Annotated in this window: 46 protein-coding genes, 1 tRNA gene and 1 pseudogene; 16 read left to right on the forward strand and 32 right to left on the reverse strand. The window is 68.9% G+C overall.

All coding sequences use genetic code 11. The annotated features are described in order from the left end of the window. Positions 1–105: 105 nt before the first annotated feature. A complete protein-coding gene (locus AAHG03_RS24495) occupies positions 106–360 on the reverse strand; it encodes a hypothetical protein (protein ID WP_342153968.1) in 255 nt (84 codons plus the stop codon). A gap of 151 nt (positions 361–511) precedes the next feature. Between AAHG03_RS24495 and AAHG03_RS24500 the strand changes: the two genes are divergently transcribed. Then, on the forward strand, positions 512–877 hold the full coding sequence (locus AAHG03_RS24500; protein ID WP_342153970.1) for a hypothetical protein: 366 nt from the start codon (positions 512–514) through the stop codon (positions 875–877). Here the strand turns inward: AAHG03_RS24500 and AAHG03_RS24505 are convergent. Together AAHG03_RS24505 and AAHG03_RS24510 are read right to left on the reverse strand one after the other, a co-directional pair. Continuing rightward, positions 868–2331, reverse strand: a complete 1464-nt coding sequence (locus AAHG03_RS24505) for a hypothetical protein (RefSeq protein WP_342153972.1) — start codon at positions 2329–2331, stop codon at positions 868–870. The genes AAHG03_RS24500 and AAHG03_RS24505 overlap by 10 nt on opposite strands. Positions 2332–2343: 12 nt before the next feature. Beyond that, positions 2344–3681 carry a ParA family protein gene (locus tag AAHG03_RS24510; protein WP_342153974.1) on the reverse strand — a complete coding sequence of 446 codons (1338 nt, stop codon included), beginning with the start codon at positions 3679–3681 and terminating at the stop codon, positions 2344–2346. 1072 nt (positions 3682–4753) lie between these two features. Between AAHG03_RS24510 and AAHG03_RS24515 the strand changes: the two genes are divergently transcribed. Continuing rightward, a tRNA-Arg gene (locus tag AAHG03_RS24515) sits at positions 4754–4830 on the forward strand. Between the two features lie 146 nt (positions 4831–4976). Here the strand turns inward: AAHG03_RS24515 and AAHG03_RS24520 are convergent. After that, positions 4977–6089 carry a helix-turn-helix transcriptional regulator gene (locus AAHG03_RS24520; RefSeq protein ID WP_342153976.1) on the reverse strand — a complete coding sequence of 371 codons (1113 nt, stop codon included), beginning with the start codon at positions 6087–6089 and terminating at the stop codon, positions 4977–4979. A 376-nt stretch (positions 6090–6465) separates the two neighbouring features. Between AAHG03_RS24520 and AAHG03_RS24525 the strand changes: the two genes are divergently transcribed. Beyond that, complete coding sequence (locus tag AAHG03_RS24525) at positions 6466–9177, forward strand: calcium-binding protein (RefSeq protein WP_342153978.1); 2712 nt, start codon at positions 6466–6468, stop codon at positions 9175–9177. 275 nt (positions 9178–9452) lie between these two features. Here the strand turns inward: AAHG03_RS24525 and AAHG03_RS24530 are convergent, their stop codons facing one another. Further along, positions 9453–10109: a class I SAM-dependent methyltransferase gene (locus AAHG03_RS24530; RefSeq protein ID WP_342153980.1), complete on the reverse strand. Its 657-nt coding sequence runs from the start codon at positions 10107–10109 to the stop codon at positions 9453–9455. Positions 10110–10428: 319 nt separating this feature from the next. Here AAHG03_RS24530 and AAHG03_RS24535 point away from each other — a divergent pair, with 319 nt between their 5' ends. Beyond that, a complete protein-coding gene (locus AAHG03_RS24535) occupies positions 10429–12300 on the forward strand; it encodes an ABC transporter ATP-binding protein (RefSeq protein ID WP_412759790.1) in 1872 nt (623 codons plus the stop codon). A gap of 127 nt (positions 12301–12427) precedes the next feature. On the opposite strand, the gene AAHG03_RS24540 is transcribed toward AAHG03_RS24535, so the two are convergent. From AAHG03_RS24540 to AAHG03_RS24555, 4 genes are all read right to left on the reverse strand, one after another. After that, positions 12428–12637: a hypothetical protein gene (locus tag AAHG03_RS24540; protein ID WP_342153984.1), complete on the reverse strand. Its 210-nt coding sequence runs from the start codon at positions 12635–12637 to the stop codon at positions 12428–12430. Between the two features lie 43 nt (positions 12638–12680). Then, on the reverse strand, positions 12681–14417 hold the full coding sequence (locus AAHG03_RS24545) for a TRAP transporter large permease (RefSeq protein WP_342153986.1): 1737 nt from the start codon (positions 14415–14417) through the stop codon (positions 12681–12683). Continuing rightward, the gene (locus AAHG03_RS24550) at positions 14414–15082 is read right to left on the reverse strand and encodes a TRAP transporter small permease subunit (RefSeq protein WP_342153988.1); all 669 of its coding nucleotides are present in this window, start codon (positions 15080–15082) and stop codon (positions 14414–14416) included. The genes AAHG03_RS24545 and AAHG03_RS24550 overlap by 4 nt, the downstream gene beginning before the upstream one ends. Before the next feature lie 377 nt (positions 15083–15459). Then, positions 15460–16596 carry a TRAP transporter substrate-binding protein gene (locus tag AAHG03_RS24555; RefSeq protein WP_342153990.1) on the reverse strand — a complete coding sequence of 379 codons (1137 nt, stop codon included), beginning with the start codon at positions 16594–16596 and terminating at the stop codon, positions 15460–15462. A 539-nt stretch (positions 16597–17135) separates the two neighbouring features. On the opposite strand from AAHG03_RS24555, the gene AAHG03_RS24560 reads away from it, so the two are divergent. Beyond that, positions 17136–17384, forward strand: coding sequence for a hypothetical protein (locus tag AAHG03_RS24560; RefSeq protein ID WP_342153992.1), 249 nt, complete (start codon positions 17136–17138; stop codon positions 17382–17384). Between the two features lie 50 nt (positions 17385–17434). Here the strand turns inward: AAHG03_RS24560 and AAHG03_RS24565 are convergent. From AAHG03_RS24565 to AAHG03_RS24590, 6 genes and pseudogenes are all read right to left on the reverse strand, one after another. After that, positions 17435–17770, reverse strand: a pseudogene (locus tag AAHG03_RS24565) (efflux RND transporter permease subunit); the annotation flags it as partial. Between the two features lie 44 nt (positions 17771–17814). Further along, the gene (locus AAHG03_RS24570) at positions 17815–18087 is read right to left on the reverse strand and encodes an usg protein (RefSeq protein WP_342153994.1); all 273 of its coding nucleotides are present in this window, start codon (positions 18085–18087) and stop codon (positions 17815–17817) included. Positions 18088–18255: 168 nt separating this feature from the next. Continuing rightward, positions 18256–18849 carry a nucleotidyltransferase family protein gene (locus AAHG03_RS24575; protein ID WP_342153996.1) on the reverse strand — a complete coding sequence of 198 codons (594 nt, stop codon included), beginning with the start codon at positions 18847–18849 and terminating at the stop codon, positions 18256–18258. Next, a complete protein-coding gene (locus tag AAHG03_RS24580; RefSeq protein WP_342153998.1) occupies positions 18842–19849 on the reverse strand; it encodes a molybdopterin-binding protein in 1008 nt (335 codons plus the stop codon). Before AAHG03_RS24580 ends, AAHG03_RS24575 begins: the two co-directional genes overlap by 8 nt. Positions 19850–19853: 4 nt before the next feature. Continuing rightward, positions 19854–20558: an XdhC family protein gene (locus tag AAHG03_RS24585; RefSeq protein WP_342154000.1), complete on the reverse strand. Its 705-nt coding sequence runs from the start codon at positions 20556–20558 to the stop codon at positions 19854–19856. A gap of 7 nt (positions 20559–20565) precedes the next feature. After that, positions 20566–20889: an XdhC family protein gene (locus AAHG03_RS24590; RefSeq protein ID WP_342154002.1), complete on the reverse strand. Its 324-nt coding sequence runs from the start codon at positions 20887–20889 to the stop codon at positions 20566–20568. A 161-nt stretch (positions 20890–21050) separates the two neighbouring features. On the opposite strand from AAHG03_RS24590, the gene AAHG03_RS24595 reads away from it, so the two are divergent. Then, the gene (locus AAHG03_RS24595; RefSeq protein WP_342154004.1) at positions 21051–22172 is read left to right on the forward strand and encodes a branched-chain amino acid ABC transporter substrate-binding protein; all 1122 of its coding nucleotides are present in this window, start codon (positions 21051–21053) and stop codon (positions 22170–22172) included. A gap of 422 nt (positions 22173–22594) precedes the next feature. Beyond that, positions 22595–22876, forward strand: a complete 282-nt coding sequence (infA, locus tag AAHG03_RS24600) for a translation initiation factor IF-1 (RefSeq protein ID WP_056239380.1) — start codon at positions 22595–22597, stop codon at positions 22874–22876. Between the two features lie 40 nt (positions 22877–22916). On the opposite strand, the gene AAHG03_RS24605 is transcribed toward infA, so the two are convergent. Both AAHG03_RS24605 and AAHG03_RS24610 read right to left on the reverse strand, forming a co-directional pair. Then, on the reverse strand, positions 22917–23084 hold the full coding sequence (locus tag AAHG03_RS24605) for a DUF2256 domain-containing protein (protein WP_342154007.1): 168 nt from the start codon (positions 23082–23084) through the stop codon (positions 22917–22919). 271 nt (positions 23085–23355) lie between these two features. Then, positions 23356–24222, reverse strand: a complete 867-nt coding sequence (locus AAHG03_RS24610) for a formyltransferase family protein (protein ID WP_342154009.1) — start codon at positions 24220–24222, stop codon at positions 23356–23358. A gap of 135 nt (positions 24223–24357) precedes the next feature. On the opposite strand from AAHG03_RS24610, the gene AAHG03_RS24615 reads away from it, so the two are divergent. Both AAHG03_RS24615 and AAHG03_RS24620 read left to right on the forward strand, forming a co-directional pair. After that, complete coding sequence (locus AAHG03_RS24615) at positions 24358–25086, forward strand: SDR family NAD(P)-dependent oxidoreductase (protein WP_342154011.1); 729 nt, start codon at positions 24358–24360, stop codon at positions 25084–25086. Positions 25087–25088: 2 nt separating this feature from the next. Next, positions 25089–26627, forward strand: a complete 1539-nt coding sequence (locus tag AAHG03_RS24620; RefSeq protein ID WP_342154013.1) for a cryptochrome/photolyase family protein — start codon at positions 25089–25091, stop codon at positions 26625–26627. Positions 26628–26831: 204 nt separating this feature from the next. On the opposite strand, the gene bcsS is transcribed toward AAHG03_RS24620, so the two are convergent. Next, positions 26832–27548 carry a cellulose biosynthesis protein BcsS gene (gene bcsS / locus AAHG03_RS24625; protein ID WP_342154015.1) on the reverse strand — a complete coding sequence of 239 codons (717 nt, stop codon included), beginning with the start codon at positions 27546–27548 and terminating at the stop codon, positions 26832–26834. A 332-nt stretch (positions 27549–27880) separates the two neighbouring features. Here bcsS and AAHG03_RS24630 point away from each other — a divergent pair, with 332 nt between their 5' ends. After that, positions 27881–28513, forward strand: a complete 633-nt coding sequence (locus tag AAHG03_RS24630; RefSeq protein WP_342154017.1) for an exopolysaccharide biosynthesis protein — start codon at positions 27881–27883, stop codon at positions 28511–28513. A 299-nt stretch (positions 28514–28812) separates the two neighbouring features. Here AAHG03_RS24630 and AAHG03_RS24635 read toward each other — a convergent pair whose 3' ends face one another. The 3 genes from AAHG03_RS24635 to AAHG03_RS24645 are packed head-to-tail and all read right to left on the reverse strand — an operon-like array spanning position 28813 to position 30631. After that, positions 28813–29643, reverse strand: a complete 831-nt coding sequence (locus AAHG03_RS24635; protein ID WP_342154058.1) for a metal ABC transporter permease — start codon at positions 29641–29643, stop codon at positions 28813–28815. A gap of 53 nt (positions 29644–29696) precedes the next feature. After that, positions 29697–30500, reverse strand: a complete 804-nt coding sequence (locus tag AAHG03_RS24640) for a metal ABC transporter ATP-binding protein (protein ID WP_342154019.1) — start codon at positions 30498–30500, stop codon at positions 29697–29699. Then, positions 30497–30631: a hypothetical protein gene (locus AAHG03_RS24645; RefSeq protein WP_342154021.1), complete on the reverse strand. Its 135-nt coding sequence runs from the start codon at positions 30629–30631 to the stop codon at positions 30497–30499. Before AAHG03_RS24645 ends, AAHG03_RS24640 begins: the two co-directional genes overlap by 4 nt. A gap of 137 nt (positions 30632–30768) precedes the next feature. On the opposite strand from AAHG03_RS24645, the gene AAHG03_RS24650 reads away from it, so the two are divergent. Further along, entirely contained in the window at positions 30769–31323 is a 555-nt protein-coding gene (locus tag AAHG03_RS24650) for a Fur family transcriptional regulator (RefSeq protein WP_342154023.1), read from the forward strand. Positions 31324–31523: 200 nt separating this feature from the next. Here AAHG03_RS24650 and AAHG03_RS24655 read toward each other — a convergent pair whose 3' ends face one another. After that, complete coding sequence (locus AAHG03_RS24655; RefSeq protein WP_342154025.1) at positions 31524–33029, reverse strand: exopolysaccharide biosynthesis polyprenyl glycosylphosphotransferase; 1506 nt, start codon at positions 33027–33029, stop codon at positions 31524–31526. A 215-nt stretch (positions 33030–33244) separates the two neighbouring features. Between AAHG03_RS24655 and AAHG03_RS24660 the strand changes: the two genes are divergently transcribed. Then, positions 33245–34495 carry an MFS transporter gene (locus AAHG03_RS24660; protein ID WP_342154027.1) on the forward strand — a complete coding sequence of 417 codons (1251 nt, stop codon included), beginning with the start codon at positions 33245–33247 and terminating at the stop codon, positions 34493–34495. A gap of 19 nt (positions 34496–34514) precedes the next feature. Here the strand turns inward: AAHG03_RS24660 and AAHG03_RS24665 are convergent, their stop codons facing one another. Next, positions 34515–34850 carry an antibiotic biosynthesis monooxygenase family protein gene (locus AAHG03_RS24665; protein WP_342154029.1) on the reverse strand — a complete coding sequence of 112 codons (336 nt, stop codon included), beginning with the start codon at positions 34848–34850 and terminating at the stop codon, positions 34515–34517. 524 nt (positions 34851–35374) lie between these two features. Here AAHG03_RS24665 and AAHG03_RS24670 point away from each other — a divergent pair. Continuing rightward, positions 35375–35779, forward strand: coding sequence for a helix-turn-helix domain-containing protein (locus AAHG03_RS24670; protein WP_342154032.1), 405 nt, complete (start codon positions 35375–35377; stop codon positions 35777–35779). A gap of 77 nt (positions 35780–35856) precedes the next feature. Here AAHG03_RS24670 and AAHG03_RS24675 read toward each other — a convergent pair whose 3' ends face one another. From AAHG03_RS24675 to AAHG03_RS24705, 7 genes are all read right to left on the reverse strand, one after another. Beyond that, positions 35857–37179 carry a cobyrinate a,c-diamide synthase gene (locus AAHG03_RS24675; RefSeq protein ID WP_342154034.1) on the reverse strand — a complete coding sequence of 441 codons (1323 nt, stop codon included), beginning with the start codon at positions 37177–37179 and terminating at the stop codon, positions 35857–35859. Continuing rightward, complete coding sequence (gene cobM, locus AAHG03_RS24680; protein WP_342154036.1) at positions 37176–37961, reverse strand: precorrin-4 C(11)-methyltransferase; 786 nt, start codon at positions 37959–37961, stop codon at positions 37176–37178. The genes AAHG03_RS24675 and cobM overlap by 4 nt, the downstream gene beginning before the upstream one ends. A gap of 56 nt (positions 37962–38017) precedes the next feature. Beyond that, positions 38018–38407 carry a cobalamin biosynthesis protein gene (locus AAHG03_RS24685; RefSeq protein WP_342154038.1) on the reverse strand — a complete coding sequence of 130 codons (390 nt, stop codon included), beginning with the start codon at positions 38405–38407 and terminating at the stop codon, positions 38018–38020. A gap of 112 nt (positions 38408–38519) precedes the next feature. After that, positions 38520–39758 carry a precorrin-6y C5,15-methyltransferase (decarboxylating) subunit CbiE gene (gene cbiE / locus AAHG03_RS24690; protein ID WP_342154040.1) on the reverse strand — a complete coding sequence of 413 codons (1239 nt, stop codon included), beginning with the start codon at positions 39756–39758 and terminating at the stop codon, positions 38520–38522. A gap of 271 nt (positions 39759–40029) precedes the next feature. After that, positions 40030–41319: an oxalate/formate MFS antiporter gene (gene oxlT / locus AAHG03_RS24695; RefSeq protein WP_342154042.1), complete on the reverse strand. Its 1290-nt coding sequence runs from the start codon at positions 41317–41319 to the stop codon at positions 40030–40032. 213 nt (positions 41320–41532) lie between these two features. Beyond that, on the reverse strand, positions 41533–43128 hold the full coding sequence (locus tag AAHG03_RS24700) for a gamma-glutamyltransferase family protein (protein ID WP_342154044.1): 1596 nt from the start codon (positions 43126–43128) through the stop codon (positions 41533–41535). A 46-nt stretch (positions 43129–43174) separates the two neighbouring features. After that, positions 43175–43618, reverse strand: coding sequence for a hypothetical protein (locus tag AAHG03_RS24705; RefSeq protein ID WP_342154046.1), 444 nt, complete (start codon positions 43616–43618; stop codon positions 43175–43177). A gap of 142 nt (positions 43619–43760) precedes the next feature. On the opposite strand from AAHG03_RS24705, the gene htpG reads away from it, so the two are divergent. Then, positions 43761–45626, forward strand: a complete 1866-nt coding sequence (gene htpG, locus AAHG03_RS24710; RefSeq protein ID WP_342154048.1) for a molecular chaperone HtpG — start codon at positions 43761–43763, stop codon at positions 45624–45626. 19 nt (positions 45627–45645) lie between these two features. Here the strand turns inward: htpG and AAHG03_RS24715 are convergent, their stop codons facing one another. Continuing rightward, positions 45646–45864, reverse strand: coding sequence for a hypothetical protein (locus AAHG03_RS24715; protein WP_342154050.1), 219 nt, complete (start codon positions 45862–45864; stop codon positions 45646–45648). A gap of 223 nt (positions 45865–46087) precedes the next feature. Between AAHG03_RS24715 and AAHG03_RS24720 the strand changes: the two genes are divergently transcribed. Next, positions 46088–46381, forward strand: a complete 294-nt coding sequence (locus AAHG03_RS24720; protein ID WP_342154052.1) for a hypothetical protein — start codon at positions 46088–46090, stop codon at positions 46379–46381. After that, positions 46378–47250 (forward strand): tRNA glutamyl-Q(34) synthetase GluQRS, encoded by an 873-nt coding sequence (gene gluQRS, locus AAHG03_RS24725; protein ID WP_342154054.1) that lies wholly within the window; start codon positions 46378–46380, stop codon positions 47248–47250. The genes AAHG03_RS24720 and gluQRS overlap by 4 nt, the downstream gene beginning before the upstream one ends. 123 nt (positions 47251–47373) lie before the next feature. Here gluQRS and AAHG03_RS24730 read toward each other — a convergent pair whose 3' ends face one another. Then, positions 47374–49431 carry a M23 family metallopeptidase gene (locus AAHG03_RS24730; RefSeq protein ID WP_342154056.1) on the reverse strand — a complete coding sequence of 686 codons (2058 nt, stop codon included), beginning with the start codon at positions 49429–49431 and terminating at the stop codon, positions 47374–47376. Positions 49432–49855: the final 424 nt, after the last annotated feature.

The following is a 49855-nucleotide window of genomic DNA, read 5'->3' on the forward strand; positions in this document are numbered from 1 at the left end:
AGCGTCAGACCCTCATCGATCGCCGCTTGCGCCATCACGCGCAGGCCGCCTAACCTCTCAACCCAGATGGACCAGAGCCTCCGTTCCTGAGCAGCCCAAACCGTCTCAAATCATCTGACGACGGACAGCGCAGGTGATGATCCCGGACGGGCGCAGACACTCCAGGGGACCGACCGTGCCGGGGCTGGTGTCGGAGACGGTGTAGTAGCCTGCGGGCTCCTGCCAGCACGAGGAGCCGCGCCCGGGGGTGTGCTCGAGGTTCTTGGCCTCGTAGAAGCCTTGGGCGGCTACGTCGTCGCCGGCCATGACGTAGCGGGTCCACTGGTCGATATCCGCGATCGAGCGGCAGAACGTGGTCATGCTCTTTGTCTGGACCTCCCTAGCGTGGACCTGGGATGCGCAGAGCGGGGCGAGGGCAGCGATGAGGGCGAGGAAAGTGGTCTTCATGCCCAAGAGCTAACAAGGCTTGCATGAGCCGCCTGTGGCGGACTTGCGGCGCCCCTGGCATATCATGCTGGCAGCTGAATTTCATATTCCGAGCAGTTTCCTCGAGCAGGTGCACATGACCGACGGCGTTTTCATCGTCCGCAACGACAACACGCTCGTCGATATGCGGTCGAGCTCGTTTGAGAGTGAGGACCTGCTTCAGCAGCTCCTCGCGACCCATCCGAGCCTGATCGCCGGGGATGCCGTCGATCCGACAAACCCGCGCCGTTGGCTTCTGATCGCGCGCGAGCAGGCTGTGCCCGGCGAGGAAGGTGGGGCTGGGCGCTGGTCGCTCGACCACCTCTTCGTCGATCAGGACGGCGTGCCGACGCTCGTCGAGGTCAAGCGCGCGAGCAATACCGTAGGCAACCAAAGATACTTTCAGTGCTGAAAATTAGGAGGTTTAACGCCGCCTCTGCGTTTGATACCAGCTGCAATGCGAAAGATGTCGGGGAAATTTGCTTTTCCGTTGGACCGTATCTCTAATACCGCAATTTCATAAAGCATAAGCATGAGAGAAGTTTCATCGCTCCTTGAACTCGAGCCAAAAGACTCAAAGAGAAGTGGTAAAAGCTGTGTTGACTCGGACGCCGTCCGGATCGATTCCACCGTATGACTTACACGCCAAACTTCGATCAAATCAGATTGAAGGCACGGAACGCTTATGCCGCGCAGTGGCTCCATAGCCATATTTATCCACCAGTAGTCTTCGCTCAGCTCAGCTAGCCGAAGCTTGGATGCCTCGACGACACCTTCCTTTATGCCATGATGATCGATGGCTAAATCTGTCGGCGCCGGTTCGTAAGAAGCCGCTACAGACAAAGCTTTAAGAAAGCTACGAGGAGAACACTCCTCTCTAGCATCAGCCAAATGTAGAGGGAGCCACGAATATGTCGAACCTCTTTTTTTGTTTGCGCCCATCCATTCGCCAGCTATGACTGAAAATAGGGATTGTTGGGCCCACTCTGCATTCCACTCAATTCGGACACCATCACGGATTTGCATTCCCCGGCTCTCTACCAATCTCAACATAATGTCTTGAGAATCCGGGTCATTCATCAAATAGAAAAATAAAAGACCGAATAAATCGTGAGGACGCCAACGAAGATCGACACGCTCCGCTTGAAGCTTAGATGCATCTGGAAACCGACTCAAACGCGGATCAGCAAGTTGATCGGGACGGACAAAAATTTTTAAAGCAAGCCCTCTAAGCCCGCGCACTGATAGCGCAAACTTAAATAAGCCTTCAGTTAGATCTTGAATCTCACTCCAATTATCTCCAAGTCGATCAAGCGCATCAAATATCAAAAGAAATTTTTCGCCAGCGGAGCTGTAAGATTCAGCAGCCGATCTAAGTTTTAATCTTGATATTTCAGGAGATGATTCCGCTTGCATTGCGAGATCGAGTAACGATTGCTCCCTTGACGCGCCGCTATCTGAGGTGAGTGCCCGCAATGCAACCGCGAGCCATATGGATTCGGGAGAAACTCCAGAATTAACAATTCGCTTCAGAACAACTTTGTCAGGCGCTATCTCATCTGCGATCCCCGCGCGAAATCCAAATACCGCTTTACTAACATAATTAAGCCCACTCCTTGGATATGCGTCCGCTGCCACGGCACGAGCCGTGGGATCAACCAAGGCGCTTGACCAGAAGCTCTTTCCAACTCCTCGATTTCCCACGACCAGTGTCCTGTCAGGATCGAGCGCTCGCCCGTGGCTCCAAGGTGTGTATATTTGCTCAGGAGAGGGAGCCGCCTCATCAGCCCACGCCGCAGAACGATCAAGGCTGGACATGCACTTCCGAAGCGCTGCCATTTCAGAAGCATGAACGACGATCGTCACTTCTGTTACTCCTCAACCAAAAACAGGATTGTCATCTTTGATGCCAACTAGCTGCTCAAGATTTTTCAAGAAAGGTTCGTAAGCTGCTTTGTAGAGGTCTTCGCTTAAAAAGCTTCTGTCGCGGATGGGGTCAAAGTTAAGATAGCGCCCATCAAACCCGATGAAAAACGGATGATGAGGCGCCTGATTGTCACTCATACTAAAGTTGAACCGCATTTTATCTCCAACCTCAAGCTGACTAGGATCGGTGTCTGCCTCGTAAAAATGTTCTGATAGCGTATCGTAAAGTGAGTTGATAAACGATTCCCTATCAGCAGGGTTAGCAGAGGCTTTTGACTGGACAAACCGGAGATTGTAGCGCCAGTCGGATCCATCATTGATCGGCAATTGAGCTAGATGCGCCAGAAGGTAAGCAAATCCTTCAAATGTTTGTGGCTGATCAACGCCGAACATCAGCACGGTGGCATTTAATCCAAGTAGAGGAGCGGCGGTGAGTTCAGCCAATCCGGCACGAGCATCAATGAAGACGGCATCATATCGTCTTCGAGATGACATGCGGTCTACAAACGATCTAGTTTGCTGACGAAGAGTTTCAGTTGAGCCGTCAGGTTTTGGATCTTCTAAAACCGCTCGCGCGAGCTTGCTTAGAACGTTTTGCGGAAAGCGCATGCACAGCCGCCCGGTCGCAGGGACAACATCTACAATGCCCTGACCAGCTGTGCGATCAGTCAATTCGCTTGTGCCGACAAACTCGTCGAGATCCTCGTCATTGAAGCTACGGCGACCATTTTCTACCAAAAAATCTAAAGTCCCGTAATTTGGACGGTTATCTTGATTTAGTAGCATCGATCCGAGACCTGGCGCTTCAAGGTCGAAGTCGATCACAAGTATGTTGCGACCACGTTGGGCAAGATGAGATGCGGCCACGGCAAGCGCTGTTGAACGGCCTACGCCTCCTTTCAAGCTGCTAAATACAATCCTTGGAGAGGATAACCCCGTAGATGGTGGTGGCAACAGCCAATCTTGACCGACAATCCGCCTGTCTACGGTTTGAACAGTTATTTCCGTTAGATCCGGAAGAGTTTCAACGCGCCAGAGTGATGGCTCAAGCAATATTTTCCGCGATATGCTGGAATTTAAGTTGATGACCGCAGGCTCAGCCGCATATTCCGCAAGCCCAGCCTTAACGGAACTGGTTAGCTCATCAAGATCGCGCTTGCTATTTGCAGGCAAAAGGCAACATATTTTACCGAAAATGTCTCTAACAATAGCTATCTGCGTCGGCATTTCATTGCCGTATTTGGCCTTGAGGGACGTGAGTAGATTTGGTATCGCGGTATCATATGGCATCTGAGGGGCCTTATATCAAAGTCAATATTGCGATTTCAGCATCAGGTTTCCATGCCGAGCATTCAGCTGATGTGATATCACTATCCTGGGAATACCGTATCGCAGTGTCCCACATTGACATGTAATCTGATCGCCCTGATAAGGCTAAGATTGGTATTAGAGCAGAGGCTAGTCTCCCAGTTGCTAGTAGCGATATTTTTTGTTTGAGTGCCCCGGAGCCTTGACCCGAACCGAAATGCTTCCACATCGGATTTTGCTGTCGAGTTATGCCTAGAGATGGGACGCCGATGCGTTCGAGTGCTGCCTTGAATGCGCATTCGGCTGCGAACCCATAGTGATAGCCGGCACTTGAATATCTAGCAGCTGCCTCCAAATGCTCAGCATCATCGAAATGGCGATATGCAGCTTGTGCGTAGTCGGTCGTTAGCGGCATGGCTCGATCGGGGCTACCGTGCTTCGTTAGACTCTAGCGGTGTCTGCGTCGGTCTCTCAGAGGCGTGATAGCCGGTTTTTTGGTTTATGTCTCAGCACTTACGCTTGACGGTTGGCTAGGCGTCAGCTGCCGGTGCAGACGTGGAATGCAAGCCTCTGTGCGGATTGCATCTTCAGAGAGCGACAGCAGGTCTATCTCATCGTCATACAGGCAAGATGCGCCAAGGATAGTTCGTCGACGCGCGTGGGGGCAGAAGGCACTCCCTTGCCGAGCCTGCGATTCTTCTAAGACTTCGCTCCGCCTTTCGACCCGCGCTGTCAACGCTCCAAACGGATGTGCCGCGCGCGAACTCCACGTCCGCATACGCCGACAGGGCGCCGTGATCGGGTTGCTGGTTCCTACGCCCAACCGCTCGCCGATGTGGCCCAATTGCGCCGCGGACTGCTCCCGGCCCCAGAGACGTCAGTAGGTCCCGAGCTAAGTTTTTGATTTTGCAGGAGGCGCTTAGCAGGCTGGAGAGCTGAGGCTGGAGCCTTCGGAGGGCCCCGCGTTCATCCGTTTGAGCGGTCAGGATTTTCATTTCCCCCGCTCGGCGCCGTTGCGCGGGCCGCCCAGTTGGGCTACTCACGAAGCGGCCTAGCACCCGTAGCTCAGCTGGATAGAGCGTTGCCCTCCGAAGGCAAAGGTCACACGTTCGAATCGTGTCGGGTGCGCCAATCTCTTCAATGACTTAGCCAGCGTCTGATCCCTCCCCTTAAGGGGCTGCGGAAGCAGCGTGCGCCTTCTCGCCCGAGAGTGCGACCGAGCGACGTGTGGCGGTCGGCGGCTGGTGTTTGGTCCTGCCTGTCGCCTCGGCAGCATTTCAGCGCAGCGCGCCGCTATGCGCGGCGACGTCCCGCACCAGGGCGACGCGGCTGCGCGCTCCCGTTTTGGCGAACAGCGCCTTGAGATGCGACTTGACCGTGCTGACCGCGAGGCCGAGCTGCGCGGCGATGTCGTCGATGCTGCCGCCCCCCGTGACGGCCTGCAGCACGCGGACCTCGCTCGCCGTCAACCCATGCCGCCGTGCCAGCACCTCCAGGCCGGACATCACCGGGATCTCGGCGCGGCGGACGAACACGGCCGCCCGCGCCCCGTACCCCTGCCCGTGCCGCAAGCGCGCGCCGGAGGAGAGCGGCAGCACGTCGGCCATCCAGCAGGGCGGCGTGTGGCTGAGCGCGATCGAGACGGACTTGCGCGCGTCCGCAGGCGGCGCGGGGCGGGTGACGGCCTCGCGCACGAGGCGGTTCGCCTCCGCGTCCCGGATGCGTAAGGTTCCCTCGCGCTCGGCCAGAATGTCGCCCTGCTCCAGCATCGCCCGGCCGCCCTGGTTGACGAAGCCGAGGCGACCCTCGTCGTCCACGAGGAACACGGCGGTCGCGGCGGCCGCGAGCACGTCCTCCAGATCGCGGGCGGCCCGCGCGTGGCCGGCGAGCTGGCTTCCGATCCGCGCCGCGCGCCGGAGATGCGGGACGAGGACGGTAAGCCGCCGCCGCGCCTCGGCATCGACCGTGCCCTGCTCCTCGGAGCGGCGGACCGAGAAGGCCGCGGTGCTCGTCGCGTAGCGATGCAGGTTGACGTTGGCGGCATCGACGATGCCCTGCGGCGCGAGCCATTCCCGGTGGAAGCGCGTCGCCCGCATCTCCTCGGGCGGAACGATGTCGCCCCCGGTGAAGACCACGCCGGGCTCCACGAAGCTCGCCGCTGGAAACATCGGATTCAGGGCGGCGTAGGTTTCGAGGTAGAGCCGGGTGTAGTGCGGGTCCTCGCCCCAACTGTGGACGACGAAGGCCGAGCGGTCGAAGGCATCCTGCCAGAACAGGGCCGCCGAGACGCCGTTCACGAAGCCGCCGATCTCCTCCAGGACCGCCGGCCAGAGCGCGGCGTCGAGCGAGGCGTCGTAGATCCGGCCCACGAGATCCAGGGTGTCTTCCATCCGCATCGGCGCCCGCCCCGAGGTCGGTGTCTCCGACTCAAGTCTTGTGCCGTCCTCGTCGTTTTTTCGAGCCCGAATGTCCCGTTCGCGCCACTGCTCCACGCGTCTTTCAAAGGCGGCGTCGAATCCGGATCGGGCCACTGAGGGCAGGGCGCGAAGATTTCTCCGCCCGCCTCCTCCGAACGGTTGATGCGGAAGCGATACCGGACGGTTCAATAGGCGCGCCGGCGCACCCGCTCTTTCTGGCGGAAAGACTGCTTTCGTGCGTCGAGCGACGGGCCAGCGTGTGAGTTCGGTGGCCGATTGACTTCATGCATCCGCGCGGAGGAACACGATCCGAAGCGTGCAGCGCCTGCCACTTTAAAAGGACCAACCCATGCCGTCCGCCGTCGACAATGCTTGGAGGGAATATTTCGACCAGTTTCCTTTCGATGAGCATGCGTTCCTATACGATCAGGTCCGGCACGGACCCGGCAACGATGTCTTCACCGACGTCAAGGGCGGGACAACCTACTACTACGGTGGCGACGGCAACGATCTCGCCTACGGGCAAGGCGGCAACGACACGCTTGGGGGCGAAGGCGGCAACGACACGCTGCTCGGCGGGCCGGGCCGGAATAAGCTCTACGGTGGCGCCGGCAACGACATCCTGTATTCCGGCGGCACGACGACCGAGGCCTCGCATTGGTGTGACCACCTCGACGGCGGGGACGGCGACGACCTCCTCTACGGCAACGTCCGATGGGTCGAGGACGACCTGCTGTACGGCGGTCTCGGGATCGACACGCTGGATTACGCCAACGCCCGGCAGCGCATCTCCGTGACCCTGAACGTCGCCGACGTGAACACCGATCTCGGCTATGCCAGCGGCTACGATATCGGCATCGACACGATCGCTCAGATCGAGAACGTCACCACCGGATCGGGCGACGACGAACTCTGGGGCAGCTACGTCGGAAACCGACTGGCCGCCGGAAGCGGCAGCGACAAGCTGTTCGGCCTAGGGGGCAGCGACGCGCTGTCCGGTGGAAGCGACGGCGACGAACTCTACGGCGGCACGGGCGACGACCTGATCGGTGGCGACAACGGCGACGACAAGATCTTCGGAGAGTGGGACAACGACAAGCTCTACGGCGGCGAGGGCAACGACAGCGTCTCGGGCGGGGACGGCAACGACGAACTGTTCGGCTGGCTCGGCGCGGACCTCATGGGCGGCGATGCCGGCGACGACAAGCTCTACGGCGAGCAGGACAACGACAAGCTCTACGGCGGCGACGGCGCGGACGCCCTCTACGGCGGAGACGGCGACGACCTTCTGGCCGGATGGGTCGGCAACGACCATCTCGAAGGCGGCGCCGGCACCGACGCGCTCTACGGCGAGGCGGACGACGACACGCTCTACGGCTTCGACGGCGCCGACATCCTCTACGGCCAGACCGGTAACGACCTGCTGGTCGGGGGTACCGGCAACGACCGTCTCGACGGCGGCGACGGCACCGACACGCTCTACGGCGAGCAGGACGACGACGCCCTCTACGGCTTCGACGGGACCGACACGCTCTACGGCAATGCCGGCTACGACACGCTGGTCGGGGGCACGGGCAGCGATGTCCTCGACGGCGGCGAGGACGACGACACGCTGTACGGCGAGCAGGACGCCGACCAACTCTCCGGCGGCACCGGTGCCGACACGCTGGATGGTGGCAGCGGTGCGGACGTGATGGCGGGCGGTATCGGCGGCGATAGCTACGTCGTCGATCAGGCGGACGACCGGGTCGTCGAGGCCGCGGGCGAGGGCAACGACGAGGTGACGGCCTTCGTGAGCTACGCGCTCGCCGCCGGCCAGGAGATCGAGACCCTGCGGCTGGCCGCCGCGACCGGCGCGCAGAGCCTCAACCTGACGGGCAACGCCTTCGCCAACACGCTGATCGGCAACGACGGCGTCAACATCCTCAACGGCGGCGCCGGGGCGGATACGCTGAGCGGCGGGGTCGGCAGCGACGTCTACGTCGTCGATCATGCCGGGGACCGGGTGTTCGAGGCGAAGGGCGGCGGCGCCGACCGGGTCGTCACCAGCGTCTCCTACACGCTGGCCGCCGGCCAGGAGATCGAGACGCTGGCCACCACCAGCGCCACGGGCGCAGCCGGCCTCGCCCTGACCGGCAACGCGTTCGCCAACACGATCATCGGCAACGCGGGCGCCAACGTCCTCAACGGCGGCGCCGGGGCGGACGTCCTTCAAGGCCTTTCCGGCAACGACACTTACGTGATCGACAACGCGGGCGACCGCGTCGTCGAGGCGAAGGGTGGGGGCGCCGACCGGGTCGTCACCAGCGTCTCGTACACGCTTGGCGCGGGACAGGAGATCGAGACGCTGGCCACCACCGTCGCTACGAGTACGGCCGGCCTCGCCCTCACCGGCAACGCGTTCGCCAACACGATCACCGGCAATGCCGGCGCCAACGTGCTGAACGGCGCAGCCGGGGCCGATATCCTGACCGGCGGGGCGGGCAACGACACTTACGTCGTCGACCATGCCGGAGACCGGGTTTTCGAGGCGAAGGGCGGGGGCGCCGACCGCGTCGTCACGAGCGTTTCCTACACGCTGGCGGCCGGCCAGGAGATCGAGTCGCTGGCCACCACCAGCGTCACCGGTACGGCGGCCCTCAAGCTCGCCGGCAACGCGTTCGCCAACGCGATCACCGGCAATGCCGGGGCCAACGTCCTCGACGGCATGGCCGGCGGCGACACGCTCACCGGCTTGGCCGGCAAGGACACGTTCGTGTTCTCGACGGCGCTGGGGGCGGGCAACATCGATCGCATCACCGACTTCTCCGCCGCGGACGACACGATCCAGCTGTCGAAGGGCCTCTTCACTGCCCTTTCGGCCGGGACGCTCGCGGCCTCGGCGTTCAAGGACCTGAGCGTGGCGGGCGCCAAGGTCGATGCGGACGACCGCATCCTCTACAACAAGACTACGGGCACCCTGTCCTACGATTCCGACGGCAGCGGGTCGAAGGCGGCGGTGCAGTTCGCGATCCTCGACACGAAGGTCGCGCTGACCCACGCCGACTTCTTCGTGGTGTGAGTGCTCTCGAGAGAGGCGTCTCGTGGCGCCCCTCTCGTCCGCTGACTAGAGCATCGTCCTGGATATCGTATCCAAGACGATGCTCTAGGTTCTTGTGCCGCATCGGCTTTTTCTGAAAGCCGGTTCCCACCTTTCAGGCCGATGCTCTAAGCGCCAGCGGCGCGGTTGGGCGACGAAGTTCGAAATGCGGGCGCCGCGCTCCATCACGCGCGTGGAGGAGCGGCCAGTCGCTCGGGCCTGATGGCCCGTCATCGTGCTCATGGGCCGAAACGATTTCAGGCCTCCGGCGCGGTCCAGCCGATCACGGCCGTCATCGGATCGCTCGGAGCCCCCTCGGGGATCAGGGTGCGTGTCTCGGTTCGCGCGAAACCGGCGCGTCGCAGATACAGATCGACGAGCTGTGCATGCCCCGTCGCGTCGAGGACGCTCCAGATCGCGACCGCTTTGGTCGGAAAGCAGCGGTTCGAGAAGCTGATGACGACGGGCGATCCCGGGCGGAGCACGCGCGCGACGTCGGACAGCACCGTCACCGGCTGCTGGAGGTACTGGACCGACACGCAGATCAGCGCCGCGTCGAGGCTCGCACTCTCCAGGGGGAGATGCGGCTCGGCATTGAGGTCCTGCACGAAGCGCCGCGTCAGTCGCGGATTGGCGTCGAGTTCGCGCTGGTTCAGACCGTGGCCGATCACCGCCGCGAAGGCCGTATCCGGCGGGAGGTGACTGACCCAGCTCGACATCAGGTCGAGGATGACGCCGCCCGGGGGGAGCAGCTCGGCGTACAGGCGCGTCACCGCGGCGATGGCCGGCGCATCGATATGCGTGACGAAGCGCGGCTCCCGGTAGAAATGCGGGTCGGGCGAGGGGTCGTGCTTGGCGAACGCCTCGGCCGGCAACTCGGGCAGGTCGGGCGAGGGAATCAGGGTCGCGGACATGGGGCGCGGGCCAACCGTCGAAGTTGCCTGTGACGGCGAGCCAACGGATGCGCGGCCGCCCCGGTTCGAGATGGCGCGCGGAGCCGGATGCCGCAGCCGCGGCGCCGGCGCAGGGACGCCCGGGAAAACCGAGCCGCCCGCCTCACGGCACCCGCCGGACCCGCAGGCGCCACCATGTCGCGCTTGCCCGCCGCCCCGGACCGCGCGGCAATCCCGTACGGGATAGGCTTGTCGTCCTTCGATCCAGCAGGGAGCGCCCGAGCGGCGCGAAGCGCGTTTGCCTCCATCACCCACCGACCGGCTGCCGACCAGCGAGCGGCTGCCGACCAGCGAGCGGCGGCCGACCAGCGAGCGGCTGCGCAGCGCCGCGGCGGCCCGGATCGGCCCGTTCCGGCACCTCCCGGCTTTGTTCAGCCTCGCCTGGGCGACGAGCCGTGCGCTCACGCTCGCCAGCATCGGCCTGCGGCTCGCCCGCGCGGCGATTCCGGCGCTGATGCTCTACGTCGCCAAACTCGTCGTGGATGCCGTCGTGGCCGGGCGGGCGGATGCCGCCGCGCTGGCGGACGCCGCGGACTGGCTCGCCCATCCGGCCTTGCGGCAGGTCGGCCTCTTGATCGGGGCCGAACTCGCGCTGGCGCTCGCCTCCGACCTCCTTGGGCGGGCCACGACGCTGGTCGACGGGGTGCTGGCCGAGAGGACCGGCAACGCCACCACGCTGCGGCTGATGGCACACGCCGCCACCCTCGACCTCGCCCAGTTCGAGGACCCCGCCGTGCAGGACGGGCTGGAGCGCGCCCGGCGGCAGGTGGCGTGGCGGGCCAACCCCATGGGCCAGCTCCTCGGCCAGCTTCAGGATGCGCTGACCGCCCTGTCGCTGGCGGTCGCCGTGGTGGCGTTCCTGCCCTGGGCCGTCCTCCTGCTCGTGCTGGCGCTGATCCCGGCCTTCCTCAACGAGCTTCACTTCAACCGCCAGGGCTACCGCCTCGCCTACCAGCGCTCGCCGGACCGGCGCGAGGGCGACTACATGCGCCAGCTCGGGGCCGGGGCCGAGACCGCCAAGGAGATCAAGCTGTTCGGCCTCAGCGGCTACCTCGCCGAGCGCTTCCGGACCCTCGCCGACCGGGCCTTGCGCGAGAACACCCGCCTCGCGCGCCGCAGGGCGGTGGCGGGCGGGCTGTTCGCCAGCCTCGGGACGCTGGCCTACTACCTCGCCTACGGCGTGATCGCGCTGCGCACGGCCACCGGCACGCTGACGCTCGGCGACCTCACCTTCCTCACCGGCGCCTTCCTGCGTCTGCGCGGCCTCGTCGAAGGGCTGCTGCTCGGGGTGTCCCAGCTCTCGGGGCAGGCGCAGTATCTCGACGACCTGTTCGGCTTCCTCGCGCTCGCACCCCGCCTGCCCGTGCCGGCGCGGCCCGCCCCGTTCCCGACGCCGATCCGCGACGGCTTCGTGTTCGAGGCGGTGGGCTACCGCTATCCCGGCGCCGAGCGCTGGGCGGTGCGCGACCTCTCGCTCACGATCCGGGCCGGCGAGGTGCTGGCGCTGGTGGGCGAGAACGGCAGCGGCAAGACCACGATCGTCAAGCTCCTGGCCCGGCTCTACGACCCGACCGAGGGGCGCATCCTGCTCGATGGGCGCGACCTGCGCGACTACGACCCCGAGACCCTGCGCACGCGCATCGGCGTGATCTTCCAGGACTTCGTCCGCTTCGACCTGACGGCTTCCGAGAACATCGCGGTCGGGCGCATCGCGGCGCGGGGGGAGCCGCAGCGCATCGAGGGCGCGGCGGCATCCGCGCTCGCCGACGCGGTGGTGGCGCGCCTGCCCGCGGGCTACGACCAGCGGCTGGGGCGGCGCTTCGAGGACGGGGTCGATCTGTCGGGAGGCGAGTGGCAGAAGCTCGCCATCGCCCGCGCCTACATGCGCGAATCCGAGGTGCTGGTCCTCGACGAGCCGACCGCGGCGCTCGATGCCCGCGCCGAGGCCGAGGTGTTCGCCCGCCTGCGCACGCTGGCGCTCGGGCGCACCGCGCTCCTCATCTCGCACCGTTTCTCCAGCGTGCGCCGGGCCGACCGCATCGTCGTGCTGGGGGCCGGCCGGGTGCAGGAGGCCGGCACGCACGAAGAACTGGTCGCGCGTGGCGGGCGCTACGCCGAACTGTTCGAACTGCAGGCGGCGGCCTACCGGTAGACGATCCCCGACCCGTGCAGGCTGCGCCGATGCGCGTCTTTCTCTTCCTCGCCGCCCTCCTGTCCTAGAGCATCGTCCCGAAAGGTGGTTTCCGGCTTTCGGGAAAAAGACGATGCAGCACAAGAGCCTAGACGGTCGTCCTGGATCCGATGTCCAGGACGACCGTCTGGTGCTCGCCGCCGTCGCGGTCGCGGACGGGAAGACGGATATTTAGATCGGGATCGCGGCGACGGGCTTCATCGACGCCGTGATCCTGTTCGGTCAGGTCGCGATCCTCGGCGGCCGGAAGGCGATTCGAAAGGCGCTCGGCGACCGCTGACGGGCCGGCGCGGGGCACCCGCTCGACGCCGCCGCCGAGGGGCCCCCGCGCGAAGGCGCCGTCAGTTGCCGTAGAGGTAGGTCGGCAGCCAGAGCACCATGCCGGGCCAGAGATACATGATGACCATGCACAGGATCACGATGCCCATATACGGCATCATCCCGGCGAAGATCTGATTCAGGGTCACGTGCGGGGGCGAGACGCCCTTGAGGTAGAAGGCCGACATCGCCACCGGCGGCGAGAGGAAGGCCGCCTGCAGGTTCACGAAGACCAGCACGCCCCACAGGATCGGGTCGATGCCGAAATGCTTCAGGAGCGGCATGAAGATCGGCACGAAGATGATGATGATCTCGGTCCATTCCAGCGGCCAGCCGAGGACGAAGATGATCGCCTGGGACAGGATCATGAACTGGAGCGGCGTCAGCCCGAGCGAGAGCACCCATTGCTCGACCAAGGCCTGACCGCCGAGCAGCGCGAACACCGCCGAGAACAGGGCCGAGCCGACGAACAGCCAGCAGATCATCGCGGTGGTCTTGGCGGTGAGGAACACCGCCTCCTTGGTCCGCTTCCAGTTGAGCGTCCGGGCCTGGAGGGCGAGGACGAAGGCGCCCGCCGCGCCCACGGCCGCCGATTCCGTCGCGGTGGTGATGCCGAACAGGATCACCGCCAGCACGAGGAAGGAGAGGATGCCGAGCGGCATCACCGAGGAGGAGAGGAGCTTCAGCACCTCGAACCGCTCGGCGTCCATCCGGCGGTAGTAGCGGGCGAGCACGACGAGGCTGAGCGCCGAGACGAAGGCGAAGCTCCAGTAGAAGCCCATGGCCGGTGCGGCCTCGACCGCGACCGCCTCGGGCGCCGGCCCGCCGCCGAGCACCTCCAGCCCCTCCGGCGGCGCGTCGTCGCTCCGGGCCGTCTGGTAGATGGTGACGTACCACCAGACGATGCCGAGCACGGCGCTCGTCATCAGGAAGGGCACCAGCGCCGTGCCGAAGTTCTTCAGCGCCTTTCCGCGCGGGATCGCGGCGGCGGCCGTGCCGAGCTTGGCCCGCGCGAAGCTCGCGCGGAAAAGGCCGACCAGCATGTTGTTCGAGGCCGCCGCCTGGAGGCGCAGCATCCAGTCCTCCACCGGCACCTTCGTCTGCGCTTCGGGCAGGCGGGGGGCCACCGACGGGCGCAGGGTCGCCCAGAGGATGATGTAGGCGACGTAGAGCAGCGCGAGGAAGAAGCCGGGGAAGATCGCCGCCGCGTAGAGCTTGACCACCGACTGGCCCGCCACCGCCGCGTAGACGATGATCATGACGGAGGGCGGGATCAGGATGCCGAGCGTGCCGCCGGCCGTGATGACGCCCGCGGCGAGCCGCGTGTCGTAGCCGGCCTTGAGCATCGGGTTCATGGCGATGACGCCCATGAGCACCACGACCGCGCCGACGAGGCCGCTGGCGATGCCCCAGAAGGTGCAGACCAGAAGCGTCGCCACCGCGAGCGAGGCGGGCACGCGCCGGAACGAGAGCTGCACCGCGTAGAACATCTTGTCCACGAGAGCGCCACGCTCCATCACGTAGCCCATCAGGACGAAGAGCGGGATCGAGATCAGCACGTCGTTGGTCATGGCGCCGTAGGTGCGCTGGACCATGAGGTCGAAGATGCGGTTGTCGATCAACGCCTCGTTCGGATTGTAGAAGGCGTAGAAGCCGAAGAAGATGCCGAGCCCCATCAGCGTGAAGGCGGTGGGGAAGCCCATCATGATCGCGACGACGATCAGTCCGAGCATCAGCAGGCCGAGGCCCGGATCGGTCATGTGGTGGGGTCCCCTGCCATGCCGCGCTGGCGCGCGGATTCCTCGATTGCGTGGGCGCGGGCGATCGCGGCCTCCCGCGCGGACGCATCGACGTGCTCGCTCTGGGCGAGCTGCTCCTCGACGACGTCGATCTCGCTGACGTCGCGCAGGCGGCTCGGCCACGCGCCGGTGCGCAGGCAGACGATGCAGCGCACGATCTCGGCGAAGCCCTGGAGCATGATCAGCGCGCCCGCGACCGGGATCACCGTCTTGAAATGGTAGATCGGCGGCCCGTCCGCCGTGGTGGTGGAGTGCTCCCCGATGCGCCAGGACAGGGCGGCGTAGTCGTAGCCGGCGTAGATCAGCGCCAGGATGCCGGGGATGAAGAAGACGAAGTAGAGCACGAGGTCGAAGGCGGCCTGCGTGCGCGGGCGCATCGATCCGTAGAGGAAGTCGCCCCGCACGTGCGCGTTGTTGGCCAGCGCATAGGCGCCCGCCAGCATGAACAGCGTGCCGTAGAACATATTGCTGGCGTCGTAGATCCACGCGGTGGGCATGTTGAACCAGTAGCGCTTCACCACTTCGAGGCAGATGAGCGCCATCAGCCCGATGATCAGCCAGGCCGCGGCCTTGCCGACCCAGGTCGACAGGGCATCGACCGCGTGGAGGAAGCGCTGCACGCTCATGCGGAAGCCTCGGCAACGGGTGCGGGGCCGTCCGGCGCGGCCGGACGGCGGGGTGTCGTGGCGGCGAAGCGGGCCGGATCGCTCCGGTGCTCGAGGGCCGCCTTCGCGGCCTTCCTCCCACCCAACCCCTCATCCTGAGGTGCCGCGTCAGCGGCCTCGAAGGAGGGCTCCAGGGATCGCGCGATACGCTGGAGCCCTCCTTCGAGGCCTCCGCTTCGCTTCGGCACCTCAGGATGAGGGGGGTTGGTTAGGGAGCGGGGCGATGAAGTCTCACCGCGCCCCGATCGAGCCAGCCCTCGCGAAGTCCCGACGTGGCGGCGCATCCTGGGGAGGAGCGCGCCGCCACCGGGCGTTTCGTGAGGCCTGTTCGAAAAGGATCAGATCTTCTTCGCCGCGGCGTTCTGGCCGAAGTAATGGTCGAAGGCCATGCGCCGGTTGACGATCGTGTCCTGCTCCCAGCGCGCCGTGCGCTCGGCGAAGGCGATCTGCGAGGCGATGATCTCCTTGAACAGCGGGTTGTCCGCGGCCTTCTTCTTGACGACATCGTCGTAGACGTCGAGCTGCTTTTTCAGCAGCGCGTCCGGCGTCTTGTAGAACTTGACGCCCTTGCCCTGCAGCTCCTGATAGGCCTTCGAGTAGCGGTCGATCGCCTTCCACTGCATGTCCTGCGAGGCGGCCTCGGTCGCGTTGGCGATGATCGCCCGCAGGCGCTCGGGAAGCGCGTCGTACTTGGTCTTGTTGAACAGGATCTCGAAGGATTCGGCGTTCTGGTGGTAGCTCTGCAGCATGCAGACCTTGGCCACGTCCGAGAAGCCGAGCGCGAGGTCGGAAGCCGCGTTGTTGAACTCGGCCGCGTCGAGCAGGCCGCGGTCCATCGACGAGACGATCTCGCCCGCGGGCAGCGCGTTCACGGCGGCGCCGAGGCCGGTGAGCACGTCGATCGAGATGCCGACGGTGCGGAACTTCAGGCCGTTGAGGTCGTCCGCCTTGGCGATCGGCTTCTTGAACCAGCCGAGCGGCTGCGTCGGCATCGGCCCGTAGGGCATCGAGACGACGTTGGCGCCGATCGAGGCGTAGAGCTTCTCCAACAGCTCCTTGCCGCCGCCGTACTTGTGCCACGCCATCAGCATGTTGGCGTCCATGGCGAAGCCCGGGCCGGAGCCCCAGAGCGCCAGCGCGGTCTGCTTGCCGTAATGGTAGACCATCACGCCGTGGCCGCCGTCGAGGGTGCCCTTCGAGACGGCGTCGAGCAGGCCGAAGGCGGGCACGACCGCGCCCGCGGGCAGCACCTCGATCTTGAGGTCGCCGCCGGTCATGTCGTTGACCTTCTTGGCGTAGTCGAGCGCGAATTCGTGGAAGATGTCCTTGGCCGGCCACGTGCTCTGCCAGCGCATGCTGATCGGGCCTTGCGCCTTCACGACGGTCGGCGCCGCCACGACGGTCGCGGCCGTCGCGGCCACCCCCAGGAATCGGCGACGCGTCGCGCGCCGACCGGTCGGCTCCCGTGAACTCATCCTCGTCCTCCCTCACGCGCAGCCTTTTGGCGGCCGGCTTGGGGGCGATTCTAAACCTGAATATCGTATCCTGTCTTCTGCTTCGGGCACGAAACGCAACGAATTCGGCGAGCTGTCCCCAATCCGCAGATCTGTCATCGAGCCAAAAAATATTACCGGATAAGATGGATTAAGCCTCTGACTTCGACGTTGTGGTGCGCTAGGCAGTCGTCGGGCCTATTCGGTGGCCGGGTTTTCATCCCTGTGCCGTAACGGTCGGTACGCTCCCCGCCCGCCTATTGCGCCGCACAAAGAAGCGGCTCCCGATCTTCAGTCGAGCGCCGGCAGCGGCGATCCCGCGAGCCCGGAAGTTCCGTTCGATCCGCCCTCTCCACGCTCCGCATCCGGCGCTCCGCCGGGGTCGCGACAGGCGACATAGAATGCACGCAATCGATGATCATTATGAAATCAGCCCATTTGATTCATGAGGCGGTCGCCCGCACATTCCTCCTCACGAAGCGACGGCACCCCGCCGCAAGAACACGAACAGGCTGAACACCATGACCAAGCAGATCCTCTCCCGCGCCGCCGCCGGCCTCGCGCTGACCCTTCTGGCCACCGCCGCATTCGCGGGCGAGCCGGCCGCCATCGACAACACCAAGACGGTCGGCGCGCTCGCCCTGGAGACCCAGGGTCTCGCCACCGACACCGGCGCGGTGCACCGCCAGGGCGGCTACGCCCTGCCCGGCGCCGTCCAGTGGACGCTCCCGGCCGCCGACGACCGGGTGAAGCAGGCCGCCGCGTTCTGAGGCGGACAGCCGGGACGAAGGGGCGCCCCTCCGGCGCCGCCTGGAGCATCGTACTGCTCCTCGCTGGTCAGGAGCCCCTCGGCGTTCAGCGAGAGCTGAAGGTCGAGGCCGGGCACGGCCGGCGAGGCGCCGATGACGCCCGCGGCGGCCTCCACGTTCTGGGCCTGGATCTCGCGCACCACGTCGCCCGCCGATAGGCCGTGCTCGGCGACCCGCTGCGGGTCGAGCCAGATGCGCATGGAATAGTCGCCCGAGCCGAACAGCTGCACCTGCCCGACGCCGCCGAGGCGGGCGAGCCGGTCCTTGATGTTCAGCACCGCGTAGTTGCGCAGATACGTCATGTCGTAGCGCCCCTCGGGCGAGACGAGGTGCACCACCATGGTGAGCCCCGCCAAAGGGATGATCCCTTTGGAATCCCGGGGGTTGTGCCTCAGTGCAGGTGGAACTCGCCGGAGACCGTCGTCAGCTCGGCCGGCTTGATCAGGCGGCTGTGCATCACCCGCACCGAGTGCAGCGGTCCGTCGAGCCGCTCCTGCCAGAAGGCCAGGAACCGCTTCAGCTCGGGAAAGCGCGGGAACAGGTCGAGCTGCTGCCAGACGAAGGTCTGGAGCAGGTGCGGGTGATCGGGCAGGTGATACAGGATCTCGGCCGTGGTCAGGCCGTAGCCTTCGAGCCTGCGGCGAAACTCCGATGACAGGGCCATGCATCCACCTCGTCGAAGCCGGGTGACCCGCGGACGCGGCCGGGGCCGCGTCGCGACGGGGCCCGGTCCGGACGGAGCGGGCAGGGACAGTGTGAGCAACAACGGTGCCGCCAAGCTTGCCGGACGAACGGCCGCTCGATCCGGCCGCGATCGACGGACCGGATGGACTCAGGCGTCGCGTTCGAGCCCGTCCGGCCGGTCCACGTCGAAGCCGGTTGCCGCGTCGCCCGGCACTTCCAGCACGTCGGCCCGGCGGCTCAGGATCGGACCGGCGCCGCGGTCGCCGGAAAGGGCCGATAAATCGTCTTTCAGCAGGTTCAGATCGAGTAGGACCGGGTTGCCGCGGCGGTGATCTCGAACCGGAACCACCGCGCTCGGGGCGGGATCGGCTGCACGGTAGGCCGCGATCAGGCGATCGAGATGGGCGGGTCCGATCCGCGGCATGTCGCCGAGCAGCACCAGGGCCGCCCCCGTTTCCGGCGGCAGCGCCGCGAGCCCGGCCCTCAGCGAGGTCGACAGCCCGGCGGCATGGTCGGGGTTCTCGACGAGCGTCAGGTCGAGCCCGTCGAGCGCCGCCGCGACCGGCCCGGCATGGGCGCCCACCACCACCACCACCGGCCGCGCCAGGGACGCCAGCGCGGCCTCCGCGGCACGGCGCACCATCGCCTTGCCGGCGAATTCCGCCAGCATCTTCGGCCGCGCCCCGAACCGGGTGCCGAGCCCGGCGGCGAGGATCACCGCCGCGACGCGCCGCTCAGGCATCCTCGCCCGCCCTCGGCTGGCCGCGTTGGGGAATCTCGCTGAGGAGCCCGCCGACGCCCATCCGCACGATGTCGGCCCGCGTCACGGAAAGCCCGGCGAGCAGGCGGTGCAGCACGAAATCGAAGCCGTTCTCCTTGGGCGAGCGGGCGCAGCCCGGCGCGCCGATCACCGGCATGGCGCCGAGGGCGCCGAGCAGCAGCAGGTTGCCCGGATCGACCGGCATGCCGAACTGCTCGACCCGACCCCCCGCCGCCTCCAGCCCCGCCGGGATCACGTCGCGCCGGTCGGCGATGGCCGAGGCGCCGAACACCACGGCCAGCTCGCAGCCCTCCGCCGCGAGGCGGGCGAGCGCCTCGGCGACCGCGGTGGCGGCATGAGGTACGCGGGTCTCGGCGACGATTTCGGCGCCCGTCGGCGCGAGGCGATCTGCCAGCACGCGCAAGGTCTTGGCGACCGTCGCGGGTTTCAGGCCGGGCAGCAGCGTCGAGACCACGCCGACGCGCTTCAGCCGGTAGGGGGCGAGCCGCAGCGGCGGTCGCGGGGCGGCGGCGAGCGCCCGTTCGAGGGCAGGGCCGGCGACCGCGTAGGGGATGATCTTGATCGTCGCCACCATCTCGCCGGAAGCCACCGGGCGGAAGGCCGGCAGGGTCGCCACCGTGATCGCCTCGTCCACGAGGTTGACCGCATCGATCCCCGCGGGCTCGACCAGCAGCACGCCGGCCGCCTCCGCCACGAGGTTGCAGCGCCCGGTAAACGCCCGCTCCGGCGCCAGTCCTTCGCCCGCGAGATGCAGGGCGAGCCGCGCGGCGGCCTCGTCCTCGCCGACATCGCCCGGATCGAGCCGCACCGCCACGATCTCGCCGTGGCCGGATTCGGCGAGGCGCCGCGCCTCCTCCGCCGGGATCGGCCGGCCCTTGCGCAGGGTGGCGCCTCCCGCGCGCACGGTATGGGCCGCGATCAGGCCCGCGCTGTCGCGCGTCGCGACCGGTCCGAACCGCATCGGATCAGGCCCCCGCCCGCGCGGCGATCCGCTCGCGCCGCAGGGTCGCGACGACCTGGGCGAGGATCGCCAGCGCGATCTCGGCCGGCGAGACGGCGCCGATATCGAGCCCGATCGGCGCGTGGATGCGGGCGATTTTTTCCTGGTCGAAGCCCGCCTCCCGGAGCCGCTCGACCCGGCGCGCATGGGTCTTGCGCGAGCCCAGCGCGCCGACGTAGGCGCACTCGGCCCTCAACGCCGCGGTGAGCGCCGGATCGTCGATCTTGGGATCGTGGGTCAGCGCCAGGAGCGCGGTGTAGGCGTCGAGCCCGATGCGTTCGAGCGCCGCGTCGGGCCACTCGGCGATCACCGGGACGCCGGGGAAGCGCTCCGGCGTGGCGAAGGCGGTGCGCGGATCGATCACGGTGAGGTCGAGGCCGAGCTGTCCCGCCATCGGGGCCAGCGCCTGGGTGATGTGCACGGCGCCGACCGCGACGAGCCGCAAAGGCGGGGCGTGGACGGCGACGAAGAGCGGGCGGCCCTCCACATCCTCGATCAGGCCGCTGGCGTCGCTGGCGAGCCGTTTGCGCAGCGCCTCGGCCAGGGGATCGGCGTCGATCTCCGCGCCCCGCACGAGGCGCTGGCTCCCGTCCGCCGGATCGGTGACGACGAGGGCCGGGCGGCGGGCGGCGCGCTCAGTATTGAGGGTGCTCAGGGTGTCGAGGCGCATGTGATCCTCAATCGACCCGTTCGACGAAGACGCGGATGCGCCCGCCGCAGGAGAGCCCGGCCCGCCACGCGGTCTCGTCGGCCACGCCGAATTCGAGGGTGCGGGGGCGCCCGTCGCCGATCACGTCCATCGCCTCGGTGATGACCTCGCCCTCGACGCAGCCGCCGGAGACCGAGCCGAGGAAACGCCCCGCCTCGTCGATCAGCAGATGGCTGCCGACCGGGCGCGGGGCCGAGCCCCAGGTCTCGATCACGGTGGCGAGCGCGACCGCGCGGCCCTCGCGCCGCCACGCCTCGGCAGCACGCAGGATGTCGTCCTCGGTGGAGAGCATTTTTTTGGGTCTCGGATACCTAGGGCCCGCTCGCCCCCGGCGTCCCGTCTCTCAGAGGTAGGCGCCCGCGCCCGTTCCGCAATGCGGCGCGATCCGCCGCTTGCACGGGCCGCGGGCGGCCTTATCAAGGACGCCTCGCCGCTGGGACAAGAGAGGCCGCTGTGACGGGACGGATCGCGCGCTCGGCCCTCGCCCTGTTGGCTCTCACCGGCGCCGCGCAGGCCGCCGAGCCCCTGCGGATCGGGCTGGCCCTGCCGCTCTCCGGCGCGGATGCCGGCTTCGGCCAGGGCGCCCGACTCGGGGCCGAGCAGGCGGTGGCCGAGATCAACCGCGCGGGCGGGGTGCTCGGCCAAAAAATCCAGCTCGTGGTGCAGGACGATGGCGGCGACCCCAAGCAGGCGGCAGCCGCCGCCCGCAAGCTCGTTGGAAGCGGTGTGCGCTTCGTCGTCGGCCACATCAATTCGGGAGCCGCGGCGGCGGCGAGCCCGGTCTACGAGGAGGCCGGCATCGTCTCGGTCACGCCCGGCGCGACCTGGGCACCGCTGACCCGCCGGGGTGCCAGCCTGCTGTTTCGCCTCGCCGGCAGCGACGCGCAGCAGGGCGCTCTCGGCGGCACGCTTCTGGCGCAGCGCTTCCGCGACCGGCCGGTCGCCATCGTCCACGACAAGACCAGCTTCGGCCGCGCGCTCGCCGACGAGGCCGCCCGCGCGCTCAAAGTCGGCGGCGGTCGCGAGCGGCTGTTCGAGGGCGTCTCCCGCGACGACCGCGAGGTGGCCGGGCTCGTCGCCAAGCTCCGGGCGCTCGGGATCGCGGCGGTGTATTTCGGCGGCCTCCAGGCGCCCGCCGCGGCCCTCGTCAAGGCGATGCGCGAGGCGGGGCTGGCCACGACGCTGATCGGCAGCGACGGCCTCCTCGACAAGGATTTTTTGCAAGTTGCCGGCGCGGCTGCGGAGGGGACGGTGATGACGCTGGCGCCCAGCCCTCCACGGCTGCCGGAGGCCCGGGGCGCCGCGCGTGCGCCGCGCACGGCCGAGGCCGAGATGTTCGCCGGCCCGGCCTACGCCGCGATCGAGGTGATCCGCCAGGGCGCCGAGGGCGCGCGCTCGACCGATCCGACCCGGGTCGCGGCCCATCTCCACGGCGGGGCGCCGCTGCGCACGCTTCTCGGCGAGATCGCGTTCGATGCCCGCGGCGACCTCGCCCGGTCGCCCTTCGCGGTGGCGACGTGGCGCAAGCTCGCCGACGGCCGGATCGACTACGCGGGCACCGAGACCGCGCCTTAGAGCATCGGCCCGAAAGGTGGTCGCCGGCTTTCGGAAAAAAGCCGATGCGGCACAGAGACCTAGCGCATCGTCCTGGATACGATATCCAGGACGATGCGCTAGCGGCGCGAAATCGGTCGATCCCGCGTGTTCCCTGACGATAAGCCCGCGTGCGGCGCCGCATATTCTTGCGTAAACCCGCTCCGGCGCTTAAGTCGCGGGGCTGGTGCCCTTCGCGAAACGCCCGCCGCCCCGGCTCGTCCCGGAGCGATGGCTCGGCTCATCGGGAATTTCGCGAGCGGCACCTGACGCCCGGCCCGCGCCGCGCGCACCCCGAGCCCGACGCTCGGCGGATCGGACCCGCGGACCTGCGCGTTCTGCACGACAGATTTTTCAGATTGGCCGGTGCGCCCCGTGCAGGCGGCTCGGCCGGAGACGAGTGTATGGCAAAAGAAGAACTGATGCAGTTCGACGGCTTGGTCGTCGAAATCCTGCCGGACGCGCGCTACCGCGTGCAGCTCGACCAGGGCCACGAGATCGTGGCCTACACCGCCGGCAAGATGAAGAAGAACCGCATCAAGACCCTGGCCGGCGACCGCGTCACCGTCGAGATGTCGCCCTACGATCTGGAGAAGGGCCGTCTGGTGTTCCGCCACAAGGACGAGCGCGGCCCGACCGGCCCCCGCCCGCCCCAGCGCGGCGGCCAGCAGTTCCGTCGCCGCTGACGCGACGAGCCCCGTCCGCCCGAGGACAAAGCGGCCGGCCTCAACGGTCGGACGCGGCGGGCCTGCGCTTCGCCTCCGCCCGGCAGCGGTCGGAGCAGTAGCGCACCTCGTCCCAGACCCGCTCCCACTTCTTGCGCCACGCGAAGGGCCTTTGGCACTGCGCGCAGATCTTTTGCGGGAGATCGCCCTTCCGGCGCATGGGGGGCATGGCTCAGGTCTCGGTCCGTTTCGCGCGCTGGGTCGTGGTCGCTAGCCGCTCATGTGGCCCCCGCCGCCCTGCCGGCCATGACCCGCGGCGATGAGGCCCGACGCAGCGCCTCCTACCCAACCCCCCTCATCCTGAGGTGCCGCGCAGCGGCCTCGAAGGAGGGCTCCAGAGATCGCGCGATACGCTGGAGCCCTCCTTCGAGGCCCCTTGCCGAGGCAAGGGGCACCTCAGGATGAGGGTTGTGAGTGGGAGAGGGCTTCGAAGGTTGCGCTCACCGCCCGAGATGCGGCACCTCCGCCAGCGGCACCGGGCTCCAGCGGGTGAGCAGCACGTAGCCGTCGCGGGCGGCGATCACGACATGGCGGCGGTGGCGGTGCGTCACCGTTCCGGGCGCGTGGCGGTGGGCCTCGCGCCAGCCTTCGGCCTCGGCCACGAAGACGCGGTTGTCGCCGATCTTCGCGATGGTCTCGATCCGGCCGAAGGCGCGGATGCGGCGCAGCACCTCGTCCACGTCCTGGCGGAAGTCGAGGGTGCGGTCGGCGTCCGACACCCGCGGCCAGTAGGAGCCGTCGCCCTGCGGCTCGGGCCGGCGCCAGCGGTCGGACAGTTCCCGGCCGATCGGCCCGACCGCGAGGCGGCGGGCCGCCATCTGGCACTTGATCAGCAGGGTCTCGTGGCTCTCGCGCGGATCGGTCGAAAAAATATCCTGGGCCAGGATGTCGCCGGTGTCGAAGCCCTGCTCGGCCAGCACGTGAGCGGTGACGCCCCAGCTCTCGTACCGGTCGAGCACGGCCCGGAACAGCGGGTAGGGCCCCCGCCCGGTCGGCAGCGGCGAGGGGTGGATGTTGAGGGCGTAGCGCACCCGCCCGTGCCAGCCGCGCACCAGCCAGGGATAGCCCGCGACCACCAGCGCCACGTCGCGCCCGTGGTCCTTCGCCAGCCGCTCGATGTCGTCGGGCTGGATGCGCGAGAGCTGGATCGGGACGCGGTGGCGCCGTCCTTGCGCCACCACGACGTCGTTGTGATCGTAGATCGCGTCGCAGGGGCGGGTGAACAGCTTGACCGGCGTCCAGCCCGCCTCGACCAGCCCGTCGAAGACCGAGCCGAGGAAGTCGATGCCGGCGAACGCGAATTTCATCTCGGACCCTGTCTCTCTCGTCCGCCTGCGACCTTACGTGCCGGGGCCGAACCGCCCGGTGCAACTCCTCGGCGGGCCGCCAAGCCTTAGCTAGCCGATCCGGGACAGAGGTGAAGCCGGAAAGGTGGGCATCATATGGATCGCGTCGTGATCTACGGGGGGACGGGCGGCATCGGCGGCGCCACGGCCCGGCGGCTGCGGGAGCGCGGCGTGCCGCTCCACCTCGTCGGCCGCGATGCCGGACGCCTGGAGCGGGCGGCCTCCGAACTCGGCGAGACCGGCTTCACCGCGGGCGACGTGACCGACCCGGGCCTGTTCGCCCGCGTGGCCGAGGACGCGGGGGACCGCCTCGGCGGCCTCGTCTACGCGGTGGGCACGATCCAGCTCGCGCCGGTGGCCAAGCTCGCCCCCGAGCGGATCGAGGCGGATTTCCGCATCAACGCGCTCGGCGCCTTCCTGGCGGTGCAGGCCGCGGCCAGGGCCCTCAAGGCCGGGGAGGGGACGGCCGGCGTCGTGCTGTTCTCCACGGTCGCCGTCGCGCAGGGGTTCGCCAACCACGCCTCCGTCGCCATGGCGAAGGGCGCCGTCGAGGGGCTGGCCCTGTCGCTCGCCGCCGAACTCGCGCCCGCGATCCGGGTCAACGTCGTGGCGCCCTCGCTGACGCGCACGCCGCTGTCCGAATCCATCACCCGCAACGAGGCGCTGGCGTCGGGCATCGCCGGGATGCACGCGCTCCAGCGCATCGGCGAGCCGGAGGACGTGGCCGAACTCGCCGCCTTCCTCGTGAGCCCGCAGGCCGGCTACGTCACCGGACAGGTCATCGGCGTCGATGGCGGGCGCTCGCGCCTGCGCACCAAGGGCTGAGGGTGAAGACCCTTCGCCTGATCCTCGGCGACCAGCTTCACCGCCGGCTCAGCACGCTGTCCGACCTCGACCCCGGCACGGACATCGTCCTGATGGTCGAGGTGCGGGCCGAGGCGACCTATGTCCGCCATCACAAGCAGAAGATCGCCTTCCTGTTCTCGGCGATGCGCCACTTCGCCCAAGACCTCGAAGCGGAGGGGATCCGCGTCGATTACGTCCGCCTGGACGACCCCGCCAACACCGGCTCGTTCGGGGGCGAACTGGAGCGGGCGTTCGAGCGGCACGCGCCGGAGCGCGTCGTCGTCACCGAGCCCGGCGAATGGCGCGTCTGGGAGATGATGCAGGACTGGCGGGAGACGTTTCCGCTCGAAATCCGCGAGGACAACCGCTTCCTCTGCTCGCGCGCCCGGTTCGAGGCCTGGGCCGAGGGGCGCAAGAGCCTGCGGATGGAGACGTTCTACCGCGACATGCGCAAGCGCACCGGCCTGCTGATGGAGGGGGCCGAGCCCGAGAGCGGGCGCTGGAATTTTGATACGGAGAACCGCAAGGCCCTTCCCAAGTCTCTGGAACCACCGGCACGCCTTACCTTCCCGCCGGACACGATCACGCGCGAAGTGATCGAGCTGGTCGAGGCCGAGTTCGGCGCGCATTTCGGCCGGCTCGACGGTTTCGCCTGGCCCGTCACTCGCGCCGACGCTCTGAAGGTGCTGGCCGGCTTCCTGACAGAGGGGCTGCCGCGCTTCGGCGATTATCAGGACGCCATGCGCGACGGCGAGCCGTTCCTCTACCATTCGCTGATCTCGCCGATGCTCAATGCCGGCCTCCTCGACGCCGAGGAGGTGTGCCGCGCCGCCGAGCGCGCCTATCGCGAGGGTGGGGTGCCGCTGAACTGCGCCGAGGGCTTCATCCGCCAGATCCTCGGCTGGCGCGAATACGTGCGCGGCCTCTACTGGGCGCGCATGCCCGACTACGCCCGCACCAACGCACTCTCGGCGAAACGCGACCTGCCGTGGTTCTACTGGTCGGGCGAGACCGAGATGGCGTGCTTGCGCGCCTGCATCGGTCAGACCCGCGACCACGCCTACGCCCACCACATCCAGCGCCTGATGGTGCTCGGCAACTTCGCCCTGATCGCCGGGATCGCGCCGGCCCAGGTCGAGGAATGGTACCTCGTCGTCTACGCCGACGCCTACGAGTGGGTCGAGTTGCCCAACGTCCACGGCATGGTGCTGTGGGCGGACGGCGGGGTGATGGGCTCCAAGCCCTACGCGGCGTCCGGCGCCTATATCGACCGGATGTCGGATTATTGCCGGGGTTGCGCCTACGACGTGAAGCTGAAGGCCGGACCGAAGGCGTGCCCGTTCAACTACCTCTACTGGAATTTCCTGATCGAGAACGCCGGGCGCCTGTCGGGCAATCCGCGCATGAGCATGCCCTACCGCACCCTGGAGCGGTTCGGCCCGAAGCGCCGGGCCGAGATCGCGGCGGATGCGGGCCGCTTCCTCGATTCGCTGGCGGCGAACGATCCGGCCTCCGGCTGATCGCATCGGTCGCCGAAGCGCCCCGTCATTGCGAGGCGAAGCCGAAGCAATCCAGGGCTCCGAACTTTTAGAACGTGGCGTATGCGGAACCGCGTCGTCGGCTCGCTCTCGCCCTCTCAGGCACCCTCGCGCCCTGGATCGCTTCGGCTTCGCCTCGCGATGACGGGATGGAGCGGTCCTCGAAGCGATCGACCGGAAGCGGCGTCAGAGCGCGTTCCAGATCGCCAGCCCGAGATAGGGGCTCGGGCGCATGGACGCGTTGACCCGCCCCTCGAACTGGCAGCCCGCCGAGAGGCGGAAGCGGTAGCCGCCGAAGGCGTAGTCCGTCGCGTGGAGCCCAAAACTCCATTTCCGGTAGCCGGTGTGGTCGAGAGAGGCCGAAGCCTCGGGGCCGAGATAGGCGCCGAACAGCGCGAGTCCCCAGGACAGGCGGGCCCAGGCATTACTCCGGGCCGAGCCGAGGATCACGGTGGCAGTCACGAGCGTGGATTCGGTGGGCCGCGCCCAGACCTCGCCGTGCAGGCGCACGCCGCTGCGTAAGGGTAGGAGCGTCCCGCCGCCCGCGCCCGTCAGCATCTCGACGGAGAGTTCGGGGCCGGCCAGCACCGTCACCACGCCCCAGGGCCGCACGAACTGGTAGCCGCCCAGCGCCGACCCGAGCAGGGTGGTGCGCACCAGAACTGGGAGGCGGCCGCCGCCCTCCAGGCGCATGCCGTTGCCGGCGCTGACCAGCACCACCGGTCCGTCGCGGTCGAACCGGTCGAAGGCGACCTTGGCACCGCTGGTCGAGAAGACCGAGGCGCCGGCTTCCAGGCTGCTGAACAGGACGGAGCGCAGGCCCGCATCCTCCGCCGCGGCCGGACTCGCGGCAGCGGTCAGGGCCAAGGCCGCCAGCCATCGGCGCAAGGGGCGGCCGGCCACGCGCCGCGCCCTCGGCGGCGTGCCGTCTCCCTCGCCGGTGTCGGTGCCCCTCCCCATCGGTCGTCGCGTGGGTTCGTGCGGAAAGGAGCAATGTCTGGCGCAATCTCAGGCTGTGGCCAGGAATTTATGTAATATTTGATGATTTTCCTGCTTGGATCATCTTGAGGTTCATCAATCGAGCGGCCGGCCAACCTCAAGGTTTCGGCCGGGAATGAAATCGTCCCGCATGTGATTCGCCGCACGCGAGCCGGGGGCCCGCATTCGCGCCCGCTTGGCGGAACCTTCCGGTTGGGCTAGAGCCGCGCCTGTCCGAAGCCAATGGCCGAGCCGGTTTGTCCTCCGCTGCGCGCACCTCCGATGTTCTCACCTTGCTTGCGAGCCAGGAGAGCGAGCGGCTGACGGTCGGCGACATCATCGCCGTGCTGCGCGACCGCGCGTTCGCGCTGCTCGTGGTGCTGCTCGGCCTGCCCAACTGCCTGCCGATGCCGCCGCCGATCCCGCTGGTCTGCGGCCTGCTGCTGCTGCTGATCGCGGTGCAGATCGTGGCCGGCATGTCCTCGCCGTGGCTGCCCAAGCGCGTGCTCGGCCAGTCGGTCGCCCGCGAGACGGTGGCCAAGGCCGTCACCCGTGCGGTGCCGCTGCTGCGGCGGCTGGAGCGCTGGTCGAAGCCGCGCATGAGCGTGTTCGAGACCGCCATCGGCATGCGCAGCACCGGCGTGCTGATCCTGGCGATGGCGCTGGCGCTCATCGTGGCGCCGCCCTTCTTCGGTCAGATCCCCCTCGGGCTCGCGGTCTCGCTGATCGGGCTCGGGCTGGTGGAGCGCGACGGCATCGTCGTCCTGATCGGCGTCGCCATCGGCGGCATCGGCGTCGGCATCTCGATCGGCTTCGTCTACACCCTGTTCGCCAGCGTGATGAGCGCGCTGCACTGGCTCAGCCAGTCGATCCCGGGGCTGGCTTCGTAAGGCCGGTCTCCGGCTGATCGCCACGGGCGCAGCCGCATTCCCCTCGCCCCGCACGCGGGGAGAGGGTCGCGACGACCCTGTCGTCGTCGCGACAAGCGGAAGCGAAGGTGAGGGGGCGATTCCGAAGGAGTCTCCTCCGGTGAGGCTCCCTCACCTTCGGCTGCCGCCTCGCTTCATGCCCCGACGAGAGGGCATGAAGCCCTCTCCCCGCGTGCGGGGCGAGGGGATGCGCGGGCGCCGAATTGACTTTCTACGAGGAGATCGCCTTCGCGACGGGTAATCCCCGACCGAGAAGTCCCTCACGCCTCCAGATGGCGTCGCCGGACGAGGCGGTGGAGCAACCCGCCGCGGGGGCCGACCAGCATCGAGACGAGATAGAGCGCGCCCGCCGCCAGCACGATCGCCGGCCCGGTCGGGAGGCGGATGCCGGCGTGGTAGGAGACGAGCAGCCCCGTCACGCTCGCCAGCATCGAGATCAGCATGGAAACGGGGATCAGCCCCGACAGGTCGGCGGCCCAGAACCGGGCGGCGATGGCCGGCAGCAGCATCAGGCCCACCGCCAGCAGCGTGCCGAGCGCCTGGAAGCCGCCCACGAGGTTGATGACGACGAGCGCCAGGAAGGCCGAGTGGACCGGCCCGCCGACGCGCCCGACGGTGCGCAGGAACAGCGGATCGACGCACTCGATCACCAGCGGGCGGTAGAGGGCGGCGAGCGCCACCAGCGTCAGGCTGCTGATCCCGCCGAGCAGCGTCAGGGCGTCGTCGTCGAGCGCCAGCACGGTGCCGAACAGGATGTGCAGGAGATCGATCTGCGAGCCGCGCAGCGAGACGAGGAAGACGCCGCCCGCGAGCGAGATCAGGTAGAAGGCGGCGAGACTCGCATCCTCCTTCAGCACCGTCGAGCGGGTGACGAAGCCCGCCGCCAGCGCCACCGCGAGGCCGGCGATCAGGCCGCCGAGCGTCATCGCGGGCAGCGACAGGCCGGCGACCAGGAAGCCCGCGGCGGCGCCCGGGAGGATGGCGTGGCTCATCGCCTCGCTCATCAGGCTCATCCGGCGCAGCATCAGGAAGACGCCGAGCGGGGGCGCCGACAGCGACAGGGCGAGGCAACCGGCGAGTGCCCGGCGCATGAAGCCGAACTCGACGAAGGGGCCGACGAGGAGGTCCGACAGGCCGGCGAGCGTCACGGGGCGGCTCCGTGGCCGGCATGGCCGTGAGCGTGGTGATGGTGGTGGTCGTGGTGATCGTGCGCGGCGGCGGGAGCCGCCTCATGCCGGCAGATCGCGGCGGCCTCGTCCCAGGCCTCCGACAGGGCGAGCGCGCGGGCGAGCACCGGCGGGCTCAGCACCTCCGCGGTCGGGCCCCAGGCGATGGGGCGGCGGGCGAGCACGAGCGTCGAGGGGAAGTGCGCACGCACCTGATGCAGATCGTGCAAGGCCGCGACGACGGTGCGGCCTTCCCGGTGCCAGCCGCGGATCAGGGCCAGAAGATCGGCGGTGGTGCGCTCGTCGATGCCGGTGAAGGGCTCGTCGAGCAGGATCAGCCGCGCGTCCTGCAGGATCAGCCGGGCGAACAGGGCCCGCTGGAACTGGCCGCCCGAGAGCGTGCCGATCGGCCGGTCCTCGAAGCCGGTGAGCCCGACCGCGGCGAGCGCGTCGAGCAGTTTGGGGCGGTGCCGCTTCAGGCTCGCCCAGGCGCCGAAGGGCCGCCACAGGCCCATGGCGGCGAGATCCAGCACGCTGACCGGGAAGCTGCGGTCGATCTCGGCGGCCTGGGGCAGGTAGGCGATCGCCTTCGTCCCCGTTTCGATCGCGCCGTCGAGCGCGCCGACCTCGCCGACGATGCCCTTGAGCAGCGTCGACTTGCCGGCCCCGTTCGGCCCCACCAGCGCCAGCAGATCGCCGGCGGCGACCGTGCCGTCGAGATGGTGCACGGCCGGATGCCGGTCGTAGCCGAGCGTCAGGCCGCGGAAGCGGATCGCGCTCACGGGGCGACCGCCCACAGGATCACGGCCCAGAGCAGCCCCGAGAGGACGAGCGCCGCGGCCACGCGCAAGGCGGCCCCGCTGCGGAACAGGGAGCGGCGCGGGAGACGGTCGGCCCCGCCGGCACGGATCATGGGGCTTTCTCAGGTGTGCGAGCGGTGTGGTTGCGGGCGCCGCCGTCGTTGCCCGATGGCGGGCGGGCGCCTATCTTGAGGCGGCTGATACACTGTAACACGGCTCCGTTTCAATCGGGCCGGATGGGGAGGCCGGGATGCGCGCAGACGCGCAGCACGACCACGGTCACGATCATGCTCATTCGCACGATCACCGCCATGACGGGCCGCAGGGCCGGCACGGCTGCGGGCAATGCGCCGAGGGCGCGACCGAGCGGGCCGAGCGGCTGTGCCATGAGCGCGGCCTGCAATTCACGCCCCTGCGCCGGGACGTGCTGACGGTGGTGGCGGCGGAGGGGCGCCCGCTCGGCGCCTACGACATCGCCGAGCGGATGAGCGGGCAGGGGGGGCGGCGGGTCGCGGCGGTCTCGGTCTACCGGGCGCTCGATTTCCTGACCGAGCAGGGGCTCGTGCACCGCATCTCCAGCCGCAACGCCTTCGTCTCCTGCGGCCACGACCACGGCGCGGGCGCGAGCCTCGTCTTCCTGATCTGCCGCCAGTGCGGCGGCATCGACGAGATGACGGCCCCCGCGGTCGAGAGCGCGCTGGGCGCCACCCTGGCGCAGGCGGGGTTCACGCCGACGAGCCGGATTCTGGAGGTCGAGGGGGAGTGCGGGGCTTGCCGGGAGCGCGGCGGGGCGGTCGGGCGCTGACGTTTCGACGGCTTCCGGTGTCCTCCGCGCCCGTCATTCCGGGGCTCGCCGCAGGCGAGAACCCGGAATCTACGACTGGCCGCGACGGTTCGACTTTGGCCGGGCTTCCCGCATCACGGGTGGATTGCACGCCTCCGGCGCGCCCCTCCGGGTCCGGGTTCCGCTGCGCGGTCCCGGAATGACGGCGGTGTCCCGAAAAATCAAAACGCGTTCCGATACGCCCGCGGTGAGATCACCGTCTGGACGATGATGCTCATGTCGAGCCAGATCGACCAGTTGTCGATGTAGTGCAGGTCGGCCTGGACGCGGGCTTCCATCGCCGCGTCGGTGCGGGTCTCGCCGCGAAAGCCGTTGACTTGGGCCCAGCCGGTGATGCCGGGCTTCACGTTGTGGCGGCGTGCGTAGAGGGCGATGCGGCGCTCGAAGCTGCGGTCGTGGGCCAGCGCGTGCGGGCGGGGGCCGACCAGCGACATATCGCCGAGGATCACGTTGAGGAGCTGGGGCAGCTCGTCGATGTTGGTCTTGCGCAGGAGCGCGCCCATGCGGGTGATGCGGTCGTCGTCGCGCGAGGCCTGGCGGAACGACGCGTCGGCCTGCACCTTCATGCTGCGGAACTTGTAGACCCCGAAGGCCTGCTGGTTGAAGCCGTAGCGGCGCTGCCGGAAGAAGACCGGGCCGGGGCTGTCGAGCTTGATCAGCACGGCGACCGCGAGGAACAGCGGCGCAAGCAGGATCAGGCCGATGCCGGCGAGCGTCAGGTCGAACACGCGCTTGAGCATCACCTCGCCGGCCGAGAGCGGGCGGCGGCCGATGTTGATGCCGGACAGACGCCCGACGCGGGCGACCTGAAGATCGGGGAAGCGGTCCATCATCACGCCGGGGCGCAGGTGCAAGGCGGCCGGCACCCGCAGGAAGGCGTCGATGCAGCGCTCGATGTCGGCGGATTCCGACCACGGCACCAGCACGAACACGTCGTCGGGGCGCAGGAAGCGCACCACCGAGACGGCCAGATCGAGGTCCTCGGCGAGCAGGGCCTCGGCGCTGGCCGCCCCCGTGCTGGCGTTGAAGCGGCGCAGGTAGCTCGTGCCGACGACGCGCAGCCCCAAGGCCTCGACGTCGTTGTTGGCGTAGAAGCCCGCGATGTCCTCCTCGTAGCCGACGAGGTGGACCCGGCTCGCCGAGGCCGAGGCCGGCGTGACGTGGCGGCGCACCAGGGCGACCATGCGGGCGCGCACGAACAGGGTGGCGGGCAGCCCGACGAGGAAGAAGGCGGCCGAGGCGACGCGGGAGAAATCCGTCGAGATCTTGGTGGCGAAGCCGATCAGCAGGGCGACCGCCCAGGCCAAGAGCCACAGCGTCGCGGTGCGGCGCCGGTGCGGCGTGTTCGCGAGGCAGTGCTCGATGCTGTACTCGCCGCGGACCAGATTGGTCAGCAGGACGATGAGGGCCAGGAGCCCCGCCGTCTGCACGTTGCGGCTGAGCGCGAGCGGGATCAGCGCGCCGCCGGTGCTGTAGGCGTAATAGGCGGCATCGACCGCGTAGCCCGTCGCCATGATCGCCAGGAAATCGGCGGCGAGCAGCGCCGAGGAGATGCCGAGCCGCAAAGCCGTGCGCTCGCGCCGCGGCATCAGGGCGGCCCAGACGGCGCGGCGCGCCCGCCCGAGGGAGAGACGCTGGTAGCTCTGCGGAGGACGCTCGTGAAACATCTGTCTCGCGCGGGTACTGCCCGAGGTGGCGCCGAAGTGCCGGCCTGAGGCGAGGACTGTCCCGGAACGGAACGACTGGTCGTCGTCCCGCCCCTTCTCGGGGGATCAGGCGCAAGCCGCGCACCGGACCGAACGGGCCCGGTATGGAACGGCGCGGTTGCCGGGCTCGAGCCGGGCTGTCATGGAGCGCGAGGCGGCGGCGGACGGAGCGAGCGATGGGAGCCGGGGCGTCGGACGCGGGCGCGAGCCCGGGCTTGCAGGGGCCGCCCGCGATCGGATCGGGCGGCGAGACCGCGAAAAAAACCGGGCCGGCGCTCGCCGTGCTGATGGGTTTGAGCCTGTCGCACGGGCTCAACGACCTGATCCAGTCGCTGCTGCCGGCGATCTACCCGCTGCTGAAGCAGAACTTCCATCTCGATTTCGGGCAGATCGGGCTCATCACCCTGGCGTTCCAGGCGACCGCCTCGCTGCTCCAGCCGGCGGTCGGGCTCTACACCGACCGGCGCCCGCTGCCGTTCTCGCTCGCTAGCGGCATGGTGCTGTCCCTCGCCGGCCTCGGCCTGCTCGCCGTCGCGCCGACCTACGCCGCGCTGGTCGCGGCCGCCGCCCTCGTCGGGCTCGGCTCGGCGATCTTCCATCCCGAGGCGAGCCGGGTCGCGCGGCTCGCCTCCGGCGGGCGCTACGGGCTGGCGCAGTCGGTGTTCCAAGTGGGCGGCAATGCCGGCACGGCGCTGGGGCCGCTGCTCGCCGCCTTCGTGGTGGTGCCGCACGGCCAGGGCAGCGTCGCGTGGTTCGGGCTCGCCGCGCTCACCGGTATCGCCGTGCTGACGGTGGTCGGCCGCTGGTACGCGGGCCGGCTCGCCACGACGCCGCGGGTCGCCCGCACCGTCAGCGGGGCCGCCGCTGGCCATCTCAGCAGGGCACGGGTCGTCGCCACCATCGCGATCCTGCTGGCGCTGATTTTCTCGAAGTTCTTCTATACGGCGAGCTTCGCGTCCTACTACACGTTCTACCTGATCCACCGCTTCGGCGTGCCGGTGGCGCAGTCGCAGCTCTACCTGTTCGTGTTCCTCGGTTCGGTGGCGCTCGGCACGCTACTCGGCGGGCCGATCGGCGACCGGTTCGGGCGCAAGCCGGTGATCTGGGGCTCGATCCTCGGCGTGCTGCCCTTCACCCTGGCGCTGCCGCACGCGAATTTGTTCGGAACCGTGGCGCTCTCGGTGCCGATCGGCCTGATCCTGGCCTCGGCGCTGCCCGCGATCCTCGTCTACGCGCAGGATCTGCTGCCGGGCCGGATCGGCCTCGTCAGCGGGCTGTTCTACGGCTTCGCCTTCGGCATGGGCGGCCTCGGCGCGGCCCTGCTCGGCGAACTCGCCGACCGGGTCGGCATCGAACAAGTTTTTGTTATTTGCGCGTACCTGCCCGTCATCGGGTTTTTCGCGATCCTGTTGCCGCGGCTCCGGTAAGAACCGCGGCAGCGCAAAATCAGGCCGCCGCTTCGGCTTCCGGCCGGGCCACGGTCTGGATCGTCTCGAAGCCCTCGAACTGCGGGTGGCCGAGATAGAGCGGCTTGGTGGTCGGCACCCGGCCGTGGGCCTTGCGGAACTGCTCCGAGCGGGTCCAGGCCTCGAAATCGGCCTTCGAGCGCCAGATCGTGTGCGAGGCGTAGAGGATGTGGTCCTCGGCCTCCGGACCTTTGAGCAGGTGGAACTCGACGAAGCCCTCCATCTCGCCGAGATGGCTGTCGCGCCCGAGCCAGACCTGCTCGAAATCCTGCGCCGAATCCTTCACCACCTTGAAGCGGTTCATCGCGATGAACATGCCCGATCAACTCCCGATCCGTTGCGGCGCCGGCCTGGCGCCGTCTTGCCGTGGTCCGCGTCGCGCCTAAAATTCCTTCCGAACAGCCACGCTTGCGGCGATCCGCCGGTGGCCGGGAGGCGCGTTTAATCCGACTCTACGTAGTCTCAACCGCGGGCTGAAGCCCAGGGCCGGCGGTTCATCGCCGCGCCCTGCGCGAAGAGGACGCGGAATGCACGATATAGGCGAAATTCTGCAGGGTCGCATGATTTCGCCATAGGTACATTTCGTGAACGCAGCGGCGGCGATTGCTGAAAACTCCCAGCCATCAACAACGAGGCACTTGCATTTAGCATGCATCTCATGGTGAAGCTAAGCCGAGGCTGCTCCACAGCGATACGATTGTCTCCCGATCTGCGAGCCCGGTCCGTTCCGGCGATTGAGACCGGGATCAAGACATGCGGATTCGTTGCCGGGAGTCCGAAAGTGCGGTCGACCTGAGGTCCTCGGGCCGGCCGCGATAGCGTCAGGGACCGTACCGTAAGATGATGCCGAAACAGACCACCGATGTTGACCGCCTCGTCGGGCTCCGGATCACCGCGCTGCGCAAGGCACGAGGCCTGAGCCAGACCGCCCTGGGCACCGCCGTCGGCGTGACCTTCCAGCAGGTCCAGAAGTACGAGAAGGGTCAGAACCGCGTCGGCGCCGGGCGCCTGCGCGAGATCGCCCGCCTCCTCGAAGTGCCGGTCTCCGCCTTCTTCGACGAGGACAACGTGGCCGGCGGCCAGGAGCAGGCCGAGGTGTTCGGCTTCCTGCGTGCCCACGGCGCCGTGGACCTGCTGCGCGCCTTCGCCTCGATCGAGGACGACCAGCTCCGCCGCGAGGTTCTGGCGATCGTGCGCAGCGCCGCCCGCCTCGACCGCAAGAAGGACGCCGCCCTCGACGCCTGAGGCCGGACTCCCATCACGACAAGGCAGGCCGGGGCCCGTCCCCGGCCGCTTTCGCTTCCATGCCTCGTGAGCGCGACTCAGGCGCCGTCCGATTCGGCGATGAGGTGGAAGAAGGTTCCGGTGACGCGGCCCCGGCGATGGCCGGCAAAACCCAGGGCCACCCCCTCGGCATCCGTCACCCGCGCTAGCGCGTTTCCCGCATCGGGGGCCGGCGTCAGCTCGCTCGCGTAGTGGAATTCGTGGCCGACGAGCCGCGTGCCGGCCGCGCCGAGCATCCCCGCCTCGACCAGACGCGCCACCCGATAGCCGAGATGCAGCCGGCGCTTGGCGTATGAGGTCGCCACCGGCAGCAGGCCCGCCATCGGGTGGGTGAGCCCGTCGGCATCCTCCAGGCTCTCGCCCAGCACCATGTAGCCGCCGCACTCGCCATGGACCGGCTGGTCCTCCGCGAAACGCCGCAGGCCCTCAAGGAAGCGCGTCGCGGCGGCGAGCCGCCCGGCATGGAGTTCGGGATAGCCGCCGGGCAGCCAGCAGGCGCCGCAGGTGGGGTCGGGCGCCTCGTCGGCGAGCGGTGAGAACGGCACGATCTCGGCGCCCGCCGCCCGCCAGCCCGCCAGCATGTGCGGATAGAGGAACGAGAAGGCGGCGTCCCGCGCCACCGCGACCCGCTGGGCCGGAGGGGAGGGGAGGGCGCCGGTCCCGGCCTCCGCCCGCCCGCCCGCGACGGCGACGATGGCCTCGAGGTCGAGGGAGGCTTCCGCGAGGTCGGCGAGGCGGTCGAGCCGGGCTTCGAGATCGGCGGTCTCGCCCGCCTGGACGAGGCCGAGATGGCGCTCGGGCAGGACGAGCCCGGCCTCGCGGGGAAGCGCGCCGAGCACCCGCATGCCGATTCGGGCAAGACCCGCCTCGACGAGGCGGCGATGGCGCGGGCTCGCGACCTTGTTGAGCACCACCCCGGCCACGCGGATACGGGGATCGTAGGTGGCGCAGCCGAGCGCCACCGCGGCGGCCGATTGCGCGGCGCCCGACACGTCGAGCACCAGCAGCACCGGCCAGCCGTAACGCGCGGCGATGTCGGCGTTGGCCCCCGTGCGGCCTTCGCCCGCCACGATCCCGTCGTGCAGGCCCATCGAGCCCTCCGCGACCACGAGGGCGGCGTCGCGGGTACTGAGTCCGGCGCAGGCGTCGAGCAGCGGATCGGGCATCGCGAAGCTGTCGAGGTTGAGGCTTGGGAATCCGGTCGCGGCCTCGTGAAAGGCCGGATCGATGTAGTCCGGCCCGCATTTGGCGCCGCGCACGACGAGGCCGCGCCGCCGCAGCGCCCGCATGAGGGCGAGCGTCACCGTGGTCTTGCCCGAGCCCGAACGCGGCGCGGCGATGAGGAGGCCCGGCGCGCTCACGTGGCGTCTCCGGCTGCGTTGACCGCGCCCTGCGGCCGGAACCGGCGGTCGTAATCGGGGGCGTAGAGCGCGCTCTCGCGGAAATCCGACGGGTCGAGCGCCGGGCCGACGAGAATCAGCGCGGTGCGCTCGATCTTTTCGGCCTTCACCCGCTCGGGGAGCGCGGCGAGGGGGCCGGTGAGCACCCGCTCGTCGGGCCATGTCGCGCGAAACACCACGGCCGCCGGGCAGTCGGCCCCGTAGAACGGCGCGAGTTCGGCCACGACCGTATCGATCACGTGGATCGACAGGTGCAGGGCGAGCGTCGCCCCGGTCGCCGCGAAGGCCGCCAGCCGCTCCCGCTCCGGCATCGGGCTGGCACGGCCGGTGGTGCGGGTCAGGACCAGCGATTGCGCCAGCCCCGGCACGGTGAGTTCGCGCCCGAGCACGGCCGCCGCGGCGGCGAAGGAGGGGACACCCGGCGTCACCGTGTAGGGAATGCCGAGCGCATCGAGCCGCCGGGTCTGCTCGGCCAGCGCGCTCCAGATCGACAGGTCGCCCGAATGCAGCCGGGCCACGTCCTGGCCCTTGGCGTGGGCGGCCGAGATTTCGGCCATGATCGCGTCGAGATCGAGCGGCGCGGTGTCGACGATGCGGGCGCCCGGCGGGCACCACGACAGGATCTCGGGGGCCACCAGCGAGCCCGCATAGAGGCAGACCGGGCAGGCGGCGACGCGGTCGCGCCCGCGCACGGTGATGAGGTCGGCGGCGCCGGGGCCGGCGCCGATGAAATGGACGGTCATCGGGACCGCTTACAGCATCGGGCCGGGCCTTGGGGAGATCGGCCGACGTCTCCGCGTCATGAGGCGGCAAGCGCGCAGGTCGCGCCCGCGCTGGCGATGCGGGGCAGGAGGAGGCGTGCGTTGGGGCCCGCAGCGGCGAGTGCGGCGGCCTCCGCCACCGAGCCGACGCCGCGGCTCGCCGCGATCCGGGCGGAGCGGGTCACGACGCCCGCATCGACCGCCGCCAGCGCATCGGGCGAAACCGCGACGGGCTTCAAGCCGAAGGCGGCGGCGGCGGCGCGGCATACGTCCTCGCCAGCCCGGTCGGCGGCGGTGGCGATGGCGGCGAGTGCGTCCGGCGCGAACTCGGCCTCGGCCAGAGCGCGGCCGATCAGATCGACGATCTCCTCCACGGTCGCCGCGTGGCGGAAGCCGATGCCGGCGACGAGGCGCACCCGGTCGGTCATCGGTGAAGGACGACCGGCCGCGAGCCTTCACCTTCCCCCCAACGGATCTCGGGCTTGCCCGAGATCCGTTGGGGGGAGGGATCGCGCATCACGGGCGCGTCCGAGGGCCCGCTCACGGCTTGGTCCAGACCCACTGCGTCACCGGCATGGCCGGGCGCCAGCCGGTCAGCCCGCCGACCGGCGCGGCGTGGGCGACCGAGAGCCGGCGCAGGCGCCCGCCGGTGTCGGTATAGGCGGCGAGCAGGGCGGCCTCGCCCTCCAGCGTCACGGCGTTGGCTACGAGCCGGCCCGCGGACGGCAGGGCGGCGCGGCAGGCGGCGAGCAGGCCGGGCTCGGCCACGCCGCCGCCGACGAACACCGCTTGCGGCGCCGGCAGATCGGCGAGCGACTCCGCGGAAGCGCCGCGCACCACCGCGACCCGCGCCCCGACGCCGAGGCTTTTGGCATTCCGCCCGATCCGCTCGGCGCGGTCGTCGCGCCGCTCGACCGCGACGGCGCGGTTGGCCGGATGGCGCAGGCACCACTCGATCGAGACCGAGCCGGCCCCCGCGCCGAGGTCCCATAGGGTCTCACCGGCCCGCGGGCGTAGCGCCGCGAGGGTGATGGCGCGAATCTCGGCCTTTGTGAGTTGCCCGTCGTTCTCGAACCACGCGTCGTCGAGGCCGGGGCTGAGGGACACGATCCGGGCGTCCGGCGTCGCCTCGACCGCGACGGCGAGCGTGTTGAGCGGGTCGATGTCGGTGAGGGCGAAGTCTTTTGCGATGTCCGAGCGCAGGCGCTCGCGCGGGCCGCCCATGGCTTCGAGGACGGTGAGTCGCGAGCCGCCCATGCCGCGCTCGGTCAGCAGGGCCGCGACCGTGGCGGGCGTCGAGCCGTCCCAAGATAGGGCGAGGATGCGCGCACCCGGCTGGAGATGGGGGACGACTCCAAAAAGATCGCGGCCGTGGAGGGTGATGCAGGCGGTCTCGGGCAGCGACCAGCCGAGCCGGGCGGCGGCGAGGCTGAAGGCCGAGGGTTGGGGGAAGGCGCGGATCTCTCCCGCCGGCACGAGGCGCGCGATCTCGGCGCCGATGCCGAAATGGAAGGGATCGCCGGTGGCGATGAGGCAGGTCGGCCGCCCGCGCCGGGCCAGGATGTCCGGGTAGGCCGCACTGATCGGGCTCGGCCAGGGCCGTTCCTCCGCCCTCAGCGGCGCGGCGAGCGCGAGATGGCGGCGCCCGCCATAGACCACCTCCGCCGCGTCGAGGGCGGCGGCGGCGGCGGGCGAGAGCCCGGCCCGGCCGTCCTCGCCGAGGCCGACAATGGCGAGCCAGGGGGCGAGGGCCGGCTCGGGAGAGAGCGGGCCGGTCATGGCCGGGACGGCACGGGGAGGGTCATCGGAGCCTGCTCGCCTGAGGTCTCCTACCCATCCCCCTCATCCTGAGGTGCTGGAGCGAAGCGGAAGCCTCGAAGGAGGGCTCCAGTTCGCTCGGCGACTTCTGGAGCCCTCCTTCGAGGCTGCTCCGCAGCACCTCAGGATGAGGGGGGTGGTGGGACAGGGGCGTTCTCCCTGCCCGGAACCGATCCGGCCCGTCAAATCTCCTTGTGAGGCGGGCCGGCTTCGCGCCGGCCCGCCCTCGTGGTCAGACCGCCGGCCGGGTGGCGAGCGGGGCGGCGACCGCCGGCACGGCCGGGCCCTCGACGCCGAGATAGGCGCGGCGGGCGGGCTTCAGGACGAACCACGCCAGCGCCGCGACGATCAGATCGAGGGCGATGGCGATGCCGAAGACCGGTACCCAGCTGCCCATGCCGTCGTGGAGCAGCGCGGCCACGGGGCCGCCGAGCAGCGAGCCGACGCCCTGGGCCATGTAGAGGAAGCCGTAGTTCGTCGTCGCGTGCTTGGTCCCGAAGGTGTCCGTGAGGGTGGACGGGAACAGCGAGAAGATCTCGCCCCAGGCGAAGAACACCAGCCCCGAGAGCAGGGCGAAGGCGTAGGCGTTCTCGCGGAACATCAGCAGCATGCAGATGGCCACGGCCTCGAGCGCGAAGGCGACCGCCATGGTGTTCTCGCGGCCGACATGGTCCGAGACCCAGCCGAAGAACGGCCGGGTCAGGCCGTTGGTGATGCGGTCGAAGGTGAGCGCGAAGGGCAGCGCCGCGAAGCCGAACACGATGGCGTCGGCCACGCCGAATTCCTTCGCGAAGGCCGCGAAGTTCGCCACCACCATCAGGCCGCCGGTCGACATCATCGCCATCATGGCGAACATCAGCCAGAACAGCGGGGTCTTGAGCATCTGGGCCGGGGCCACGTCGCGGGCGGCGCTGGCGACCTTGTCGGCGGGGATCGCGGGCGTCTCGCCGGGCTTGGGGCTGCGCAGGCCGAGCGCCGCCACCACGCCGACCACGGCCATGATCGCGCCGAACACGAGCAGCGTGTGGCGGTAGCCGGAGGCCGCCATCATGTCGGTGATCGGGAAGGTGGTGGCGATGGCGCCCATGCCGTAGCCCGCCGCGACCACGCCCGCCGCGAAGCCCCGCCGCTCGGGGAACCAGCGCACCATGAGCCCGACCACGCCGACATAGACGATGCCGGTGCCGAGCCCGCACAGCAGGCCGTAGGTGGCGTAGAGGCCCCACAGCGAATCGACCTTCGAGGCCGCGACCCAGCCGAGGCCGGACAGCGCGGCGCCGAGCGCGATCATCGCCTTGGCGCTGAAGCGCTCGATCAGCCAGCCCTGGACCGGCGAGAAGAAGGTCTGGAGCACGATGAGCAGCGTGAAGGCGACCTGCACGGCGGCCAGGCTCGCCCCCGTCGTCGCCTGGAACGGCTTCACGAAGAGCGTCCAGACATATTGCGGGCTGGAGATCGTCATCATCACGATCAGGCCCAGGGCGAGCTGAATCCAGCGGGTCCGGTTGGATGTCGTATCCATCATTCACTCCTTGACGGCTCCGGGCCTGAGCAAGGGGTGTGCCAGCCTCTACGCTGGCGATGGGCCGATAACCTATGTTGCTCCGTGATTTGCTTTGGCAAAACTATCGGGATCGCAAAGGGATCATCCCTTTGCCGGGGCGCGGGGCAGAGCCCCGCTTCTTCCCAGGGCTCAGCCCTGGACCCGCCAAAGGGCTTGCCCTTTGGGAACCCCTTACAGGCCCTCGGCGCCGCCGTCGGAGCGGGGGTCGTGGGTGGCCTCGATGCGGCCGTTGTTCGCGTAGCGCACCAGCATGCCGGCGTGGCCGAGCGAGTCGATGTAGGCGCCGCCCAACTCCTCGATGTCGTGGCCCATGCGCTTGAGCGCAGCGATGCAGGCCGGATCGAACCGGTCCTCGACCTTCACCGAGAGCGATTCCGCGCCCCAGGTCCGGCCGTAGAGCAGGCGCGGGGCGTCCACCGCGTCGGCCACCGACATCCCGTAATCGGCGTAGCGGGAAAAAATCTGCGCCTGGAATTGCGGCTGCCCGTCGCCGCCCATCGAGCCGTAGGACATCACGCGGCCGTCGTCGAAGGCGGCGAGCGCCGGGATCAGGGTGTGGAACGGGCGCCGGCCCGGCTCCAGCGGGTTCACGGCGCCCAGGTCGAGCGAGAACGACATGCCGCGGTTCTGCCAGCAGATGCCGGTCGAGGGCAGGACGCAGCCCGAGCCGTATTCCCAATAGACCGACTGGATGAACGACACCGCCATCCCGTCCGCATCGATCGCGCCCATCCACACGGTGTCGCCCTCGCCCGAGCGCACCGGGATGCCGGCGGCGCGGCCCATGTCGATCAGCGCCGCCTCGCGGTCGAGCCGGCGCGGGTCGAGGAAGGCGGACGGATCGCCCTTGAGGCGGTCGAAATCGGTGACGAACCGGTCGCGGATCGCGAAGGCGCGCTTCGTCGCCTCGATCAGCCCGTGATAATGCGCCGTGCTCTCGGCCTGCTTCACGTTCAGGCGCTCGAAGATCCCGAGAATGATCAGCGCGGCGAGCCCCTGGGTCGGCGGGGGGAAGTTGTAGAGCGTGGCGTCGCGCCGCCGCAGCGTGAGCGGGGCCCGCTCGCGCGCCGCGTAGGCCTGGAGGTCGGCCCGTGTCACCGGCGCGCCGAGGCGCTCCAGGTCGGCGGCGATCTCGCGGGCGATGTCGCCGCGATAGAAGTCGGACAGGCCGGCGTGGACCAGCTGCTCCAGCGTGTCGGCGAGCTTGGGCTGGTGCCGCAACGCGCCCGCCGCGTAGGGCTTGCCCTCGGTGAGGTAGGTTGCGGCAAAGTTCGGCTGGTCGTGGAGCGTGTCGAGTTCCTTCGGCACGTAGCGCGCCTCGGAGGCCGAGACCGGGCAGCCCGCGCGGGCGTGGCGGATCGCGTCGCCGAGGATCGCGTCGAGGGGCAGCCGCCCGCCGAAGGCACGCGCCATGGCGAGCGCCAGATCCCAGCCGCCGACCGTGCCGGCCACCGTCACCGCGGCGTCGGGGCCGCGCGAGGGAATCGCCTCGACCTCCCGCTCGCGGTAGCGCGCCCGCGTGGCGAGCGAGCCTGCCGGGCCGCAGGCCTCGATGCCGCGCACCCGCCCGCCCTTCTCGCGGATCAGCCAGAAACCGTCGCCGCCGATGCCGTTCATGTGCGGGTAGACCACGGCGATCGCGGCAGCCATCGCGACCATCGCCTCGATGGCGTTGCCGCCCTGGGCCAGCACGCTCTGGCCGGCTTTCGCCGCGAGCGCGTGGGGCGCGGCGACGGCGGCGTGGGCGAAGACGGGGGTCTCGGGCATGAACGGAACTCGGGGTGTCGATACGGGAACGGCACGGAAGGCAGGATCAGGACCACGGCCCGACCGCGACGGCAACAACCTTCGCGGCATCGGCGACGCGGCGGCTGGCTTGCGCGAGGCTTGAAAAAGGTTCCGTGCGCCCCACGCGTTTCTTGCGATGTGGCGAAAATGGGACTGTGCAACGGCGCGGCGAATGACATGATGATTCGCGGCGAATCGGCGGGCACTTCCCCAGATGAAGCAGAATGAGCGGGCGCTTCTTCAGGAGCGCGTGAGAACACTTGTCTTGCGTCACGCTTTGGAAGCAGCGCTTCAGCGGGTCGCCGATCTTTCCGGCTTTTCCGCCGAGGAAGACCTTTTGAGACTTGAGCACGCCATCGTCGGCGCGACCCGCCGGGTCGGCGAGATGCCGGGCGACGTCAAGCTCGCCACGCTCGTCGCGGTCGAGGATGCGGTCGCGGTCATCCGCGGCGCTTTTGACGCGGTGCATCAGACCGTCGAGCCCGCGCCGGTGCCGGCACTCGCGGCCTAAACCCTCAACTTTCCGTCTCTCCCCGGCGTGCGGCGATTGAATTGCCGCGCCGGCATGGGCATATCGCCCCGGCTTTTTTCCAAAGCCGGGGAGGCACTGCGTGAGCGAGACGGTGGAGCGGCACGAATTCGGTGCCGAGGTCGGGCGCCTGTTGGATCTGGTCGTCCACGCGCTCTATTCCGACCGCGAAATCTTTCTGCGCGAACTCGTCGCCAACGCGGCGGACGCGACCGACCGGCGCCGGTTCGAGGCGCTGACCAACGAGGCCCTGGCCCTTCCCCCGGACGCCAAGGTGCTGATCGCCCCCGACAAGGCGGCGCGCACCCTGACCATTTCCGATGCCGGCATCGGCATGGCCAAGGACGATCTTGCCCAGAATTTGGGCACCATTGCCCGCTCCGGCACCCGCGCCTTCTCGCAGGCGCTCGGCGAGAAGAGCGGCGAGGGCGAGGACCTGCGCCCGAGCCTGATCGGCCAGTTCGGCGTCGGCTTCTACTCGGCCTTCATGGTGGCCGACCGCGTCACCGTCACCTCGCGCCGTGCCGGCACCGACGAGGCCTGGACCTGGGCCTCCGACGGCAAGGGCAGCTACACCCTGGAATCTGCTACCCGCGAGCAGGCCGGCACTGACATCGTGCTTCACATGAAGGACGACGCCGACGAGTATCTGGAGAGCTACCGGCTCGACCACGTCGTGCGCAAATGGGCCGACAACATCGCCGTGCCGATCGCGATCCGCGACGAGGAGGGCAAGGAGGAGGCCGCCAACCGCGGCACCGCCCTATGGCGCAAGCCCAAGTCCGAGGTGACGGAGGAGCAGTACAAGGAGTTCTACCGCACCGTCAGCCACGGCTTCGACGAGCCCTGGGCGACCCTGCACTGGCGGGCCGAGGGCGCGCTGGAATTCACCGGCCTCCTGTTCGTGCCGAGCATGAAGCCGTTCATGGCGGTGGAGGACGACCGCCGCTCCAAGGTGCGGCTGCACGTGCGGCGCATGTTCATCACCGACGAGGCCGAGCTGCTGCCGAACTGGCTGCGCTTCGTCCACGGCGTGGTCGATACCGACGACCTGCCGCTCAACGTCTCGCGCGAGATGCTGCAATCGACGCCGACGCTTCAAAAAATTCGCCGTGCGGTGACGACCCGCGTGATCAACGAGCTGTCGAGCCGCTCGAAGAACGCCGAGAAGGCCGAGGACTACCAAAAATTCTTCGAGAATTTCGGCCCGATCCTGAAGGAGGGCATCTACGAGGATTTCGAGCGCCGCGCCGAGATCGCGCCGCTGCTGCGCTTCCGCTCATCGACGGAAGCCGGCTGGACCTCGCTGCCCGACTACGTGTCGCGGATGAAGCCGGAGCAGGAGGCGATCTACTACCTCGTCGCCGACGACGTGGAGGCGCTGAAGAACTCCGCCCAGCTCGAGGGATTCCGCGCCCGCGGCATCGAGGTGCTGCTGCTCTCCGACCACGTCGATGCGTTCTGGCCCGAGCAGCTGGGCAAGTTCGAGGATAAGCCCCTGCGCTCGGTCACGCAGGGCGCGGCCGACCTGTCGAAGTTCAAGTCTGACGACGAGGCCGGCGAGACGCCGACTGCCGACAAGCTGGTGGCGGCGCTCAAGCTCGCGCTCGGCGCCGACGTGTCGGACGTGCGCACGACCGACCGCCTCGTCGACAGCGCGGTGGTGCTCGCGGCCTCCGGTTCGGGGCCCGACCTGCAGATGCAGCGCCTGCTGCGCCGGGCCGGCCGCGGCTTCGGGGGCGGCGCGCCGATCCTGGAGATCAACCCGCGCCACGCCCTGATCCGCGCGCTCGACGCCCGCGCCGAGACCGGCGAAGACCTCGCCTCCGAGGCCGGCACCCTGCTCGACCTCGCCCGCGTGCAGGACGGCGACACCCCGCGCGATCCGGTCGCCTTCGCCCGCGCGGTCGCGAGCGCGCTCGCGAGGGCCTCGGCACCTCAGGCGTGAGGGGGATGAGGGGCGCGGATCAGATCCGCGTCCCGTCATCTTTCGGCGGGGAGCCGCAGCGGAAGCGGGCGACCCGCCAGCGGTCGCCGTGGGCGTTCTGCCACGCCGCCATCTGCGGCTGGGCCACCGCGAGGCACTGTTGCGGCGTGACGATGTCTTCGTTGAAGCGGTGAACCCGCACCACGCAATGGGTGGGGTTGGCGACCATGCAGGTCATGAAGTAGAGGCCGTAGAGCATGCGGTGAGGCTCCGTGACGTCGTGAGCATCGCCTCCCGGGCCGTGGCGTTTCTTGATCGTTTGCCGAGAAAGCACATCGCAATCGGTGTGCCGAAGGTTCCGCCGTGCCTTGTCTAAAATGCACGGCCGGAATGCTGTTGTCGCAGTGCAACATATTCGGTGAGGCAACCGGTTCGGGCACCCGGCGTTGACAGCCTCGCCCGTCCCGCGCGAACAGCGAAGCATGACCGCCGAACCCTCCCGCGATCCGCAGACCGCCCGCCACGACAAGCGGGTCGCCTTCGGCATCCTCGGCCTCGTGGCCGCGACCGTACTGATCGGGGCGCTCGCGCCGATGGGGCCGTCCGCGGGGCATAAGGCTGCTGCGCTGGCGCCCGCCGACGATCCGGCCTGCGCCGAGTGGGGTGACGGCTGCAAGGTCTGCCGCCGCCTCGAGACCGGCGCCGCCTGCTCGCTGCCGGGCATCGCCTGCACGCCGGGCAAGGTGGCCTGCCTGCGCGGCACCGGGGAGCCGTGAGCCGACCGGCCCTCCGCTTCGCGCCGAGCCCGAACGGCCGGCTCCATCTCGGCCACGCCTTTTCCGCCCTCACCAACGCCCGCATCGCCGACGATCTCGGCGGCCGTCTGCTCCTGCGGATCGAGGACATCGATCTCGGCCGCACCCGGCCCGCCTTCGTGCAAGGCCTCCTCGACGACCTCGCGTGGCTCGGTGTGAGCTTCGACGGTCCGGTGCGGCGCCAGTCCGAACACTTTTCGGACTATGCGCGGGCGCGGGATGCGCTCGCCGGGCGAAAGCTGCTCTATCCGTGCTTCTGCTCGCGCGGGCGGATCGCGGCGGCTGTGGCCGAGCGCGAGGCTTCAGGCGTGGCGGCGGCACGCGATCCCGACGGCGCGCCGCTCTATCCCGGCACCTGCCGCGCGCTCTCCGGCGACGAAGTCCGGGCCCGCATCCAGGCGGGTGCGCCGCATACGTGGCGCCTCGACGGCGCGGCGGCCCTGGCCCAGGTCACCGCTCCCCTCGTCATCCGCCGCTTCGCTCCGGACGGCGCGGAAGAGACCGTCCCGGCCGATCCGGCCCGCTGGGGCGACGCGGTGATCGCCCGCCGCGACGTGCCGACGAGCTACCATCTCGCGGTGGTCTGGGACGACGCGGAGCAGGACATCAGCCACGTGGTGCGCGGCCAGGACTTGGCGGCGGCGACCGACCTGCACGTCCTGCTGCAGCATCTGCTCGGCTTGCCGAGCCCGGCCTATCACCACCACGGCCTGATCCGCGACGAGACCGGCGACAAGCTCGCCAAGTCGAAGGGCTCGGAATCGCTGGCGGACCTGCGCTCGCGCGGCATCACCCCGAGCGCGATCCGCTCGATGCTGGGCTTCGCCTGAAGGCAGAGGTTTCGAAAGGACGAGTCCTTTCGCGGGTCCAGGGCAGAGCCCTGGTCTTGGAGGGAAGCCGGGGCTCCGCCCCGGCGCCCCGCCAAAGGGATGATCCCTTTGGGAACCCGGACTTCAGCGCATCGCGTCGCGTTGGGCCATGGTGGTGGCGGATTTCGACTTCTGCATCGTCGCTTCGATCTGGTCGCGCTGGCGCTTGAACTCGGCGAGCAGGCGCCCGTCGAGTTCGCGCCCGCGCGGCACGCGGATCTTCATCGGATCGACGAAGTGGCCGTTGATGACGACCTCGTAGTGCAGGTGCGCGCCGGTGGAGAGGCCGGTCGAGCCGACATAGCCGATCACCTGCCCCTGCCGCACCCGCGCCCCGGCGGTGACGCCGCGGGCGAAGCGGGACATATGGTTGTAGGTGGTGACGTAGCCGTTGATGTGCTGGATCTCGACCCGGCGCCCGTAGCCCGAATCCCATTCCGCCTTGATGACGGTGCCGTTGCCCGCGGCCACGATCGGCGTGCCGATGGGGTTGGCCCAATCGACGCCGGTGTGGAGCTTGGCGTAGCCGAGGATCGGATGGCGCCGGTAGCCGAAGCCGGAGCGCATGATGCCGTCGGCGATGGGCTTGCGGATCAGGAACTTCTTCAGCGACCGGCCCTGGTCGTCGAGATAGTCGATTCCGCCGTCGTCGGGCGACTGGAAGCGGAAGACCTTGCGCCACTCGCCGCCGAGGTTGAGCGCGGCGTAGAGCAGTTCCGGCCGCTCGGCCGCAGAGGGGCCGGCATCCTCGTCGTAGGTGTAGAACAGGTCGAGCCCGTCGCCCGCCGAGATGCGGCGCTGAAAGTCGATGTCGTAGCTGAACACCCGGACGATGTCCTCTACGGTGGGGCGCGGCACGTCGTGGCGCGCGGCCGTCTCGTAGAGGCTCTGGTAGAGCCGCGGGCCGGTACCCTCGTCCTCCTCGTCGTCGCCGTCCTGCGCCTCGGCCTGCGCCGGCTGGCTCCGGTTCTTGCTCTCGTCCACCGGCGGGGCAACGGGCACGAAGGCGCCCCGGTCGTTGATCGCGGCGATGGCCTGCACGCCGCTCTCGCCGTAGAGCACCACGCGGGTCACCTGCCGCCCGTCGCCGGGCTTGGGCCCCGGCGCGACCTGCACGCGGAACTGCTGGCCTTCCGACAGGCCCGATACCTTCGCCTTGCCGCCGAGCGCGGCGACGATGCCGGCGATCGCCGCATCCGAGGCGTGGCCGGTGGCCTTGAGCATCGCCTCGACCGTGTCGCCGCGCTTGAGCGCGAGGTCGCGCTCCTCCACCAGCGGCGCCTCGCCCGAGCGCAACTCGACCTTGGCGAGCTTGGTGACGTTCTCGGGGACGACCAGCACCTCGATCGACTTGAACGGGCTGCCGTCCTCCGGCTTCTTCTGGTCGAAGCCGGGGAAGGTGGAGGCTTGGCGCAGCGTGCGCGAAAGCATGATCTGCGGCGCGAGCGGGAGCGCCGTGCGTCGTCCGGCCTCCGCCGTGAGGCGGCGCTCCTCCTCGACCTGCGCGGTCACGTCCTCGTCGGACAGAGCGGGGGCGTTCGGGTCGAGCGCGACGTCGGTGAGATCGCGCTTCACCACGGTGACTTCGGCGCCCGGCGCGTCGGCCGCGCTCGGCTCGGGCGCGCGCTCCTGCGGCTCGTCGGAGACGAACTTCATCGGATCGAAGCGCGGCACGTCGGCGGCAAACACCCCGGTCTGCATCGACAGGGCCGAGGCGATCCGCACGAACGGCTTGACCTTGATGATCTCGCGGTCGCCGAGCCGCACCGTCACGGGCGTGCGGAACGTCTGCTTGGCCGAGGCGATCATCAGGTTGCGCACCAACCGGTCGCCCTTGTGGGCGAGGGCGACCGCGGCCTCTTCCGCGGGCTGCGGCCGGGCGATCAGAGCCGGCTTGTCGGAGATCGCGGCGAGCGACACGTCGCCCTGCAGCGAGACGTGGATCGCGGCGCCGATCAGCAGTGCGCCGGTGATGCCGGTGAGCGCACTGGCACAGAGCCAGCGCAGGTTGACGTCGCGGCGGTCGATCTGGCGGGCATTCGCCCCGAGGAGGTTGAGCGGCGGCTCGACGCCGCGGGGCAGGTTGGCCGGGCGCCGCTGCGCGCCGGCCGCTCCTCCGATCTTCAGCCGCTCGCGCGTCACGGGCTTCCTCTGGATGGGCGCTTCGGACCGGATGTCGCGAAGAGATTTACCAGAGTTGCCCCGACCGGGCGACCTGGACCTGAGCCCCGGGGTGTCCGGGGCCAGCATGTCCACATTGAGGCGAGCCCCGCGATCGGGAGAGTCTCGCGCGCGAGCGTCCTGTCACACCCCCGTGATCCGCCCGTGATCGGATGCGGGGAACTTTTTTCGATTTCGCGATTGACGGGACCGGACGGACCCCGTAAACGCTCTTTCACCGACGGGGCGCCGCGGCCCACCACACGGTGGGGCAGCGAGCCGGAGGTCATCGGGACTGATTGAGCGGCACGGCTGATCCGGGCGACTGGATCGGACGATCGCTGTCCTTCGTGTCCCCGATGTGTCGATCGGATGACGGTTGACAGGACGGTTCGCCGGCTCTAGA

Origin of the sequence: Methylorubrum subtropicum (assembly GCF_038442325.1) — a bacterium.
Taxonomy (GTDB): domain Bacteria; phylum Pseudomonadota; class Alphaproteobacteria; order Rhizobiales; family Beijerinckiaceae; genus Methylobacterium; species Methylobacterium subtropicum.

Coding starts and splice junctions, on each gene's coding strand:
- AAHG03_RS24720 (WP_342154052.1), top strand. CDS start 46,088: ATGACCGCCGAACCCTCCCGCGATCCGCAGACCGCCCGCCACGACAAG.
- AAHG03_RS24605 (WP_342154007.1), bottom strand. CDS start 23,084: ATGCCCCCCATGCGCCGGAAGGGCGATCTCCCGCAAAAGATCTGCGCG.
- AAHG03_RS24550 (WP_342153988.1), bottom strand. CDS start 15,082: ATGAGCGTGCAGCGCTTCCTCCACGCGGTCGATGCCCTGTCGACCTGG.
- oxlT (WP_342154042.1), bottom strand. CDS start 41,319: ATGGATACGACATCCAACCGGACCCGCTGGATTCAGCTCGCCCTGGGC.
- AAHG03_RS24655 (WP_342154025.1), bottom strand. CDS start 33,029: ATGTTTCACGAGCGTCCTCCGCAGAGCTACCAGCGTCTCTCCCTCGGG.
- AAHG03_RS24660 (WP_342154027.1), top strand. CDS start 33,245: ATGGGAGCCGGGGCGTCGGACGCGGGCGCGAGCCCGGGCTTGCAGGGG.
- AAHG03_RS24665 (WP_342154029.1), bottom strand. CDS start 34,850: ATGTTCATCGCGATGAACCGCTTCAAGGTGGTGAAGGATTCGGCGCAG.
- AAHG03_RS24495 (WP_342153968.1), bottom strand. CDS start 360: ATGACCACGTTCTGCCGCTCGATCGCGGATATCGACCAGTGGACCCGC.
- AAHG03_RS24545 (WP_342153986.1), bottom strand. CDS start 14,417: ATGACCGATCCGGGCCTCGGCCTGCTGATGCTCGGACTGATCGTCGTC.
- AAHG03_RS24585 (WP_342154000.1), bottom strand. CDS start 20,558: ATGCGCCTCGACACCCTGAGCACCCTCAATACTGAGCGCGCCGCCCGC.
- AAHG03_RS24650 (WP_342154023.1), top strand. CDS start 30,769: ATGCGCGCAGACGCGCAGCACGACCACGGTCACGATCATGCTCATTCG.
- AAHG03_RS24635 (WP_342154058.1), bottom strand. CDS start 29,643: ATGCGCCGGGCACTCGCCGGTTGCCTCGCCCTGTCGCTGTCGGCGCCC.
- AAHG03_RS24615 (WP_342154011.1), top strand. CDS start 24,358: ATGGATCGCGTCGTGATCTACGGGGGGACGGGCGGCATCGGCGGCGCC.
- AAHG03_RS24555 (WP_342153990.1), bottom strand. CDS start 16,596: ATGAGTTCACGGGAGCCGACCGGTCGGCGCGCGACGCGTCGCCGATTC.
- AAHG03_RS24670 (WP_342154032.1), top strand. CDS start 35,375: ATGATGCCGAAACAGACCACCGATGTTGACCGCCTCGTCGGGCTCCGG.
- AAHG03_RS24520 (WP_342153976.1), bottom strand. CDS start 6,089: ATGGAAGACACCCTGGATCTCGTGGGCCGGATCTACGACGCCTCGCTC.
- AAHG03_RS24575 (WP_342153996.1), bottom strand. CDS start 18,849: ATGCCTGAGCGGCGCGTCGCGGCGGTGATCCTCGCCGCCGGGCTCGGC.
- AAHG03_RS24700 (WP_342154044.1), bottom strand. CDS start 43,128: ATGCCCGAGACCCCCGTCTTCGCCCACGCCGCCGTCGCCGCGCCCCAC.
- AAHG03_RS24705 (WP_342154046.1), bottom strand. CDS start 43,618: ATGCACCGCGTCAAAAGCGCCGCGGATGACCGCGACCGCATCCTCGAC.
- infA (WP_056239380.1), top strand. CDS start 22,595: ATGGCAAAAGAAGAACTGATGCAGTTCGACGGCTTGGTCGTCGAAATC.
- AAHG03_RS24590 (WP_342154002.1), bottom strand. CDS start 20,889: ATGCTCTCCACCGAGGACGACATCCTGCGTGCTGCCGAGGCGTGGCGG.
- AAHG03_RS24580 (WP_342153998.1), bottom strand. CDS start 19,849: ATGCGGTTCGGACCGGTCGCGACGCGCGACAGCGCGGGCCTGATCGCG.
- cobM (WP_342154036.1), bottom strand. CDS start 37,961: ATGACCGTCCATTTCATCGGCGCCGGCCCCGGCGCCGCCGACCTCATC.
- AAHG03_RS24560 (WP_342153992.1), top strand. CDS start 17,136: ATGACCAAGCAGATCCTCTCCCGCGCCGCCGCCGGCCTCGCGCTGACC.
- AAHG03_RS24510 (WP_342153974.1), bottom strand. CDS start 3,681: ATGCCATATGATACCGCGATACCAAATCTACTCACGTCCCTCAAGGCC.
- cbiE (WP_342154040.1), bottom strand. CDS start 39,758: ATGACCGGCCCGCTCTCTCCCGAGCCGGCCCTCGCCCCCTGGCTCGCC.
- AAHG03_RS24525 (WP_342153978.1), top strand. CDS start 6,466: ATGCCGTCCGCCGTCGACAATGCTTGGAGGGAATATTTCGACCAGTTT.
- AAHG03_RS24685 (WP_342154038.1), bottom strand. CDS start 38,407: ATGACCGACCGGGTGCGCCTCGTCGCCGGCATCGGCTTCCGCCACGCG.
- AAHG03_RS24610 (WP_342154009.1), bottom strand. CDS start 24,222: ATGAAATTCGCGTTCGCCGGCATCGACTTCCTCGGCTCGGTCTTCGAC.
- AAHG03_RS24715 (WP_342154050.1), bottom strand. CDS start 45,864: ATGCTCTACGGCCTCTACTTCATGACCTGCATGGTCGCCAACCCCACC.
- AAHG03_RS24530 (WP_342153980.1), bottom strand. CDS start 10,109: ATGTCCGCGACCCTGATTCCCTCGCCCGACCTGCCCGAGTTGCCGGCC.
- AAHG03_RS24500 (WP_342153970.1), top strand. CDS start 512: ATGCTGGCAGCTGAATTTCATATTCCGAGCAGTTTCCTCGAGCAGGTG.
- AAHG03_RS24645 (WP_342154021.1), bottom strand. CDS start 30,631: ATGATCCGTGCCGGCGGGGCCGACCGTCTCCCGCGCCGCTCCCTGTTC.
- AAHG03_RS24570 (WP_342153994.1), bottom strand. CDS start 18,087: ATGGCCCTGTCATCGGAGTTTCGCCGCAGGCTCGAAGGCTACGGCCTG.